Source organism: Agromyces sp. PvR057 (genome assembly GCF_040547485.1).
Taxonomy (GTDB): Bacteria; Actinomycetota; Actinomycetes; order Actinomycetales; family Microbacteriaceae; genus Agromyces.
In genome coordinates, this window is sequence record NZ_JBEPPT010000001.1 from 1,358,785 (window position 1) to 1,415,591 (window position 56,807).

50 protein-coding genes and 2 tRNA genes (1 of these 52 running past the window's edge) are annotated in these 56,807 nt (G+C 70.9%); 26 read left to right on the forward strand and 26 right to left on the reverse strand.

Translation table 11 applies throughout. The features are described from left to right. The 3 genes in view from ABIC29_RS06140 to ABIC29_RS06150 are tightly spaced (each overlapping or abutting the next) and all read right to left on the reverse strand, a layout consistent with a single transcriptional unit that may run on beyond the window. On the reverse strand, window positions 1-67 hold the beginning of the coding sequence (locus ABIC29_RS06140; protein ID WP_116081314.1) for an Mrp/NBP35 family ATP-binding protein. The gene continues 1,124 nt to the left of window position 1, outside the view; only the first 67 of its 1,191 coding nucleotides appear in the window; its start codon is at window positions 65-67; the stop codon falls past the left edge of the window. After that, on the reverse strand, window positions 48-578 hold the full coding sequence (locus tag ABIC29_RS06145) for a DUF1003 domain-containing protein (protein WP_116081315.1): 531 nt from the start codon (window positions 576-578) through the stop codon (window positions 48-50). The genes ABIC29_RS06140 and ABIC29_RS06145 overlap by 20 nt, the downstream gene beginning before the upstream one ends. After that, window positions 565-1,899 carry a magnesium transporter MgtE N-terminal domain-containing protein gene (locus ABIC29_RS06150; protein ID WP_116081316.1) on the reverse strand — a complete coding sequence of 445 codons (1,335 nt, stop codon included), beginning with the start codon at window positions 1,897-1,899 and terminating at the stop codon, window positions 565-567. The genes ABIC29_RS06145 and ABIC29_RS06150 overlap by 14 nt, the downstream gene beginning before the upstream one ends. Before the next feature lie 32 nt (window positions 1,900-1,931). On the opposite strand from ABIC29_RS06150, the gene ABIC29_RS06155 reads away from it, so the two are divergent. Together ABIC29_RS06155 and ABIC29_RS06160 are read left to right on the forward strand one after the other, a co-directional pair. Further along, window positions 1,932-2,726, forward strand: coding sequence for a YflT domain-containing protein (locus tag ABIC29_RS06155; RefSeq protein ID WP_354243622.1), 795 nt, complete (start codon window positions 1,932-1,934; stop codon window positions 2,724-2,726). Window positions 2,727-2,800: 74 nt separating this feature from the next. Further along, window positions 2,801-3,154: a TIGR02611 family protein gene (locus ABIC29_RS06160; protein WP_116081317.1), complete on the forward strand. Its 354-nt coding sequence runs from the start codon at window positions 2,801-2,803 to the stop codon at window positions 3,152-3,154. 19 nt (window positions 3,155-3,173) lie between these two features. On the opposite strand, the gene ABIC29_RS06165 is transcribed toward ABIC29_RS06160, so the two are convergent. Next, on the reverse strand, window positions 3,174-4,745 hold the full coding sequence (locus ABIC29_RS06165; RefSeq protein WP_116081318.1) for an aminopeptidase P family protein: 1,572 nt from the start codon (window positions 4,743-4,745) through the stop codon (window positions 3,174-3,176). 63 nt (window positions 4,746-4,808) lie between these two features. Continuing rightward, window positions 4,809-5,834 (reverse strand): endonuclease/exonuclease/phosphatase family protein, encoded by a 1,026-nt coding sequence (locus ABIC29_RS06170; protein WP_354243625.1) that lies wholly within the window; start codon window positions 5,832-5,834, stop codon window positions 4,809-4,811. A 188-nt stretch (window positions 5,835-6,022) separates the two neighbouring features. Between ABIC29_RS06170 and ABIC29_RS06175 the strand changes: the two genes are divergently transcribed. Next, the gene (locus tag ABIC29_RS06175; protein ID WP_116081320.1) at window positions 6,023-6,895 is read left to right on the forward strand and encodes a PHP domain-containing protein; all 873 of its coding nucleotides are present in this window, start codon (window positions 6,023-6,025) and stop codon (window positions 6,893-6,895) included. Between the two features lie 122 nt (window positions 6,896-7,017). Here the strand turns inward: ABIC29_RS06175 and ABIC29_RS06180 are convergent, their stop codons facing one another. Continuing rightward, complete coding sequence (locus tag ABIC29_RS06180; protein WP_354243628.1) at window positions 7,018-8,550, reverse strand: DEAD/DEAH box helicase; 1,533 nt, start codon at window positions 8,548-8,550, stop codon at window positions 7,018-7,020. Between the two features lie 131 nt (window positions 8,551-8,681). Between ABIC29_RS06180 and ABIC29_RS06185 the strand changes: the two genes are divergently transcribed. Beyond that, complete coding sequence (locus tag ABIC29_RS06185) at window positions 8,682-9,395, forward strand: ferritin-like fold-containing protein (protein ID WP_354243631.1); 714 nt, start codon at window positions 8,682-8,684, stop codon at window positions 9,393-9,395. A gap of 129 nt (window positions 9,396-9,524) precedes the next feature. Here ABIC29_RS06185 and ABIC29_RS06190 read toward each other — a convergent pair whose 3' ends face one another. Then, complete coding sequence (locus tag ABIC29_RS06190; protein WP_116081323.1) at window positions 9,525-9,851, reverse strand: hypothetical protein; 327 nt, start codon at window positions 9,849-9,851, stop codon at window positions 9,525-9,527. Between the two features lies 1 nt (window position 9,852). Beyond that, a complete protein-coding gene (locus tag ABIC29_RS06195) occupies window positions 9,853-10,077 on the reverse strand; it encodes a DUF3107 domain-containing protein (protein ID WP_116081324.1) in 225 nt (74 codons plus the stop codon). Window positions 10,078-10,169: 92 nt separating this feature from the next. On the opposite strand from ABIC29_RS06195, the gene ABIC29_RS06200 reads away from it, so the two are divergent. Continuing rightward, a complete protein-coding gene (locus tag ABIC29_RS06200; RefSeq protein WP_147309140.1) occupies window positions 10,170-13,364 on the forward strand; it encodes a PD-(D/E)XK nuclease family protein in 3,195 nt (1,064 codons plus the stop codon). Next, a complete protein-coding gene (locus ABIC29_RS06205) occupies window positions 13,361-16,816 on the forward strand; it encodes an ATP-dependent DNA helicase (protein ID WP_354243635.1) in 3,456 nt (1,151 codons plus the stop codon). Before ABIC29_RS06200 ends, ABIC29_RS06205 begins: the two co-directional genes overlap by 4 nt. A gap of 105 nt (window positions 16,817-16,921) precedes the next feature. Here the strand turns inward: ABIC29_RS06205 and ABIC29_RS06210 are convergent, their stop codons facing one another. Further along, a complete protein-coding gene (locus ABIC29_RS06210; protein ID WP_354243638.1) occupies window positions 16,922-18,157 on the reverse strand; it encodes a phosphotransferase in 1,236 nt (411 codons plus the stop codon). A 96-nt stretch (window positions 18,158-18,253) separates the two neighbouring features. On the opposite strand from ABIC29_RS06210, the gene nudC reads away from it, so the two are divergent. Beyond that, window positions 18,254-19,246 carry an NAD(+) diphosphatase gene (gene nudC / locus ABIC29_RS06215; RefSeq protein WP_354243640.1) on the forward strand — a complete coding sequence of 331 codons (993 nt, stop codon included), beginning with the start codon at window positions 18,254-18,256 and terminating at the stop codon, window positions 19,244-19,246. Then, entirely contained in the window at window positions 19,234-21,108 is a 1,875-nt protein-coding gene (locus tag ABIC29_RS06220) for an ATP-dependent helicase (RefSeq protein ID WP_502915464.1), read from the forward strand. The genes nudC and ABIC29_RS06220 overlap by 13 nt, the downstream gene beginning before the upstream one ends. A gap of 1,045 nt (window positions 21,109-22,153) precedes the next feature. Here ABIC29_RS06220 and ABIC29_RS06225 read toward each other — a convergent pair. Continuing rightward, entirely contained in the window at window positions 22,154-23,575 is a 1,422-nt protein-coding gene (locus tag ABIC29_RS06225) for a zinc-dependent metalloprotease (protein ID WP_354243646.1), read from the reverse strand. Window positions 23,576-23,731: 156 nt separating this feature from the next. Between ABIC29_RS06225 and ABIC29_RS06230 the strand changes: the two genes are divergently transcribed. Both ABIC29_RS06230 and ABIC29_RS06235 read left to right on the forward strand, forming a co-directional pair. After that, window positions 23,732-24,856, forward strand: a complete 1,125-nt coding sequence (locus ABIC29_RS06230) for a YlbL family protein (RefSeq protein ID WP_354243649.1) — start codon at window positions 23,732-23,734, stop codon at window positions 24,854-24,856. Between the two features lie 144 nt (window positions 24,857-25,000). Beyond that, window positions 25,001-27,928: a UPF0182 family membrane protein gene (locus ABIC29_RS06235; RefSeq protein WP_199471371.1), complete on the forward strand. Its 2,928-nt coding sequence runs from the start codon at window positions 25,001-25,003 to the stop codon at window positions 27,926-27,928. 109 nt (window positions 27,929-28,037) lie between these two features. On the opposite strand, the gene ABIC29_RS06240 is transcribed toward ABIC29_RS06235, so the two are convergent. Further along, window positions 28,038-29,453: a glycoside hydrolase family 18 protein gene (locus tag ABIC29_RS06240; RefSeq protein WP_354243652.1), complete on the reverse strand. Its 1,416-nt coding sequence runs from the start codon at window positions 29,451-29,453 to the stop codon at window positions 28,038-28,040. A gap of 335 nt (window positions 29,454-29,788) precedes the next feature. Between ABIC29_RS06240 and ABIC29_RS06245 the strand changes: the two genes are divergently transcribed. The 5 genes from ABIC29_RS06245 (at window position 29,789) to ABIC29_RS06265 (ending at window position 33,055) form a co-directional block, all read left to right on the forward strand. Then, window positions 29,789-29,862 (forward strand) — tRNA-Met (locus tag ABIC29_RS06245). A 254-nt stretch (window positions 29,863-30,116) separates the two neighbouring features. Continuing rightward, window positions 30,117-30,193, forward strand: a tRNA-Met gene (locus tag ABIC29_RS06250). Between the two features lie 454 nt (window positions 30,194-30,647). Beyond that, on the forward strand, window positions 30,648-31,157 hold the full coding sequence (locus tag ABIC29_RS06255; RefSeq protein WP_116081333.1) for a hypothetical protein: 510 nt from the start codon (window positions 30,648-30,650) through the stop codon (window positions 31,155-31,157). Next, the gene (locus ABIC29_RS06260; protein ID WP_147309142.1) at window positions 31,154-31,636 is read left to right on the forward strand and encodes a hypothetical protein; all 483 of its coding nucleotides are present in this window, start codon (window positions 31,154-31,156) and stop codon (window positions 31,634-31,636) included. The genes ABIC29_RS06255 and ABIC29_RS06260 overlap by 4 nt, the downstream gene beginning before the upstream one ends. A gap of 246 nt (window positions 31,637-31,882) precedes the next feature. Next, window positions 31,883-33,055 (forward strand): low temperature requirement protein A, encoded by a 1,173-nt coding sequence (locus ABIC29_RS06265; RefSeq protein ID WP_354243656.1) that lies wholly within the window; start codon window positions 31,883-31,885, stop codon window positions 33,053-33,055. Between the two features lie 292 nt (window positions 33,056-33,347). On the opposite strand, the gene ABIC29_RS06270 is transcribed toward ABIC29_RS06265, so the two are convergent. Genes ABIC29_RS06270 through ABIC29_RS06280 form a run of 3 tightly spaced genes read right to left on the reverse strand, consistent with a single transcriptional unit; the run spans window position 33,348 to window position 35,149 of the window. Further along, the gene (locus ABIC29_RS06270; RefSeq protein ID WP_354243658.1) at window positions 33,348-34,034 is read right to left on the reverse strand and encodes an NUDIX domain-containing protein; all 687 of its coding nucleotides are present in this window, start codon (window positions 34,032-34,034) and stop codon (window positions 33,348-33,350) included. Between the two features lie 11 nt (window positions 34,035-34,045). Continuing rightward, complete coding sequence (locus ABIC29_RS06275) at window positions 34,046-34,978, reverse strand: proline dehydrogenase family protein (RefSeq protein ID WP_116081337.1); 933 nt, start codon at window positions 34,976-34,978, stop codon at window positions 34,046-34,048. 15 nt (window positions 34,979-34,993) lie between these two features. Beyond that, window positions 34,994-35,149 (reverse strand): hypothetical protein, encoded by a 156-nt coding sequence (locus tag ABIC29_RS06280; protein WP_158551784.1) that lies wholly within the window; start codon window positions 35,147-35,149, stop codon window positions 34,994-34,996. A gap of 227 nt (window positions 35,150-35,376) precedes the next feature. Here ABIC29_RS06280 and ABIC29_RS06285 point away from each other — a divergent pair, with 227 nt between their 5' ends. Beyond that, a complete protein-coding gene (locus tag ABIC29_RS06285) occupies window positions 35,377-36,882 on the forward strand; it encodes an MFS transporter (protein WP_354243662.1) in 1,506 nt (501 codons plus the stop codon). 66 nt (window positions 36,883-36,948) lie between these two features. Here the strand turns inward: ABIC29_RS06285 and ABIC29_RS06290 are convergent, their stop codons facing one another. From ABIC29_RS06290 to ABIC29_RS06315, 6 genes are all read right to left on the reverse strand, one after another. Continuing rightward, complete coding sequence (locus ABIC29_RS06290; RefSeq protein ID WP_354243665.1) at window positions 36,949-37,680, reverse strand: alpha/beta fold hydrolase; 732 nt, start codon at window positions 37,678-37,680, stop codon at window positions 36,949-36,951. Window positions 37,681-37,771: 91 nt separating this feature from the next. Continuing rightward, window positions 37,772-38,932, reverse strand: a complete 1,161-nt coding sequence (locus ABIC29_RS06295) for an AI-2E family transporter (protein ID WP_116081341.1) — start codon at window positions 38,930-38,932, stop codon at window positions 37,772-37,774. A 71-nt stretch (window positions 38,933-39,003) separates the two neighbouring features. Then, entirely contained in the window at window positions 39,004-39,267 is a 264-nt protein-coding gene (locus ABIC29_RS06300; RefSeq protein ID WP_354243668.1) for a hypothetical protein, read from the reverse strand. A gap of 238 nt (window positions 39,268-39,505) precedes the next feature. Then, window positions 39,506-40,579: a hypothetical protein gene (locus ABIC29_RS06305; RefSeq protein ID WP_354243671.1), complete on the reverse strand. Its 1,074-nt coding sequence runs from the start codon at window positions 40,577-40,579 to the stop codon at window positions 39,506-39,508. Continuing rightward, window positions 40,576-40,872, reverse strand: a complete 297-nt coding sequence (locus ABIC29_RS06310; protein ID WP_116081344.1) for a 3'-5' exonuclease family protein — start codon at window positions 40,870-40,872, stop codon at window positions 40,576-40,578. Before ABIC29_RS06310 ends, ABIC29_RS06305 begins: the two co-directional genes overlap by 4 nt. Before the next feature lie 10 nt (window positions 40,873-40,882). Then, window positions 40,883-41,188 (reverse strand): monooxygenase, encoded by a 306-nt coding sequence (locus tag ABIC29_RS06315; protein ID WP_116081345.1) that lies wholly within the window; start codon window positions 41,186-41,188, stop codon window positions 40,883-40,885. Between the two features lie 190 nt (window positions 41,189-41,378). Here ABIC29_RS06315 and ABIC29_RS06320 point away from each other — a divergent pair, with 190 nt between their 5' ends. From ABIC29_RS06320 to ABIC29_RS06335, 4 genes are read left to right on the forward strand one after another with little or no spacing between them, the layout of a single operon-like run. After that, window positions 41,379-42,305 (forward strand): SDR family NAD(P)-dependent oxidoreductase, encoded by a 927-nt coding sequence (locus ABIC29_RS06320; RefSeq protein WP_354243675.1) that lies wholly within the window; start codon window positions 41,379-41,381, stop codon window positions 42,303-42,305. A gap of 55 nt (window positions 42,306-42,360) precedes the next feature. Then, the gene (locus tag ABIC29_RS06325) at window positions 42,361-43,218 is read left to right on the forward strand and encodes an LLM class F420-dependent oxidoreductase (protein WP_354243678.1); all 858 of its coding nucleotides are present in this window, start codon (window positions 42,361-42,363) and stop codon (window positions 43,216-43,218) included. A gap of 9 nt (window positions 43,219-43,227) precedes the next feature. Beyond that, window positions 43,228-43,725 (forward strand): ClbS/DfsB family four-helix bundle protein, encoded by a 498-nt coding sequence (locus tag ABIC29_RS06330; RefSeq protein WP_116081346.1) that lies wholly within the window; start codon window positions 43,228-43,230, stop codon window positions 43,723-43,725. Between the two features lie 9 nt (window positions 43,726-43,734). Next, complete coding sequence (locus tag ABIC29_RS06335; protein WP_354243680.1) at window positions 43,735-44,574, forward strand: carbon-nitrogen hydrolase family protein; 840 nt, start codon at window positions 43,735-43,737, stop codon at window positions 44,572-44,574. 1 nt (window position 44,575) lies between these two features. On the opposite strand, the gene ABIC29_RS06340 is transcribed toward ABIC29_RS06335, so the two are convergent. Together ABIC29_RS06340 and ABIC29_RS06345 are read right to left on the reverse strand one after the other, a co-directional pair. Beyond that, window positions 44,576-44,779 carry a hypothetical protein gene (locus ABIC29_RS06340; protein WP_354243682.1) on the reverse strand — a complete coding sequence of 68 codons (204 nt, stop codon included), beginning with the start codon at window positions 44,777-44,779 and terminating at the stop codon, window positions 44,576-44,578. A 184-nt stretch (window positions 44,780-44,963) separates the two neighbouring features. Next, on the reverse strand, window positions 44,964-46,205 hold the full coding sequence (locus tag ABIC29_RS06345; protein WP_354243685.1) for an aminotransferase class I/II-fold pyridoxal phosphate-dependent enzyme: 1,242 nt from the start codon (window positions 46,203-46,205) through the stop codon (window positions 44,964-44,966). Window positions 46,206-46,373: 168 nt separating this feature from the next. Between ABIC29_RS06345 and ABIC29_RS06350 the strand changes: the two genes are divergently transcribed. The 5 genes from ABIC29_RS06350 to ABIC29_RS06370 all read left to right on the forward strand — a co-directional run bounded on the left by ABIC29_RS06350 (window position 46,374) and on the right by ABIC29_RS06370 (window position 52,491). Continuing rightward, on the forward strand, window positions 46,374-48,197 hold the full coding sequence (locus ABIC29_RS06350; protein WP_354243688.1) for a S1C family serine protease: 1,824 nt from the start codon (window positions 46,374-46,376) through the stop codon (window positions 48,195-48,197). 148 nt (window positions 48,198-48,345) lie between these two features. Continuing rightward, window positions 48,346-49,401 carry a glycosyltransferase family 2 protein gene (locus tag ABIC29_RS06355; RefSeq protein WP_354243691.1) on the forward strand — a complete coding sequence of 352 codons (1,056 nt, stop codon included), beginning with the start codon at window positions 48,346-48,348 and terminating at the stop codon, window positions 49,399-49,401. Window positions 49,402-49,406: 5 nt separating this feature from the next. Continuing rightward, window positions 49,407-50,219: a CDP-alcohol phosphatidyltransferase family protein gene (locus ABIC29_RS06360; protein ID WP_116081349.1), complete on the forward strand. Its 813-nt coding sequence runs from the start codon at window positions 49,407-49,409 to the stop codon at window positions 50,217-50,219. Window positions 50,220-50,253: 34 nt separating this feature from the next. Further along, on the forward strand, window positions 50,254-51,099 hold the full coding sequence (locus tag ABIC29_RS06365) for a glycosyltransferase family 2 protein (RefSeq protein WP_354244617.1): 846 nt from the start codon (window positions 50,254-50,256) through the stop codon (window positions 51,097-51,099). Window positions 51,100-51,195: 96 nt separating this feature from the next. Beyond that, on the forward strand, window positions 51,196-52,491 hold the full coding sequence (locus tag ABIC29_RS06370) for a CDP-glycerol glycerophosphotransferase family protein (RefSeq protein ID WP_116081350.1): 1,296 nt from the start codon (window positions 51,196-51,198) through the stop codon (window positions 52,489-52,491). Here the strand turns inward: ABIC29_RS06370 and ABIC29_RS06375 are convergent. From ABIC29_RS06375 to ABIC29_RS06385, 3 genes are all read right to left on the reverse strand, one after another. After that, window positions 52,484-53,512: a hypothetical protein gene (locus tag ABIC29_RS06375; protein WP_354243694.1), complete on the reverse strand. Its 1,029-nt coding sequence runs from the start codon at window positions 53,510-53,512 to the stop codon at window positions 52,484-52,486. The genes ABIC29_RS06370 and ABIC29_RS06375 overlap by 8 nt on opposite strands. A gap of 98 nt (window positions 53,513-53,610) precedes the next feature. Further along, complete coding sequence (locus tag ABIC29_RS06380; protein ID WP_116081351.1) at window positions 53,611-54,384, reverse strand: ABC transporter ATP-binding protein; 774 nt, start codon at window positions 54,382-54,384, stop codon at window positions 53,611-53,613. Beyond that, a complete protein-coding gene (locus tag ABIC29_RS06385; RefSeq protein WP_116081352.1) occupies window positions 54,384-55,196 on the reverse strand; it encodes an ABC transporter permease in 813 nt (270 codons plus the stop codon). Before ABIC29_RS06385 ends, ABIC29_RS06380 begins: the two co-directional genes overlap by 1 nt. 76 nt (window positions 55,197-55,272) lie before the next feature. On the opposite strand from ABIC29_RS06385, the gene ABIC29_RS06390 reads away from it, so the two are divergent. Further along, on the forward strand, window positions 55,273-55,821 hold the full coding sequence (locus ABIC29_RS06390) for an ECF transporter S component (protein WP_158551785.1): 549 nt from the start codon (window positions 55,273-55,275) through the stop codon (window positions 55,819-55,821). Window positions 55,822-55,925: 104 nt separating this feature from the next. Here the strand turns inward: ABIC29_RS06390 and ABIC29_RS06395 are convergent, their stop codons facing one another. Then, window positions 55,926-56,618 carry a phosphocholine cytidylyltransferase family protein gene (locus ABIC29_RS06395; RefSeq protein WP_116081354.1) on the reverse strand — a complete coding sequence of 231 codons (693 nt, stop codon included), beginning with the start codon at window positions 56,616-56,618 and terminating at the stop codon, window positions 55,926-55,928. Window positions 56,619-56,807: the final 189 nt, after the last annotated feature.

Genomic DNA, 56,807 nt, shown 5'->3' on the forward strand with positions numbered 1-56,807 from the left:
CGAGGGCTCGGCGCACCGCCGCCTCGAGCTCGGCGGGGTCGCTCGCCTCAGGAGCGAGGTGCGGCATTCGCGGCATCCTCGTCATCTTTTCGATCGAGTTCTTCGAGGACGGCCCGCAGCTCCGCCCGGATGAAGTCCTTCGACGCGAGGTCGCGCATGGCCAGGCGCAGGGCGACGACCTCGCGCGCGAGGTACTCGGTGTCGGCGAGGTTGCGCTCGGCGCGCTGGCGGTCCTGCTCGATCTGCACGCGGTCGCGGTCGTCCTGACGGTTCTGAGCCAGCAGGATGAGGGGGGCGGCGTACGACGCCTGCAGGCTCAGCACGAGCGTGAGCGCCGTGAACCCGATGGCGACGGAGTCGAAGCGCATGTTCTCGGGGGCGAAGGTGTTCCAGAGCATCCACCCGATGGCGAAGACCGAGAGTCCCAGCAGGAAGCCGGGCGTGCCCATGCCTCGCGCGACCCACTCGGTGAATCGCCCGAACCGGTCGTTGTCACCACTCCGGCGGAACTGGGGTGGACGCCGACTGCCCTTCGGGGTGTCGAAGCGCCGTTCGTCGGCGTTGTTAGCGCGTGCCATCTGCTGCCCTCCTCGCGGTGCTCGGGATCGGGATGCTCCCGGTCGTCAGTTGTGCGCGGGCGGTCGCGCGTTTGCTCACCTCGTCGTCGTCTTCGGGATGACTTCGCCAGTCATCGGGCAGCAGGTAGTCGAGCACGTCGTCGATCGTGACCACGCCGACGAGTCGGTGCTTCTCGTCGATGACCGGAACCGACACCAGGTCGTAGCTGGCGAGGATGCGGCTGACCTCGGCCGCCGACGTGTCGGCGCCGACGGGCTCGAGGCCCTGGTCGATCAGCGTGCCGAGGCGCTCGTGCGGGGGATACCGCAGCATGCGCTGGAAGTGCACGACGCCGAGGAACCGCCCGGTGGGCGCCTCGTACGGCGGCAGGGTCACGCACACGGCCGCTCCGAGGGCCGGGGGCAGGTCGTGCCGGCGGATGAGGGCGAGCCCCTCGGCCACCGTGGCATCGGCCGAGACGATGATCGGCTCGGTCGTCATGAGCCCGCCGGCCGAGTCGGGGCCGTACGAGAGCAGCATGCGCACGTCTTCGGCCTCTTCGGGCTCCATGAGCTCGAGCAGGTGCTCGCCGCGCTCCTCGGGCAGTTGCGCGATGAGGTCGGCGGCGTCGTCGGGCTGCATGTGGTCGAGCACGTCGGCGGCCCGGTCGTCGCCGAGACCGGAGAGGATCTCGACCTGGTCGGACTCGGGCATCTCCTCGAGCACGTCGGCGAGGCGATCGTCGGAGAGCTCTTCAGCGACCTCCTGACGGCGTGCCACCGGCAGGTCGAGGAGCGTGTTCGCGAGGTCGGCGGGCTTCAACTCGGAGTAGGTCGCGATGAGCTGCTCGGCGGACTGCGCCTCGCCCGAGGCGGCGAGCTCGCGCACCTCGCGCCAGGTGACGTAGGCCGACTGGCCCTTCGAGAACGGCGATGCGCCCTTGGGCCGACGCACGAAGAGCTGCTCGACCTCCCACTCGCCGGGCTCGCGCTCCTCGATCGAGACGTCCTCGACGGTCGCCTCGCCCGAGCCGTCGTTGAACGACACCTTGCGGCCGAGCATCTCGGCGATCACGCGGACCTCGCCGCCGCGCTGCTCGAAGCGGCGCAGGTTGATGAGGCCGGTCGTGATGATCTGGCCGCCGCTGATCGAGGTCACGCGACCGATCGACAGGAACACCCGGCGTTTGCCGGGGACCTCGACGATGAGTCCGACCACCCGCGGGGGATCGTTGCGGCGGTACACGACCAGGACGTCGCGCACCTTACCGACCCGATCACCGGCGGGGTCGAAGACGGCGCATCCGGCGAGTCGGGCTACGAAGACTCTCGTTGCGCTCACGGTACCAACTTAGCCCGTGGGAGGATGAGGACGTGAGCACCTCATCGCCGTTCGGCGGCCGCATGTCCAGAGCCTTCCCGACCTTGCCGCAGGGCGAGACGGTCGCGAGCTTCGAGACGTACGCCGAGGCGCAGGCGGGGGTCGACGCGCTCGCGAAGGCCGAGTTCCCGCTCAAGGAGCTCGCGATCGTCGGCACCGGGCTCACGAGTGTCGAGCGCATCACCGGCAAGCTCACCTGGGGCCGTGCGGCCGGGGCCGGTGCGCTCTCTGGCGCATGGTTCGGCACGTTCCTCGGCCTGCTCTTCTTCATCTTCGCGCCCACGCCGTCGTCGGTCGGCATCCTGATCTCCGCGGTGCTCATCGGCGCGGGCTTCGGCATGATCTTCAGCGTCGTCTCGTACTCGGTCAACCGTCGACGTCGCGATTTCACCTCGGTCGCGCAGGTGCTCGCCACGAGCTACTCGATCGTGGCGGAGTCCGCGCACGTCGAGCGCGCCCGTCAGGTGCTCGGCGTGACCGAGGCGCCCGCGCCGGCGTTGCCGGTTCCCGGCGCCGCGACCCAGGCTCCCGCGACGCCGCGCACCCGGACCTCCGCCGGCCAGTACGGCGAGGTGACGGATGCGCCGGATGTCGCGACCGCCGACGCGGCGCCCGCCTCCGAGAGCGGGGCGGGCCGGGCATCCGCGGCCTCCGACGACTCGGTTCCCGACGCGCCTGCCGTGCCCGAACCCGACGCGGCGGAGCCGCAGGGACTCACGTACGGCGAAGCGCTCGACGCGGCCCGCCGGGCGGAGCGCGATCGGCGACGGTCGGGCGGCGACGCCTGAGCATCCGGGCGGGCGTTGCTGCGAGCCCGCTGAGTTCCGCCACGAAGCGGTGACTCGCGACATATCGTGTTCGGATGGTCACCGATCAGGAACTCTCCCGCGAGATCGTCGAGGCCGAGCGGCCCGATCGTCCGATCCGGCGGTGGCTGCGCGGCATCCGTCGTCGCATCCACGACCGCCCGACGCTCCGGCGCACCTACCGCGTGCTCGTCGGCGTGCTCGGCGGCATCGTCGCCGTCGTCGGACTCGCGCTCGTGCCGCTGCCGGGGCCGGGCTGGCTCGTCGTGTTCCTCGGGCTCGCGATCCTCGGCACCGAGTTCGCCTGGGCGCGCCGGCTCGCGGCCTTCGCCACGCGTCAGCTCGCGCGGTTCTGGGCGTGGTGGCGGGCCCGCCGCGCCGCTCGGTCGAGCCCGGACGCCACCGCCTGAGCGGCACCGGCCGAAGCGGTCAGGCCTGCTGTGCTCCCTGCACCCAGGCCTCGACGTCGGCGACCGTCCGCGGGATGCCCGCCGACAGGTTCTCGGCGCCGTCGGCGGTGACGAGGATGTCGTCCTCGATGCGCACGCCGATGCCGCGGAACTCCTCGGGAACCGTGAGGTCGTCGGGCTGGAAGTAGAGCCCTGGCTCGATCGTGAAGACCATGCCCGCCTCGAGCACGCCGTCCATGTACATCTCCCGGCGGGCCTGCGCGCAGTCGTGCACGTCGAGCCCGAGGTGGTGGCTGGTGCCGTGCACCATGTAGCGGCGGTGGAACTGGTTCTCGGGCCGAAGCGACTCCTCGGCGGAGACGGGCAGGAAGCCCCACTCGGCGGTCCTGCGTGCGATCACGGCCATCGCGGCGGCGTGCACCTCGCGGAAGACCGCACCGGGACGCACGACGGCGAACGCGGCATCCGCTGCCTCGAGCACGGCCTCGTAGACCCGGCGCTGCACGTCGGAGAACGCGCCGTTGACCGGGAACGTGCGCGTGATGTCGGCCGTGTAGTACGAGTCGAGCTCGACGCCCGCGTCGAGCAGCACGAGGTCGCCTGGCACGACGGCGCCGTCGTTGCGGGTCCAGTGCAGGATCGTCGCGTGCGGGCCGGCCGCGGCGATCGAGCCGTAGCCGACGTCGTTGCCGTCGAGGCGGGCGCGTGTGGCGAACACGCCCTCGATGACCCGCTCGCCGCGCACCTCGGCCGTGATGCGCGGCAGCTCCTCGAAGACCTCGGTGAAGCCGCGCTGCGTCGCGTCGACCGCCGCGCGCATCTCGGCGATCTCGTACTCGTCCTTCACGAGGCGGAGTTCGGAGAGCACGCGGGCGAGCTCGGCGTCGGGCTCGTGGTCGCCGCCGAACTCGAGCGAGAAGGGCGCATCCTGTGCGTTCGTCGACAGCGCCTCCTCGGCCGCGAACCGGATGCGGGCGTGGTCGATGCGCTCCGTGAGGGCGGCATCGGCCTCGCGCAGCACGAGCGTCGAGGTGTCGACCGCCGCGACGACGGCCTCGAGTTCGTCGAGGCCGCGGGTGCGGATCGCCAGATCGGCCGAGACGTGCGCCAGCGACGGGCGCGCGCCGATCCAGAACTCGCCGATGGCGGGGTTCGCGTAGAACTCCTCGGAGTCGCGGCCCGCGCGCTCCCGGAAGTACACGGTCGCGATGTGGCCCTCACGACCCTCGGGCTCGAGGACGAGCACGGCACCGGGCTCGGAGTCGGAACCCCAGGCGGTCAGGTGCGCGAACGCGGAGTGGGCGCGGAACGGGTAGTCGGTGTCGTTCGCGCGCTGCTTCATGTCGCCGGCGGGGATCACCAGGCGGATGCCGGGGAACGCCGCCGAGACGCGTGCCCGCCGGGTCGCGGCGTACGAGGCCTGCTCGCGGGCCGTGGGCAGCGCCTCGTCGCGCGTCCCCCAGCCGCTGCTGATGAAGTCCTTGAACCCGTCGGAGCCCGGCGTCGTCGAGCGGTTCGCGTTGCGACCGTCCTCGTCGGCGGATGTCGCGGCTGCCGTGGTCTCGGTGGTGGTGGTGTCGCTGGTGGCCATGCCTCCATTGTCTCACCGGTCGCCGCGAGCGGCATCGGTCGGCGGCATCGGTCGGGGGGCGGCTCAGTCGGCGCGGGAGAGGGTCGCGACGATCGGGCGGTGGTCGCTTCCCGCGCCGTCGACCTCTCCGATCACGCGGACGGCGTCGACGTTCCATCCGGGGGTCGCGAGCACGTGGTCGATCGGGCTGCCGAGGATCTCCGGCAGGTCCGTCGGCCAGGTGCCGACGCCGCCGGAACCGCCCTGCACCGCGGCATCCGCGCATCGACCGAGGTCGCCGCCGTCGACGCCGCGACCGGCGAAGTGGTCGACGGTCGCGTTGAAGTCGCCGGCCATGATCACGTTCTCGCCCGCGCACTGCTCGGCGAGCCAGTCGAGGTCGCTGCGCCAGTTGCGCAGCTCCCACCGGATGGGCGCGACCGCGTGCACCGCGACGATGCGGGGGCCGTCGCCCGAGACGGGATCGGCGATGACCGACGGCAGGGTGTTCGTGTTGCCCGGCGGGCCGGAGACCAGGGCCGAGGTCACCTCGTAGTCGCCGAGCTCAGGCGAGATGAGGATCGTCGTCGACCGGGCCTTCGCGATGTCGTCGAACGCGACCGTGTGCACCCACATCGGACTCCCGCCCTCGCGCATGGCGACCGCGACCTCCTCGCCGAGCGGCTCGGTGGTCTCGGGCAGCACGACGACGTCGGCGCCCTCGGCGAGGGCCAGCCCGGTGATCGTCGACGCGTCGGGCACCTCGCCGAGCGTGTTCCACGAGAAGACGGTGACGGTGTCGGATGCCGCGGCCGACGCGGCATCCGATCCCCCGAGTCCGCGAGCGGCGAGCACGGCGAGGTTCCCTCCCGCGAAGACCGCGAGCACCAGCACCATCGCGAGGGCGAAGCGGCGGGGGCGCCGCGGGATGGCGAGCAGGCCGAACAGCCCGGCGGCGACGATGCCGACGAGGGCGGCCGAGCCGCGGAGCGCGACGACGTGGGTGGCGATCCACTGGTTCTGGAGGCCGAACCCCTGCGGCCAGAGCAGGATGGCCGCGACGACCGCCGAGACGAGGACGACGAGCCAGCCGAGGATGCGGGGGAGCATCCGTCCAAGCTATGGCACGAGCCTGTGTCGGCGCCGCGAGCGGACGCGTTTCGGCCGTGTCGAGCGTTCCGCACCCCCAAAACCTGTCCGGTCGGGTGCGACCCGGTGCGACCCGGTGCGGTGCGGGGGGCGGTGAAGGGCCGCTCGGGGCTGCGCGTCGACTCGGCGGCGCGGCCTAGCATGGGGGCATGGCTTCGTCGACGGCATCCGGGATCGGTGAGGCCGACCTGCACGTGCACTCGACGGTCTCAGACGGCACCGGGGCTCCGGCCGCGCTCCTCGTCGAGGCGGCCGAGGTGGGGCTGTCGGCGATGGCGCTCACCGATCACGACTCGACCGCCGGCTGGGCCGAGGCCGCGGCGGCCGTCCCCGAGACGGGCGTCGCCCTCATCCCGGGCATGGAGCTCTCGACGCGCGAGCAGTACACGAGCGTGCACGTGCTCGCCTACCTCATCGACCCGTTCGACGAGCCGCTGCTGGCCGAGACCACGCGCATCCGGGAGTCGAGGCTCACACGCGCCGAGGAGATCGTGCGCAGCATCTCGAGGGACTACCCGCTCACGTGGGACGACGTGCTCGCCCAGACCGCGGTTGGGGCCACCGTCGGCCGCCCGCACATCGCCGACGCGCTCGTCGCCCGCGGTCACGCGAACACGAGGTCGGCGGCGTTCGCCGGCATCCTGCACCCGCGCCACGGGTACGCCCGGCCGCACTACGCGCCCGACCCGCTCACGGGCGTCCGACTCATCCGCGCGGCCGGCGGCGTGCCCGTGCTCGCCCACCCGGGCGCGCGGGGCGAGGAGCACGTCGTGTCGCACGCGCGCCTGCGACAGCTCGTGGACGCCGGCCTCTTCGGCCTCGAGATCGATCACCCCGAGAACGACCCCGCCTCCAAGCCGCGGCTGCATGCGCTCGCGCGGGAGTTCGGCCTGGCCGTCACGGGCTCGAGCGACTACCACGGCACCGGCAAGCCGAACCGCCTCGGCCAGGAGCGCACGCGCGCGGACGTCGTGGCCCGCATCCTCGCGGAGGGCACCGGCACGGCGCCCGTGCTGCCGTAGCCGGCACCCCGACCGCAGCCGGCACCCCGACCGCAGCCGGCACCCCGACCGGAGCCCGCACCAGCCGGAGACCGGGACGGAACAGCCGTGGGAGGACGACGCAGGTCGGTCGTCCGGCCGGGTCAGGCCTGCGGTGCAGCGCCCGCCGAGCCGGCCGGACGCGGTCCGCGACGACGGCGACGACGGCGGGGAGCCGCGTTGCCGTCGTGGTGCTCGCTGCCGCCGCCGTCGTGCGTGCCGGTGCCCGGTTCGCGAACCGTCGCGGTCGCGGCCTCGGCGGTGTCGGCCGACGCGGACGAGCCGGCGCCGGCCTCGGGCGCCGGGGTGCCCGTGGCCGCGACGCCGCCGCGGGTGCGCTGACGTGAACGGCTGCTGCGGGGTGCGCGCTCACTGTCGCCCTGACGCGCCTCGCCGCGACCCTCGGTGCGGCCGGCGGTGCTCGACCGGGTCGGAGCTGCTGCGGCCGCGGACGGCTTGAGGCGGCCCTTCGTGCCCGCGGGGATGTCGAGGTCGGTGAACAGGTGCGGGCTCGACGAGTACGTCTCGGTGGGCTCGGGCTGGCCGAATTCGAGTGCGCGGTTGATGAGCGCCCACTTGTGCAGGTCGTCCCAGTCGACGAAGGTCACGGCGATGCCGGTCTTGCCGGCGCGACCCGTGCGACCCGCGCGGTGCAGGTACGTCTTGTCGTCGTCGGGGATGGTGTGGTTGATCACGTGCGTGACGTCGTCGACGTCGATGCCTCGTGCCGCGACATCCGTGGCGATGAGGATGTCCTTCTTGCCGGCTTTGAACGCGGCCATGGCCCGCTCGCGCTGGTCCTGGTTGAGGTCGCCGTGCACGGCGGCGGCGTTGAAGCCGCGGTCGTTGAGCTCCTCGACGAGCTTGGCGGCCGCACGCTTGGTGCGCGTGAAGATCACGGTCTTGCCGCGGCCGTCGGCCTGCAGGATGCGCGAGATCACCTCGTCCTTGTCGAGCGAGTGCGCACGGTAGACGAGGTGCTTGATGTTCGCCTGCGTGAGGCCCTCGTCGGGATCGGTCGCCCGGATGTGGATGGGCTTCGACATGAAACGACGCGCGAGCGCGACGATCGGGCCGGGCATGGTGGCCGAGAAGAGCATCGTGTGACGCACCGCGGGGGTCTGCGCGAAGATCTTCTCGATGTCGGAGAGGAAGCCGAGGTCGAGCATCTTGTCGGCCTCGTCGAGCACGACCTCCTGCACGTTCTTCAGCGACAGCAGTCGCTGCGACGCGAGGTCGAGGAGGCGACCGGGGGTGCCGACCACGATCTGCGCTCCGGCCTTGATCTGCTCGATCTGGCCCTCGTACGCCTTGCCGCCGTAGATCGACACGACCTTGGTGGGGCGGTTCGACGTGGCCACCTCGAGGTCCTCGGTGACCTGGACGCAGAGTTCACGGGTCGGCACGACGACGAGCGCCTTGACGCCGGGCTCGGGGTCGTCGCCGAGGCGCTGGATGATCGGCAGGCCGAACCCGAAGGTCTTGCCCGTTCCGGTCTTGGCCTGGCCGATGATGTCCTGGCCCGAGAGGGCGAGGGGGATGGTCTGCTCCTGGATGGGGAAGGCATCGAAGATGCCCTTGGTTGCGAGCGCGTCGACGATGTCGGACGCGACGCCGAGTTCTGCGAAAGTAGTCAAGTATCTGCCTGTCGGTTCAGCTGGAGAGGTGCGCGCTGCTTGTCCTCAGGCGCACGGCTGCGGGTCCGATGCCCGCATGCGACCTCCAGCCTATCGGAGAGAGCCTGAACGCCTCGGTTAGGCTGTGTGCCGTGGTGTCCTGGATCAATCGACGCGTTGCCCGCCCCGAGGCGCCGCGGCAGCGACCGCGCGTCGCGCCGACCGAGCTCACGCGTGTGGACTTCACCGAACTGGTGCCCGCGCCCGTGCCCTTCCTCGGCCAGGCCGCGTACATCCAGCTCGTCTTCTTCGAGGGGCTCGCGCTCGCGGTGCAGACCGCGCCCGACCTCCGGTCGAAGGAGGGGCTGAGTGCGGCCGCCGGCGTCTCGCTGCGCAAGCACCACGCGCTCATCGGCGAGCTGCGGCTGCTCGGCGTCGAGCCCGTCGACGTCATGGCGCCGTTCGCCCCAGCCACCCAGCGGCTCCAGGCCGCCTGGGGCAGCGGCGACTGGCACGAGCTGCTGCTCGCCATCCACGTGACGTCCGGCATGCTCGACGGCTACTTCTCGCGGCTCTCGAACGGCCTGCACGCCGATCTCGCACGCCGCGTGCGCGCGATCCTCGACGAAGCGGGGTCCGCAGCCGTGCTCGAGCGCGAACTCGGCCTCGCCATCGCCGAGCAGCCCGGACTCGCCGACCGACTCGCCCTCTGGGGTCGCAGCCTCGTCGGCGACACGCTGCTCATCGCACGATCCGCACTGCACGGGTCGGAGGCCAGGGGCCTCGAGGAGCGCGTCGAGCCGATCTTCACCGAGCTCATCGCCGACCACACGCGTCGCATGGACGCGCTCGGCCTCACGGCCTGACGCGTCGCCGTTCCGGTGCGCGCGGATGCTGCTGCGAGGCCGCCGCCGCTCGGGTGCCGGCTCCGGGGTGCACGAGAAACGGCGCCCTCCCGAAGGTGGACGCCGTCACGTCGATGCGTTCGCGCGGACTCAGCCGACCGTCGCCGCGCGGGCCGGCGTCGCCGTGCCCGGGCGGGAGAGCCGCTCGAAGAGCTCGGCATCCGCCCGCTCGCGCTTCGGGCCGATCAGGTACGCGGATGCCGCGGCCGCGAGTCCGGCGACCACGAGCGACACGACCCAGATCCACCCGCCGTCCCATGCCCAGCCGAGCCAGGTGAGCGCGACCCAGACGATCGCGGCTGCACCCGCGCCGATGGCGGGGATCAGCAGCACGCCGTGCGTGTGCCGCAGCGGAAGCAGGTAGCGTGCGCCGAGGCCGAGGATCGCCCCGCCGAGCACGACGAAGAGCAGTTCCACGTCAGGCCACGAATCCGACGCGGCGCGACTCCTCCGAGCCGATCTCGACATAGGCGAGCGCGGCGGAGGGCACGAGGTAGACGGTGCCCTTCGAGTCGACGAACCTGAGCGACTTCGCGTCGCCCTCGAGGGCTGCGGCGACCTGGGTCTGGACCTCCTCTGCCGACTGGGACGACTCGAAACCGAGTTCGCGAGGGGAGTTCTGAATGCCGATCCGTACGTCCACAGTGGGCCTTTCTGTCCTTGCGACCACACTATGACACGGCTCGCGGGGCACGGGGCACGTTCACTGTCGGCGGAACGGGTTAACGTGTGGGCATGCCCAGCCCCACCGCCCCGTCGCAGCCCGACGCGGACCTCGTCGCACCCGGATCCGCGGCCATGGCGGCAGGCCCCGTCCACGGCCCAGGGGCGGGCCTCGCGGCGGGCGTCGCCGAGCGCATCTCCGAGGGCGTGCACCACGCCGTGTTCGGGGCTCCCGGCTCCGGCAAGACGACGCTCGCGGTCGAGCTCGTCGCCGACCGCATCGCCCGGCTCGGCTACGGGGTCGACGACGTGCTCGTGCTCTGCTCGAGCCGGTCAACGGCCACCGCGCTGCGCGATCGCATCGCCGTGCGACTGGGCGTCACGACGCGCGGCCCGCTCGCGCGCACGGCGAACTCCATGGCCTTCCAACTCGTGCGCGCCTACACGGCGGCACCCGTCACGCTGCTCACCGGCGGCGAGCACGACCGCATCGTCGCCGACCTCGTCGAGGGCGGCATCCGCGACGGGTTCGGTCCCGTGTGGCCCGAACCGCTGACGCCGGAGGTGCGGGTGCTCAGGGGCTTCCGCACCGAGCTCCGCGACCTCCTCATGCGCGCGGTCGAGCTCGGAGTCGACGAGCGCGACCTCGCGCGCCTCGGCGAGACCGCAGGGCGCCCCGAGTGGGTCGCCGCGGCCGCGTTCATGTCCGAGTACGCCGACGTCAAGGACCAGGTGCGACCCAACCAGTTCGACTCGGCGGAGCTCGGCGCGTTCGCGGCCTCGATCGTGCGCCGCAGCCGCGTCGACCCCGACGCATCCGCGGCGCTCGGCCCGCTCGCCGGGTTGCGCATGCTCGTCGTCGACGACGCGCAGGAGACCACCGAGGCGTCCGCATCGTTGATCGCGGCCTTCGCCGCGTGCGGCGTGCAGATCGTGGCGATCGGCGATCCCGATGTCGCGAGCAACGGGTTCCGAGGCGGGCGCCCCGAACTGCTCGGCTCGCTGAGCTCGATGCTCGACGGCGCTCCCGTGCAGCGCGTCGAACTGCCGACCGTGCACCGCGGGCGACCCGAGATCGCCGAGATCGTCTCTGGCGTCCGCGCGCACATCGGCACGGCGCTGGGCGGCACGCACCGGTCAGCCGCCCTGGCAGGCGCAGAAGCCGGCGCGGCCGGCGACGCTGATCCGCTGGCCCCCGTGCTCGGCATCGAGGCGGCCTCGAGCGCGGCCGAGCACCTCGCGATCGCCTCGGTGCTGCGCGAGCGCCACCTGCTCGACGGGGTGCCATGGTCGCAGATGGCCGTCGTCCTGAGGTCCGGCGGCGACGTGCCGTCGGTCGAACGCGCGCTCGCGCTCGCCGACGTTCCCACGGCGGGCGCCGCGACCGGGCTCGCGCTCCGCGATGCCCCGGCCGCTGCGGCACTGCTCACGGCGTGCTCGTTCGTGCTCGGTCGCGAGCCGCTCACCGCCGACCTCGCAGTGGCCCTGCTCACCGGTCCGCTCGGCCGTCTCGACGGCATCGGGCTGCGGCGGTTGCGCCTGGCGCTGCGTCACGACGAACTCGCCGCCGGCGGAACGCGCACGGGCGACGAGCTGCTCGTGGACGCGCTCTCGGCCCCGGGCGGGTTCGTCACGATCGACGCCGCACCGGGTCGCCGCGCTGCCAGGCTCGCCGCGGTGCTCGCCGCGGCCACGCAGGTCGCTCGAGCCGGCGGCACGATCGAGGAGGTCCTCTGGTCGCTCTGGGAGGGCGGCGGGCTCGGCACCGAATGGGGCCGCCAGGCCGCCGGCACCGGAGTGCTCGCCGACGAGGCCGACCGCTCGCTCGATGCCGCCGTCGCGCTCTTCTCGGCCGCGACGAGATTCGTCGAGCGCGAACCAGGGGCACCGGCCGTGCGCTTCGTCGACGAGGTGCTCGCGAGCGAGCTGCCCGAGGACTCGCTCGCACCGCGGCGCACGGCCGAGACCGTGCTCGTCACGACCCCGCAGGGCGTCGTCGGACGCGAGTTCGACGTGATGGTCGTCGCCGGCCTGCAAGACGCCGTCTGGCCGAACCTCCGCCCCCGCGGCACGCTGCTGCACGCGGGTCTCCTGCCGCGCGTGGTGCAGGCCTCACGGTCGGGCTCCCCGATGCCGGGCGTCGAGACCCCGGCAGAGGTCCGCGCCTCCGTTCGCGACGACGAGCTGCGCATGTTCGTCCTCGCGGTCTCGCGGGCGCGGCGGCAGGTCGTCCTCGCGTGCACCGCCAACGACGACGAGCAGCCCTCGGTGCTCATGGGCTACGCGCGTGAACGCGTGCGGCCGCGCCGGCGGCCGCTGCAGTTGCGGCCGCTGGTGGGAGCGCTCCGTCGCGAGGCGGTCACGGGCGATCCCGAGTCCGCCGCCGCGCTGGCCCTGCTCGCCGAGGAGGGCGTGCCGGGGGCCGACCCGAGCGAGTGGTACGGGTTGGCCGGCCTGTCGACCGAGGCGCCGCTGGTCGACCTCGAGGGCGACCCCGAGGCGGTCGTGCCGGTGTCGCCGTCGCAGATCGACCGCGTCGAGGAGTCGCCGCTCGGTTGGTTCGTCGACCACATCGCGTCGCCGCCGTCGGGAGTGGCCGCCTCGATCGGCACCATCGTGCACGCCGTGGTCGAGGAGATCGGTGCGCGCGACGACGGAGCGACCGACGTCGAGGCGATCTGGGGCGCCGTCGAGGAGCGGCTCGCGTCGGTGCGCTTCGAGGCCGGATGGGTCGCCGAGCGCGAGCGTCGCGGGGCCAGACGCATGGCCGAGGGCGCAGCGGAGTACCTGAGCTCCTTCGACGACGACGCGAAGGTGCTGCTCGGTGCCGAAGGGAAGTTCACCATCACCATCGACCGGGTGCGCATCACGGGCACCATCGACCGCATCGAGGCCTCGGCCGACGGCACGACCGTGATCGTCGACATCAAGACCGGGCGCACCGCACCCACGTTCGCGCAGACGGCCGCGCATCCCCAGCTCGCCGCCTACCAGCTCGCCGCCCGCCAGAACGCGGTGCCGTCGGGCGGAGTGCTCGGCGGAGCGAAGCTCGTCTACGTGGCCACGCCGTCGCGCGGACTCGCGTACACCGAGCGCGCCCAGCAGCCGTTCGACGACGAGGCGGAGGCCGAATTCCGCGAGCGGCTCGGCCAGGTCGGCCGGATCATGGCCGGCGCGAGCTTCGAGGGCTCCACCGAACCGGGTCACCGGTCGCGGTTCGGCTCATGGCAGTACCGCGTGCACCTCGTGCCGGCGGTCTCCGCATGAGCGCCGCGCCGAATAGCCTGAGCGCCGCAGAGATCGCCACCCGCCTCGGCCTGCACGTGCCGACGCCCGAGCAGCAGGCGGTCATCGAGGCCGATCCGCACGGCGCGAGCATCGTCGTCGCCGGTGCGGGCAGCGGCAAGACCGAGACGATGGCCAACCGCGTGGTGTGGCTGCTCGCCAACGGCCATGTCGGGGTCGCCGACGTGCTCGGGCTCACGTTCACGCGGAAGGCCGCCGGCGAGCTCGCCGAACGCATGCGCGAGCGGGTCGCGCAGCTCGTGCACGAGGGCATCGCCGACCTCGTCATCGATCCGCTCGAATCGGCGACCGTGAGCACCTACCACTCGTTCGCCAGCGCGATCTACCGCGAGCACGCGATGCGCATCGGGCGCGAGCCCGACGCGACCGTGCTCGGCGAGGCATCCGCATGGCTGCTGGCGCGATCGGTCGTGAGCGCGTCGGCCGACGACCAGCTCATCGAACTCGACGCGTCGCTCGACCGCGTGACCGGCGCAGCCCTGTCGCTCAGTCGTGCGCTCGCCGAGAACGTCGCCGACAGCCGCGACGTGCGCGCCTTCGCCCGCGACTTCCTCGCGATGCGCGGGTTGCCGATCGAAGCGCCTCGCAAGCGCACCGACTTCGACTCGTTCGTCGGGGCGCTCGGCGTCGTCGATGCGCTGCCGCCCCTGCTCGAGCTCGCCGACGCCTACGCTGCCGCCAAGCGCGAACGCGGATACGTCGAGTTCTCCGACCAGGTCGCCCTCGCGCTGCAGATCTGCGTCGAGCACCCGGATGTCGTCGTCGAGCACCGCGAGCGTTCGCGCACCGTGCTGCTCGACGAGTACCAGGACACGAGCGTCGTGCAGACGCGCCTCCTTGCCTCGCTCTTCGAGGGGCACCCCGTCATGGCGGTCGGCGACCCCGACCAGTCGATCTACGGATGGCGTGGCGCGAGCGCCGCCAACCTCGCCCGGTTCGACCGCGACTTCGGCAAGGGGGCCGCGTCGGTCTACCACCTTTCGACGAGCTGGCGGAACCCGCGCATCGTGCTCGATGCGGCGAACACGCTCATCGCGTCGCTCGACGCGGGCATCCCGAAGGCGCCGCTCGCGCCCTCGCCCTTCGCCGGTGCCGGCCGGCTCGACGTGGCGTGGGGCGAGACCATCGACGACGAGGCCGATCGGGTCGCACGCTGGTTCGCCGAACGACTCGGGCGTGCCGGCCGGGCGGGGGCATCGGCTGCCGAAGCGGCGCAGGCCGGCCCTGCGTCGTCGCCGAAGAGCGGAGCGCTGCTCTGTCGGACCTTCGCGAACGTCGAGGTGTTCACGCAGGCGCTGCGCGCACACGGCGTGCCCGTGCACGTGCTCGGCATGGCCGGGCTGCTCGACCAACCCGTGATCGCCGACCTCGTGTGCGTGCTGCGCGTGCTCCACGATCCCACCGCGGGCGCCGAGCTCGTGCGCGTGCTCGGAGGCGCCCGCTGGCGCGTGGGACCGGCAGATCTCTCGGGGCTCCGCGACGTGGCCCGATGGCTCGTCGATCGCGACCTCGCGCGCCGCCGTCTCGACGACGAGGTGCGACGCGAGCTCCGGGCCTCGACCGCGGCCGAGGAATCGCCCTCGATCGTCGACGCGCTCGACTTCGTGCTCACCGCCCCAGACGATCACCGAGCACTCGCGGGCATCAGCGGGCCGGGGCTGGCCAGGCTCCGCCGCGCCGGCACCCAGCTGCAGGCGCTTCGCCGCCGCGCAGGACTCGGACTCATCGACTTCGTGCACCTCGTGCAGCAGGAGCTGCTGCTCGACATCGAGGTCGCCGCGAACGCCGACCAGCCGCTGGGCCGGCCGAGCCTCGAGGCGTTCGACGAGCTGCTCGCGGGCTTCGCCGACGACTCCGAGCACCCCACGCTCGGGGCCTTCCTCGGCTGGCTGACCGAGGCCGAGCAGCGCGACCGGCTCGCGCCGCGTCAGGACGAGCCGGAGCCGGGCGCCGTGCAGGTGCTCTCGATCCACGGGTCGAAGGGACTCGAGTGGGACGTCGTGGCGGTGCCGCGCGTGGTCGATCAGGAGATCCCGTCGAAGCCGCGCTCCGCCAAGGGCTGGCTCGCGTTCGGCGAGCTGCCGAACGAGTTCAAGGGAGACCGCGACGAGCTGCCCGAGCTCGGGTGGCGCGGGGTGCAGAGCCAGCGCGAGTTCGACGAGGCCGTCACGGCATTCGCCGAGGAGAACCGTGAACGCCACGCCGATGAGGAACGGCGGCTGGCCTACGTCGCCGTCACGAGGACCCGCTCCGACCTGCTGCTCAGCGGCTCCTGGTGGGCGACCCAGAAGACGGCACGGCCGCCGAGCGCCTTCCTCCGCGAGCTCGCGGTCGCCGGCGTCATCGCGCCCGACCTGCTGCCGAGTGGGCCGGCCGACGACGAGAATCCGCGCGCCGAGTCCGACTCGCGCGTCTCGTGGCCGCTCGACCCGCTCGGCGCGCGCCGGCCGGGGGTGGTGCGCGCGGCCGACGCCGTGAGGCTCGCCGCCGACGGTCCGAGCGGAGCGGGCATCGGCCCCCAGCTGTCCTCCGAGCTGACGCTGCTCATCGAGGAGCGGCGGCGGCGCCAGGAGGGCCCGGGGCCCACGCCGATCCCGTCGCGCGTTCCCGCGTCGCGGTTCAAGGACTACCTCGACGATCCCGAAGCGGTCGCCGCGCAACTGCGGCGCCCCATGCCGCAGCGGCCCTATCGCGCGACACGCCTCGGAACCCTGTTCCACGAGTGGGTCGAGCACCGGTCGACGGGGGAGTCCGCCGGAGCCGCCGTCGACGACGGGCTCTTCGGCATCGAGCTGCTCGAAGCGCTCGACGAGGGTCGTGTCGCGACCGTCGAACCGCTCGGGATCGGGCTCGGGAACGGCGACGCGCTCGACCGTGCGCTCGATGACGGCGCGGTCGGTGCCGGAGCGCTCGACGGTGCTTCGCTCGACGGCGGTTCGTCCCATGTCGGTTCGCCCGGCCGCGGGGTGCTCGACCGCCGCGGTCCGGACGCGACCGCCGACCCCGACCGGCTCGCGGCGCTGCGTGCGACCTTCGAGGCGTCCGAGTGGGGCTCGCGTCGTCCGCTCGAGGTCGAGATCGAACTGCACCTGCCCATCGACGAGCACGTCTTCGTGTGCAAGCTCGACGCCGTCTACGAGGTGCCACAGGGGGGCGAGCTGGCCGCCCGCGGCATCCGCTACCAGGTCGTCGACTGGAAGACCGGTCGCGCGCCGCGCAACGCACGGGACCTCGAACTCAAGCAGACGCAGCTCGCCCTCTACCGCCTCGCCTACGCGGCCTGGGCCGGCGTCTCACCAGACGAGGTCGACGCGGTGTTCTACTTCGTCGAAGACGACCGCGTCATCAGGCCAGATGAGCTCTACGACGAGGCCGCGCTGCGGAAGGCCTGGGCGAGCGCCGTCGCGACCTGATCGGTGCCGTCGCTCGGCGCATTCGCTCCGGCGTGTCCGGCTCCGGCGAGTTCGCTCCGGCGCGGTCGGCCGACCGGCGGGGTCCGCGGCGGTCGCCGGCGCTCCTCAGGATCCGGTGCGTCCGATCCGGCGGTCGTCGGATTCCGCGTCGGCCGGAGTGGCAGCGCTCGAATCGGCCTCGGGAGCCGCGTCGCCCCAGTCGCTGAGGTCCAGCGGGATCGGCGCGGTCGCATCGGCCGGCGGCTGGGCGCGTTCGCCGCGTTCGCTCAACTCGAACTCCGAGAATTCGTAGCTGTCGGTCAGCAACGCCGACGACTGCTCCCGCCCCGAGGCGTCGCGGCCCGACGCGGTGCGCGGCGTCTCGTCGAGCAGGCGTTCGACGCCGTCGACCGTGAGGATCGGGCCCGTGTGGTGCGAGAGCGTCTCGGTCGTGCGATCGTGCACGCTCGCGACGAGATCGTCGAGCATCGAGACGGCATCGTCGATGATCGACTCGTCGCGCAGCTCGACGCCGTGCAGCAGCCAGCGGGCGAGTTCGAGTTCGCCGTAGAGCATCGCGCGTTGCGGGAGCGCGGCGTCCGCGCCACCGCTCCGCCCCACGACGTAGGCCTCGAGTGCGCGCTCGGCGGAGGGCCCGCGCGACGTCAGCAGCCAGTGCAGGTCGCGCGCCGGATCGCCGACCGCGAGCGCGGACCATCCGATGACCGCCGCGATGCGCTCGTCGTCGACGACGAAGGAGTCCGACGTGAGCGCGCCGTTGACGACCGTCGACCGGAATCGCCAGAGCGACTCGTCATCGGTGGCCTCCTCCCAGCGACGCAGCAGCGCGGCGGGCAGGTGTCCGGTGTCGGAGGCGCGGCCGATGAGCTCGACGACCGCGTCGCGGGCTTCGCCGTCGCTCTCGCGCGGCAGTCCGGCGTCGCCGACGAATCCGGAGGGCAGCGAGTGGATCGCCGCGATCGACGTGCCGACCGACTCGGCGATCCGGTCGTGCGCGGTGAGGTCGTCTGCGGTCAGCACGTGCCCCGGCAGGAACTCGGTGACGATCGCTCGCGTGCCGTCGATGGGCGCCTGTCCGACGAACTCGGGCACCGCGAAGGGCAGTCGCGAGCGGATGCCCGTGGTCATCGCCCTGAGCGCGACGAGGTCCGCCGACTGCTCGGTCTCGGCGCTCTGCGTACGGGGCGTGCGGATGAGCAGGGTCCTGCCGTCGGCGGCGCGCAGCTCGACGGCATCGAAGTCGCCGCCTGAGCGTCTGGTGTGGGCACGGGCTGCGGTGACCTCGAGGCCCGGGACCGCCGCCGTGGCCAACGCGGCTAGAGTGAGAGTGGGTCTGGCCATGGCCAACAGCTTAAGCAGGTGACTCGGTTGCCGCGGCGAGCGCCACGCCTTGCCGCCGACTCCGTCCCGACGCGAGAGACGCGAGAAAGAGGCGCCGTGCGCGAATCGACACCCCCGCCCCTCGCTCGTGCGCGCCTCGATCGAGACGGCATCGGCCGGGCGTCCGCCGATCGCGGGGAGCGGTTCGACGTCGATGTCGACGCGCGGGTGCTGCTCCTGCACGACGGCCGCGCGCTGCTCACCGAACGGGTCGAGGCCGTGTCGCCCGTGCTCGACCTGCGCCGGCCCTCGGACATCTCGTCGGCCCTGGCTGCAGCCGGCCTCGAGCCGGCATCGCTGCGCTGCTACCTCGGTCGCGCCCTCGACGACGAGGGCGCCGCGGTGGCGGGCTCGCCGATCGAGGCCTGGGTGATCGACGCCGAGGCCGCGGCGCTGCTCGAGCCCGAGGAGGCCAGGTGGGTCGGCCTGCGCCAAGCTGCGCCGATACTCTCCGATCGCGACTCCGGCCTCTTCACGCAGGCCACCGCGATCGTCAACTGGCACCGTTCGAGTGGGTTCTGCCCGCGGTGCGGGGCACCGACCGAGCCGATCGAGGCCGGTTGGTCGCGCCGGTGCACGAACGACGGCGGCCAGGTGTTCCCTCGCACCGATGCGGCGGTCATCGTGCTCGTGACCGATTCCGAGGACCGGGTGCTGCTGGGTTCGAACGCGATGTGGCAGTCCAACCGGTTCTCCCTGCTGGCCGGATTCGTCGAGCCGGGGGAGTCGCTCGAATCCGCAGTCGTGCGCGAGGTCGGCGAAGAGGCGGGGCTCGAGGTCGTCGACGTCGAATACGTGGCGTCGCAGCCGTGGCCGTTCCCCGCGAGCCTGATGCTGGGCTTCACGGCGCGCGCCGTCTCGGCCGAGGCCGCTGCCGCCGTCGCGCCCGACGGCGAGGAGATCCTCGAATTGCGCTGGTTCAGCCGCGACGAGCTCGCGGCCTCGCTGCCCGAGGTCGGGTTCCCCGGTCGGACCTCGATCGCGGGGTGGATGCTCGAGCAGTGGTACGGCGGTCCGATCGAGTCCTCGCCGCAGGGCTGGGGCGCGTGAGCGCGGCATCCGACCCACTGCTCGCCGATCTCGACGACGAGCAGCGCGTCGCGGCCGAGGCGCTGCTCGGACCGGTGTGCATCCTCGCCGGCGCCGGAACGGGCAAGACCCGCGCGATCACGCACCGCATCGCGTACGGGGTGGCGAGCGGCACCTACGATCCGGCGCGCGTCATGGCCCTGACGTTCACGTCGCGTGCCGCCGCGGAGCTGCGCGAGCGCCTGCGCATGCTCGGCGCGGGCGGGGTTCCGGTGCGTACGTTCCACGCCGCAGCCCTCGCGCAGCTCAACCACTTCTGGCCGCTCGTCGTCGGCGGCACCGCCCCACGCGTGCTCGAGTACAAGGGCCGGCTGCTGGGGGCCGCCGCGGATTCGATCCGGCTGCGCGTCGACCAGCCGACCCTTCGCGACGTGGCCTCCGAGATCGAGTGGCGAAAGGTCGGACTGCTCACGCCAGAGGCCTACGAGGCCCGTCTGGCTGTTCGGGGAGCGCCGGGGTCGCTCGACGCCGACCAGTTCCGCGACCTCGTCGCCGCCTACGAGCGCATCAAGGACGAGCGGCGCCAGCTCGACTTCGAGGACGTGCTGCTCGCCACCTCCGGCATGGTCGAGGCCGAGGCATCCGTCGCCATGCAGGTGCACGAGAGCTACCGGCACTTCGTCGTCGACGAGTACCAGGACGTCTCGCCGGCGCAGCAGCACCTGCTCGACCTCTGGCTGGGCGATCGCAGCGAGCTCTGCGTGGTGGGCGACGCGAGCCAGACGATCTACTCGTTCGCGGGCGCGACGCCCGAGTACCTGCTCGGCTTCGAGCGCCGGTTCTCGGATGCCACGGTCGTGCGCCTCGAGCGCAACTACCGTTCGACCGAGCCGATCGTCGAGGCCGCGAACCGGCTCATGCGCGGGCGCAACGGCGCACTGCAGCTCCGCGCAGCCGCGGCGGAGTCGCCGGCGACGGCGCGGGGCGAGGGGGCGCCGGGCGATGCCGAGCCGATCGAGACCGGGGTGGGCTCGTCGTCGAGCGCTGTTCCGGATGTCGCGGCGGCGCGCTCCTCGGCCCCGCGGCCGCGTGGCGAGGAACCCGTGATCACCTCGTACGCCGATGAGCTCGCCGAGGCTCGCGGCGTCGCGACCGCGATCCGCAACCGCATCGACACCGGCGCGGCGCCCGAGCAGATCGCCGTGCTCATGCGCGTGAACTCGCAGTCGGCGATGCTCGAGCACGCCCTCGACGAGGTCGGCGTGGCATCGCGCATCCGCGGAAACGTGCGCTTCTTCGACCAGCCCGAGGTGCGTCAGGCCGTGCAGGCACTGCGCGCGGCGGCGCTCACGATCGCGAACGAACCGCTGTTCAAATCGGTGAGCGACGTGTTGCGCTCGCTCGGGTGGACCGCACAGGCACCGGACGGACCCGGTGCGGTGCGCGGGCGATGGGAGTCGCTGAACGCGCTCGCCCGCCTGGTCGACGATGCGCCGGCGGGCACGACGTTCCGTGCATTCGCCGACGACCTGCGGGCTCGCGCCGAGGCGCAGCACGAGCCGACCGTGCAGGCCGTGACGCTGGCGACGCTCCACTCCGCCAAGGGCCTCGAATGGGACGAGGTGCACATCGTCGGGCTGACCGAGGGCATGCTCCCGATCGCCTACGCGAAGGGGCTCGACGCGATCGACGAGGAGCGCCGCCTGTTCTACGTCGGCGTCACGCGGGCACGGCGGCGGCTGTCGCTGAGCTGGGCGCGGCTCGGCGGGCAGCAACGGGCAGTGCGTGAGCAATCGCGATTCCTGCAGGAGCTCGGCACCCGCACGACGGATGCTCCGCATGCTCGCGACGGCGGCCGACGGAGCCACGCCGGTCGAAGCTGACGGATGCCGCCGCCAGGCGCACGGTGTCTGCCCCCGTGCGTTCCGCGAGCCCTCCGTCGAGCTCCGCATCGTGTGGCGCCGCGCCGAGCCTGGCGTCGACCGCGGCGGCCGCGAGCGCCGCGGCGTCGAATCGAAGGCGCGGCGGGTCGGCAGGCGCCGGGCGACCGGCGAGCTGCGCGGCGATGACCGGCCAGGCGGCATCCGCATCCCTCGCCGAGAGGTCGAGGCAGCGCAGGCACGGTCCGCGGCCCGGTTCGACGAAGGGGCCCACGCGGATGCCGGCGTCGTCGCTGACGACGGCGAGGTGCGGCAGGTCGCGGCGGAGCCACGGCAGGTGGCGCGCGGGGGTGACGGCCCACGCGGCGACGATGACGACGAGGTCGGGCTCGGCCCGAGCGGGATCGGGGGCGCGCACGTCGAGTGTGCGGGGGGCGAGCGGCAGCACCTCGTGACCGAGGAATGCGAGGTTCGCGGCCAGCAGGTCGGCGATCGGGCCGGAGCCGTCGAGGCCGACGATGCGCGGACGGGCGGCCGCGGCATCCGCTCGCTCCGGTCTCGCAGGACGCGCGGCGCGGACCGACGCTGCGTCCTGCGCGCCCGACGTCGGGTTCGGCGATGCGTCGACGAGCCCCGCAGCAAGCCGTCGGACGAACTCGTGCACGCGCTCGGGCGTCGCACCGAGGCCGGAGCCGATCGAGACGAGCGTCGAGCGGCTGACCCCGTGCCGGAGCGCGGCGATGAGTCCGGCCTCGACGTCGCCGGCGCGCTCGAACACGGCGACGGGCGTGGCGGCACCGACCTGCAGGTCTTCAGCGGTGCGCCAGACGAGGGGGAGTGCGGGATCCAACCTGAGGGTCATGCGGCGAGCATGCCGGATCAGGCGCGGGCGTCGCGGCATCCGTCCACAGGCGGCCGACGCACCTATTCAGGACCAGATCGATCATGCGTGCAATATGCGACCATGACCGACGTGGTCCTGAGAACGTGGACCTCACGCCCGAACTCGACCGGGAAGAGGCTCGCGGTCCGTTCGGAGGTGCTTCGGTCAGACCGGCGAGGGCCCGTCGTCGGGCTCGTCGCCCGTCTCACCGGACGCCCCGGGCGCATCGCCGCCCTCGCCGGGCGCCGCGGGCGTCTCACCGCGCAGCAGGGCCTCGAGGGCCTGGTCGAACTCGTCGTCGGCCTCGGTCGTCGCCGACTCGGCGCCCGTGAGTCGAGCGATGAGCCGGCTCGGGTCGTCGAGGTCTTCGCTGGTCGGCAGGATGTCGGGGTGCGCCCAGAGCGCATCGCGCTGCTCGATGCCGACGGCGTCGGTGACGGCCCGCCACATCGCCGCGGCCTCGCGCATGCGGCGCGGCCGCAGCTCGAGTCCCACGAGCGTCGCGAACGCGGACTCCGCAGGGCCGCCCGTGGCACGGCGGCGGCGGATCGTCTCGGCGATCGCGTCGGACTTCGGCAGGCGGCTCGTCGCGTCGGCCGTGGCCTGGTCGACCCAGCCCTCGATGAGTGCGAGCAGCGTCTCGAGCCGGTCGAGCGCGTCCTGCTGCGCCTCGCTCTTGGCGCTGATCAGCGCGCCGGACTCGACGGCGCGACGCAGCTCCTCGGTGTTCGACGGGTCGAAGCCGTCGGCGAGGCGTTCGAGTCGCTCGGTGTCGATCTCGATGCCGCGCGCATAGGCGGTGATCGCGCTGATGAGGTTGAGCCGAAGCCAGCGCGCGTGGCGGAAGAGCCGGGCGTGGGCGAGCTCGCGCACGGCGAGGTAGAGCTCGATCTCGGTCGACGGGATGTCGAGGTCGGCGCCGAACTCGGCGACGTTCTGCGGGATGAGCGCCGCGCGGCCGTCGGCCTGTAGCGGGATGCCGACGTCGCCGCCCGAGACGACCTCGGATGCGAGCTGCCCGACGACCTGGCCGAGCTGCATGGCGAACATCGCACCGCCGATGCCGCGCATGAGCTTGCTCGCCCCGGCGATCATCGACTGCATCTCCTCAGGCGCCTGCTCGCGCATGACGCGGGTGAGCGCGTCGGCGATGCTGAGCGCGACGGGCTCGGCGAGCTGGGTCCAGATCGGCATGGTCGCGGCGACCCAGCCGCGGCGCGTGAGCAGCTCGGGGGAGTCGGGCAGGCGGCCGAACTCGACGGCCTCGTCGAGCCAGAGCGACGCGACCTGCAGTGCCTGGTCGAGGCGTGCGCGCTCCTCGTCGGTGACCTGAACCTGCGCGGATGCCGCGCGCTGCTCGCCCTGGCGAAGCGCGGCGCTCCAGTCGATGCCGTCGTCGGCGGTGTTCATGGCCTGCTGGAGCTGGCTGAACAGCGCGGCCACGCTCGCGGGATCGTTCGGCAGCCCTGCGGCGCCCGCCAGCTGGGTCGGGTCGATGCCGCCCCCGCCCGAGAGGAGGTTGCGCAGCAGTTCGCGGAACTCCTCCTCGGAGTTCTTGTCGCCCGGCTCGTCGTCCCGATCGGCCACGTGAGCCACCTCCTGTCAAGTTCTCTCCACCGTAGCGCCGTGGTGCGGACGCCATGCTGGGAAATGGCTTAAGCTGGGCGTTCCCGGTGTCCGCCCGTCGCGAACAGGCGACTGCCCGGCGATCTCGGCGTCTGCACCGTCCGGAAGGAAGCACCGATGGCACTCTTCGCCGATGACCCCTCGCCGAGCCTCGACGCGCCGCCCCGGAGCAGCGCGCCCCGCTCCTTCCGGGAGCGGTTCGGCGGCTGGGCCGCCGTGGTCGCGGTCGTCGTCGCCGTCATCTTCGCGCTGCTGCCCTCGCCCTACGTGATCGAGCGACCCGGCCCCGTGTACGACACGCTCGGCACGGCGGAGCACGACGGCGAGGAGATCCCGCTCATCGCGATCCCCGACGAGACGACCTATCCCACCGAGGGCGAGCTGAACCTGCTGACCGTGTCGGTCGTCGGCCGTCCAGGTGCGACGCCGAGCTGGTTCGAGGTCATGACCGCCTGGTTCGATCGGAAGCAGTCCGTCATCCCCGTCGAGTCGATCTTCCCGGCGGGCGTCACCGACGAGGACCGCGACGCGCAGAACGCGGCCGCCATGGTCGACTCGCAGCAGGACGCGATCGCGGCGGCGCTCGTCGAGCTCGGGTACGACTTCCCCCGCGACGTCACCGTCTCGGGCGTGGCGGAGGGCAGTCCGGCCGAGGGCGTGCTCGAGGACGACGACGTCATCGAGCAGGTCAACGGGGTCGAGGTGTTCTCGATCGACGAGCTGCGCGCGGCCGTGCAGCAGAACGGCGGCGACGAGCCCGCCGAGATCCTGGTGCTGCGCGGCGGCGAGGAGGTCACGGTCGAGGTCACGCCGAGCGACAACGGCGGCGTGTTCGTGCTCGGGGTGGGCGTGCGCATGGTCTACGAGTTCCCGATCGACGTCGAGTTGCAGCTCGACGACGTCGGAGGGCCGAGCGCCGGCATGATGTTCGCGCTCGGCATCGTCGACGAGTTGACCCCCGGCGCCATGACCGGCGGTGAGATCATCGCCGGAACGGGCACGATCGACGCCCCGGGCGCGGTCGGTCCGATCGGCGGCATCCGGCAGAAGCTCTGGGGGGCGAAGGATGCCGGTGCCACCGTCTTCCTCGCGCCCGAGTCGAACTGCGACGAGGTCGTCGGCAACGTTCCCGACGGGCTCGACGTGTTCGCCGTCGAGACCCTCGACCAGGCCCGTGCGATCGTCGAGGCCGCCGGCGAGGGAGCCGACATGGGCGACTTCGCCACCTGCTCGACCTCCTGAACGGCGCGCGCGGCCGATACATGCGGCACGCGGCATCCACCCCTCCGGTTTTGTTACGAAGTTCCCAGCCGAGGGCGCCGTTCTCGCGGCCGCTGCCCGGTTCTGCGAACGTAGGATGGAGGTTCGATCCCGTCGCGACCGAACATGAGGCAGAGAGTGTCAGCAGCACAGCCGCAAGAACCGAGGATTTCGCGCCGTCGTGCGCCGATCGCCCTGACGATCGGGGTGTTGGCCGTGCTGGTGATCGCATTCTTCGTCTTCACCGGCCTCTACGCCGACGTGCTCTGGTACGACCAGCTCGGGTTCCTCGAGGTGCTCACCACGCAGTGGGTCGCACGCACGGTGCTCTTCGTCATCGGGTTCCTCGCGATGGCCGTGCCGGTGTGGGCGTCGATCCAGATCGCCTACCGCACGCGCCCCGTCTACGCGAAGTTCAATTCCCAGCTCGACCGCTACCAAGAGGTCTTCGAACCGCTGCGTCGCCTCGCGATGTACGGCATCCCCGTCGTGCTCGGCATCTTCGCCGGCGTCTCGACGTCGAGCCGTTGGGACCTCACCCTGACCTGGTTGAACCGCACGCCGTTCGGCTCGACCGACCCGCAGTTCGGGTTCGACCTCGGGTTCTACGTGTTCGAACTGCCGTTCTACCGCTCGATCGTCGGCTTCGCGTCGGCGGTCGTGCTGCTCTCGCTGCTGCTCGTCGCCGCGACCAACTACCTCTACGGCGCGATCCGGGTGAGCGGCCGCGAGGTCGTCATCTCCAAGTCGGCGCGCGTGCAGATCGCGCTCACCGCCGGCCTCTACCTGCTCCTGCAGGGCGTCAGCATCTGGCTCGACCAGTACGCCACCGTCACCGAGACGGGTTCGCTCATCACGGGTGCCGCGTACACCGACGTGCACGCCGTCATCCCGGGCCGCCAGATCCTCGCCGTCGCGGCGGCGATCGTGGCCGTCCTGTTCGTCGTGACGGCCGTCGTCGGCCGCTGGCGGCTGCCGCTCGTCGGCATCGCGCTGCTGGTCGTGTCGAGCCTGCTCATCGGCTCGCTCTACCCGTGGGTCGTGCAGCGGTTCCAGGTCGACCCGAGCCCCCGAACCCTCGAGGCCGAGTACATCCAACGCAACATCGACCTCACGCGCGACGCCTACGGCGTCGCCGACACCGAGGAGATCCCGTTCGAGGCCCAGACCACGGCGGAGCCCGGCGCGCTCCGCGCAGATGCCGAGACCACGGCGAACATCCGCCTCATGGACCCGCTCGTGATCAGCCCGGCCTTCCGGCAGCTCGAGCAGTTCCGCCAGTACTACCAGTTCCCCGACTCGCTCGACGTCGACCGGTACGAGATCGACGGCCAGACGCAGGACACCGTCGTCGCGGTCCGAGACCTCGACCTGTCGGGCCTCGGCGACGCCGAGACCTGGTACAACTCCCACATCGTCTACACGCACGGCTACGGCATGGTGGCGGCGGCCGGCAATCAGCGGTCGGCCGGCGGCCAGCCGGTGTTCGTGCAGTCCGGCATCCCGTCGACCGGTGACCTCGGCGAGTTCGAACCGCGGGTCTACTTCGGCGAGACGTCGCCCGACTACTCGATCGTCGGCGCCCCCGAAGACACGAAGCCCGTCGAGCTCGACTATCCCGCCGGCGGCGAGAACGACGAGCAGACCCAGACCACGTTCGAGGGCGACGGCGGACCGAAGCTCGACAACGTGTTCACGAAGCTCGTCTACGCGCTCAAGTTCCAGTCCGAGCAGATCTTCCTCTCCGACGCCGTGAACACGTCGTCGCAGATCCTCTACGACCGCGACCCGATCGAGCGCGTGCGCAAGGTGGCCCCATACCTGACGCCGGACTCCGACGCGTACCCGTCGGTCGTCGACGGTCGAGTGGTCTGGATCGTCGACGCCTACACGCTGACCGACCAGTACCCGTACTCGAACAAGGTCAGCATGAGCGAGGCGATCGCCGACAGCGAGGGGCTGCCGCAGACCCTGCCGTTCGACGAGGTCAACTACATCCGCAACTCGGTCAAGGCGACGGTCGATGCCTACGACGGCTCGGTCACGCTGTACGCGTGGGACGACGAGGATCCGATCCTGAAGACCTGGCAGAAGGTCTTCCCGGCGACGATCAAGCCGATGAGCGACATGTCGGGCGACCTGATGGCCCACGTGCGCTATCCGGCCGACATGTTCAAGATGCAGCGCGCCGTACTCGGGCGGTACCACGTGACCGACGCGGGTGCGTTCTACTCGCGCGAAGACGCCTGGACGACCCCGAAGGAGCCGACCGAGGGCGCCAACACGACCCTGCTGCAGCCGCCGTACTACCTGACGATGCAGATGCCGGGCCAGGACGCACCTTCGTACTCGCTCTACTCGACCTTCATTCCCGAGGCGCGGGGCGACCAGAGCCGCAACGTGCTCCGCGGGTACCTCGCGGTCGACGCCGATGCCGGCAGCACCGACGGCAAGCGGTCAGACGGGTACGGCAAGTTGAGGCTGCTGACCCTACCGGAAGACGACAACGTGCCCGGCCCCGGACAGGTGCAGGCGACGTTCAACTCCGACCCGACCGTGTCGCAGTCGTTGAACCTGCTGAAGCAGGGTCAGTCCGACGTGATCAACGGCAACCTGCTCACGGTGCCCGTGGGTGGCGGACTGCTCTACGTGCAACCGGTCTTCGTGAAGTCGACCGGCAACACGAGCTATCCGCTGCTGCAGAAGGTGCTCGTCGCCTTCGGCGACGACATCGCCTTCCAGGACACCCTCGATCTCGCACTCGACGTGCTCTTCGGCGGTGATTCCGGAGCGGACGCCGGTGACAACGAGGTGGATCCGAACGCGCCGCCCGAGACGCCTGCGGAGGGCGAGGGCGACGGGTCCACCGGCGGCTCGACCGACGGCTCTGCGGCGACGAGTCCCGAGTTCCAGCAGCTGCTCCGCGACGCCTCCGGATTCCTGAAGGCGAAGCAGGCGGCGCTGGCCGACGGCGACTGGGCGGCCTACGGTGCGGCCGACGCCCAGCTCGCCGAGACGATCGCGAAGATGCTCGCCCTCACGAACGGCGAGTGATCGCAGGCGGGCCCGAAGCCCGCTCCCGCAGGACGGACGATGGCCGGCAGGAGAGATCCTGCCGGCCATCGGTCGTCGGAGCTGCGGGCTCAGTGCCGCCCGGGCCGGCTCAGTCGAGCGGCCCTTCCGGCGCGCTGCGCAGGGCATCGCCCAGCGAGTCGCCGAGCTCGTTGCGGTAGTCGCCCGAGAGGTCCCACCACATCGCACCGCCGTAGCCTGCCTGCGTCAGCCATTCGGCCTTCGCGGTGACCGACGTCGGGTCGTCCAGACTCCACCAGCCGCCAGTGGCGGCGTCGTAGCGCCAGGAGGCGCCGACGGCGGGATCGAAGTATCCCGTGCCGACCTCGCGCAGGTCGTAGTAGGGCTTGGTGCCGATCCATCCGGTCGCGGGTTGCCAGGCGTCGTCGCCGACGGTGACGCCGGTCCAGCCGGTGCCGTAGGCCGCGAGGCCCGCGTTCAGCTGCTCTGGCGCGGCTCCGGCGTTCAGGTACATGCCGACCGCGCCGTCGAGCCCGAGGCCCCAGTTCTCGGTGCCGTCGGGGTGCAGGTTGCCCTGGTGTCCGGTCTTCGTCGGAACCCAGCCGCCGTGGAAGTCGTAGCCCTGAACGTTGAGGAAGTCGACGGAGGCGAACAGTCGGGGGTCGAGCCATCCGCCCTGTCCGGCGTTCCAGCCGCCCGCCGGTGCGAACGCCGTCAGCAGGTGGTGCTGATGGGTCTTCTTGCCGTAGGCGTCGAGCTGGGTGCGGAACTCCTCCATGAGCGCGAGGAAGTTCGCCTTGTCGACCGACGGGTCGGGACTCGTGCTCGGTACCTCGCCGCCGGTGACCGGCCATTCCCAGTCGATGTCGATGCCGTCGAAGATGCCCTTCGCGACCCCCTTGCCGCCCTGCTTGCCGACGACCGGCAGGTTGCCCTCGAGGTAGACGTCGATGCAGCTCGACACGAGCTTCGCCCGGCTCTCGGCTGTCGCGGCCGCCGCGGCGAAGTTGTCGGACCAGGTCCAGCCGCCGAGCGAGATGAGGATCTTCGTGTCTGGGCTCTTCTCCTTCAGTTTGCGCAGTTGGTTGAAGTTGCCCGCGAGTCGCTGGTTCTTCGAGTCCTTCTTGCCGTCGACGGAATCGGCCGCCGAGACGAGGCGGAGGTAGTCGTTCTGCGCCTCGCCCTCACCGGGGGTGTTCGTGATCTCGCACGTCAGGTTCGACGTGACGTTGCCGAACGCGTAGTTGAGGTGCGTGACGTCCTCGATCGCGCCCGTCGTGAACAGGTCCTCGATCTGGTAGTCGCGCGTCACGGGGGTGTCGGCCATGAGGTAACCCACGGCACGGTACCCGTTGATGTCCTCCGGGCCGGCGGAACGCGGGTGCTTGCGCTTGTCCTTGTGATGGTCGCGGTCGCGGCTGTGGCTGCCGCGGTCGCCTGGGTCATCGCCGCCCGTGGCGAGGGCGGGGGAGACGGCGGAGGTCGCGACGAGCGCGGTCGCGGCGACGGCGAGCACCGCGGCTCTGATCAGGTGACGCTTCGGCATGTGAATCCTCATCGATCGGTGTGCCCGCACGGCACGACGCGCGTGCGATTGCCGTGACGCTACCAACGTCGGGATGGAGTTTAGAAGGACTCCTGACAAAAACTGGGGGAACCCCAACGGAATGCTCGTGCGAGTGTCGAGCCTCCATAGCGGATGCACAGGTTCGTGCACATGCTGCAACACGGGCGGCGCCGCGGGCGCGCGCTCAACGGCAGCGCACGTCGTGTCGGTGCCGACGCGCGGCCTCCTGAGCGGTCCTGCTGCGGCGCGAGCGGCTGCGGTTCCTGCCTCGATTTGTGAGCCCTCGAGAGCCATGCTAGGTTTATCTCTTGTGCCGCGGGGTGGAGCAGTTCGGTAGCTCGCTGGGCTCATAACCCAGAGGTCGTAGGTTCAAATCCTGCCCCCGCAACCGAAGCGGTACGAATATCGCGAAGAAGAGGCCGGGATCGAAGCAATTCGATTCCGGCCTCTTCTGCGTTTCCGGTGCCGCGTGCGTGACCGCGCGGCGCGGGCGGCGAGCGCCGTCGAGGTCCGCGAGGCGACGTGCGTGGTCTGAGACGGCTCTCCGAACGCGTATACTGGAACAAGCGCAACGAAGACCTGATCCGGAGCATTCAGCCAGATCACCAGCTTCGGCGGAGGTCCTGATCTCAGGGCCAACGGCGCGGGGTGGAGCAGTTCGGTAGCTCGCTGGGCTCATAACCCAGAGGTCGTAGGTTCAAATCCTGCCCCCGCAACCAGGGCGCCATCGGAGAATCAGCTTCTGATCTTCGGAAAATGGTGCAGAAGAGGCCGTGACCAGAGAAATCTGGTCACGGCCTCTTTCTTTTTGCCGTGATGGGGCTCTTGTTGCCGCCTGGCGCGGCGTAGAGCCGGCCATCGGGCTCGGTTAACGACGAAAGGCCCGCCCTGTGGGCAGGCTGAAGAGTCCGGTACGCGGTTGTGGTGCGCGTTTATACGTTTTTTGCTTTATACGCGGAGCGAGGGGACATGAGGTCCTTCGGTCGTTGCTGTGGGTGGGGCGGCTGCCGGGGGAGCGACTCCGTTTCACGCTCCGGTCTGCGAAGCGAACGGGCCGGGCTACGGGTTTCACCGCCTGGCCGTCCGCATGGAGCGCGTGAGGGGACGAGAGAACGCCGTTCGGATCTCGTGAGCATCGGTCCGACCGAGTGTGACCGCAGGTAGACCGGATGCATGACCCTGACCACCATCATCCCGTCCATGCGCCGAGTGATCCCGGATCCGATCGTCGCCCGGCATTGGCCGGCGCGCACGGCCGCCCGGCTCGACGATGTCGTGATCGCGGCGGTTTCGCTGCACCGCCTCGCCCAGGTCTGCGGAACACCGTGCGTGCACACCGCCGCAGCGATCGTGCCGGGCACCGGCGGACATGCGTCACAGGATGAGACCGTGTCAGTCGTCGTCACCCGGGTGACCCGGATCGACGACCGAGCCGGCGTTCGCCTCCTGCAACTCGACGCCGACCTGACGAATGTCGACGTGCTTCCCATGGATGCGCGACTCATCGCTCGAATCTCGACTGCCCATTCGACGCCCACGCTGCTCGGCGCCCGTGGACTCTCGACAGTCCTGCCCGCGGACCTCGTCGTCGGCGACCTGCTCGCGATCCCCTGCACCGACGTGGCCACCCTCCACGACCTCCGCTCGAACGACGGCGAGCCCTACGGGAGGTGCGGCCGGTGACCCGCCCGGCCCACTGGCTTCGGCACCAGTTGCAGAGCACCGTGGTTCACCGGGCGTGGCCGCATCACACCGCCTTCCCTGGAGTCGATGTGGTGATCGCGGATGTATCGATGCTGCACGCCGCCGACCAGCACGGAACCCCGTGCGTGCGCAACGCCGAAGCCGACCACGGGATGGCCTCCGTCATCGTCGCCCGGATCGATGCACTCATCCGGAATCCGAACGGAACCACCGAGATCTGGGTGGACGCCGAGTTGCATCACGCCGAGCCCGTCGCGGGTTGCACGCGACTCCTCGGACGACGAAGCCGCGCGAGACGCCGGTGGGTCGAGCTCCGACCGCACGGCGCAGATGCGCTCCTCGCCCGACTGCCGGCCGACGTCGAGCCCGGCGATCTGATCGCCATTCCGTGCCGACGGCCGATCGCACTCGCCAACCTCAGACGTTCGTCACGGCATCCCGAACGAATGGATCGATAAGACGTCACTCGCATTGCCGTTGGCGACTCGATGAAGTGGACGACGTCGTGTCGTGCGTCAGACGCTGAAACCGACGATGGATCGCGGCCGTTGCGCCCAACAGTGGCGAGGCTGAGTAGGGTCCACGGCCGGCTGGGATCTGGGTGACCAGGTTCAATACCTTCAACCCGACCGAGGGCAAGAGGCCTCCTAGAGGAGATCCCGAAATCTGCGGGGCGTGACCACGTCCGGTCGTAGGCTGACGGCGTGAGCGAGGGATCCGAAGTCGACATGCCCGGTGGGCGTCGTGTGCATTGGCTCGAGTTGTTCTTCGACCTCGTCATGGTCGGCTACATCGGGCAGGTCGCCCACCTGATGCATGGCGACCCGGGCTGGGCCCAAGCGCTTGTGTTCTTCGTGCTGTTCGCGCCGGCGTGGTGGGCATGGGTGAACATGACACTCACACTCAACCTTTTCGGTGCTCGCATCACGCCGCGGCTCTGGGCCGCTGTCACGGTCGCGACGATCGCAATTGGAGTGATGGCGGCCGCGGTTCCCGAGGCACTCACCGAGAGAGCATGGGCCTTCGCGGTCGGGAACGCCGTCATCCGCCTCGTCTGGATGCTCCCGTGGCTGGCGAAGAGGCGCACCATCGGAATGCCGTTGTGGCGCCCGATCCTCTTCAGCGGACTTCCCGCTGCGCTCTGGCTGGTCTCGGCGGTCGTTCCCCCGCCCGCGCTGTACGTGTTGTGGGCGATCGCGATCGCTGTCGAGGTCGCGCTGATTGCGTCCCTCGGAGGTCAGGCGACGTGGTTGCAACGCTCCCTCGATGTGGATCACCTGCTCGAGCGGGTCAGCCTTCTCGTCGTCATCGTCTTCGGGGAGTCGATCTTGGCGACCATCGCGGAGCTCGACGCGCACTGGACGCTCGCTTCGGGCGTGACCGCGGTTCTTGTGTTCCTCGCCATCGCGATGCTCGCATGGGTGTTCTTCCGCTATGCCTCCGGTTCGGCGGAAGTCGGTTTGCGTAGGCTCCAGTCGGCCGGCCGCATCGGGGCGCTGCGAGACGCCGTGATGTACCTGCCGTTCATCCTGATCTCGGGCATCGCGCTGTTCGCCTCTGGACTCGTCACCGCTGTGGCCGAAGCCGGACATACCCTGGCTCCCGGTGCCGCAGTCTGCATCGCGGGTGGAATCGCGCTGTACTACGTTGCGAGCGTCGCGGAATCCCTTCGCTACGGCGTTCCGTGGCGCGACGTCATGACCTGGGGGACCGCTGGCGTCGCCCTGCCATGGGCGATCGTCCCACTCGCCAGCGTGCTCCACGCGGAGGCCGTGGTTGCCGTCGTCGTCCTGCTCATCGCCGGGATGATCGGCCTCGCCGAGGTGCACCGAAGCCGCATGCGCACCGAGCAGGCGAATGCCGCTTCGGGCGGATGACGAGCGATCACTTACCGCACAAGCTCGACTAGTGCGCGCGCGACCACAGACCTTCTCGGGTCGCGCTTCAGTTTTGCATTGCCGATGGGTGGCGGTCACTGGCTGCCCTCGGGCACCAAGAGCGCACTGATCGCGCCGGTCATCGAATCGAAGACGCTGATCTGTTGATCCGCGGGGATTTCTTCAGCGCATCCAGTCATCGGCCCGTTGGGGCCGCCTGCGGTCACCTACGGTCACCTACGGTCACGGCATCAGGCGCGGGCGACGAACACCGTCGACCGGGGCATGCTGACTACCGGCGTGCTGACCGGAATGGGCCATCGAGCAGGGCCCATTGGATCAGCATGATGGTCTTCCCATCGGTGATGCTGCCCTCTCGAATCATCGTGTGCGCGACGGCGATCGGCATCTCCAGCACTTCGATGTCTTCGCCCTCCTCCGCGAGCCCGCCGCCGGCATGGCGCCGATCGATCGGGCTATAGGGAGCGGCGAAGAAATGCAGACGCTCCGTCACGGATCCGGGGCTCATGTAGGACTCGAAGACAGGAGTAACGGTTCCCACCGTGACGCCGAGCTCTTCCTCCGCCTCGCGACGGATGGCCGACTCGGGATCATCGCCCTCGAGAAGGCCCGCTGCGCACTCGATGAGCATTCCGTCGGGATGGTCGTTCACGTACGCCGGGTAGCGAAACTGCCGTCCGAGCAGCACGGTCTGTTGATCAGTGTTGTGCAGGAGGATCACAGCGCCGTTGCCGCGGTCGTAGGTCTCCCGCTGCTGCCGGGACCAGTTCCCGTTTCGATCGCGGTAGTCGAACGTTGTGCGCCGAAGGACGTGCCAGCCGTCGGATGTCACTTCGACGCTTCGCACCGCAACATCCGGATTTCGGCGCAGATCCAAGCCGATCTGGGCAAGTCCTACGCGGCCGCGATGATCCGGAATGTCGATCCCGCGGCGAGGGACTGGTGCAGCACGGTCCATGAGGATCGCTCCTAAGGTGTCAGCGGGCCGAGATCGGTGATCGCCCGGAACACACGCTCGGGGCTCTCGGCCATTCGATTGAGGACGTACAGCCACCACCCATCCCCGAAGATGCAGTATTCGCGGGTAGCCCATCCCTCGGCATGCAGGCTGTCGAGAAGGTCGTCACCGAGCCCCATCAGCATCTCCACCTCGACGGCAGCGGCCTCAGCCACCTGCCCGAGAATGGTGCGCAGCAGGGGCTCGTCATGCGTGGCCAACGTCAGGGGGTGTCCGGTCGCGAGGATCCGCGTGGCCAACTCCTGGTAGCGGACGGCAAGCTCACCGCTGTCTCGACCGAGCGCTACCGCAGATGGTTCCAGGAAGGCTCCCTTCACCAGGCGGATGCGACCGGGGAGCGTGAGAAGACGATCCACGTCGGCGGTTGATCGGTGCAGTCGAGCTTGGAGCGTGATGCCCACACTGCTCGTACGGGCGGAGAGCCACTCGTACACGTCGAGCACGGCGTCCGTGCGATCGGATCCCTCGGCGGAGATCATGAAGACGGTGCCAGCTGCTTCGCACGCCTCCGCTGTCCGGAGGGCATTGGCGCGCACCAGATCCGTCGACACGAGCAGGCCGATGTGCGACAGGTCGCCGGAAACGGTCGAGGGAATCTCGGCGGCTCCGACGCGCTGCGCGAGAGACACGAACCTCTCCGTCGCGGCGATGGCTTCGTCCCGGTCGCGGACACTCTCACCTGCGAATTCGATGCTTCCGTTGTGTCCGCGGCCGACAGCACTCTTCACTGCGAGCTCGGCTGCGTCGATGTCTTCTCCGGCGACATATCTCGCCGCGACCCGACGAGCCATGTCGGCCAGCACTGGGTCGCCCATCACGTGTGCTCGCGCGCGCTCGTCCAGCGCCCAAGCGCGAAGCGTCTCTGCGGCGATCGTCGTATCCATCTGCGCTGCGATCTCCTAGCGCGAGGGGGTCTCGTCGAGGCCTGTGTACACGGGTAGCCCGCGTTCGCGCGCAGTCTCCACATGCTCGCCCGTTCCCGTGGGATCGCCGGGAAGGCGCAGGACGGTGTCGTCCTGCTGCAACAGGAGAAATGCCGGCGTGTACGTGTCCATAGCCAGTACGATAGCGCAAAACATGCAGAAACGTGCAGCTTCGTGAAGAAGTCGTGGTTCTCATTCTCGCTGCTCGAGGACAGCGCTGACCGAGCCCTGGTGACGCACCAGTTCGACCGTGGGCATCACCCGCTCGGCGTCGGTGATCGCCGCCGTCGATGATCTCCGGGTCGCACTCGGGCGTGCTCCGCGGAGGATGGTATGAAGTTCCCATGGGGGACACGGGGATGACATCGCCAACTTCGAAGCGGTACGCGCTCGGCGCGCTCATCGCGACATCCGTCTCGGCATTGGTGGTGAACGCGAACACCTCGGCCGTGTCGATCCTGATCCCGGCGATCTCGGAGGACACCGGCACGCCGACCGACACGCTGCAGTGGGCGGTCACCGGGTACTCCCTCGTCGGAGCCGCCGTCATCGTCACGTCGGGCTCGCTCGGCGACGTGTTCGGCCGCCGGAAGATCTTCCTCGGCGGCCTCTTCCTCTTCATCGCCTCGTGCGTGCTCATCGCGCTCTCGCAGGAGGGCGTCGGCGTGATCGCCGGGCGATGCATCCAGGGCGCCGCCGGCGCGACCATCCTCGCGTGCGGCATGAGCCTGCTGTCGGCCTCGAGCACGGGCAAGGAGCAGTTGCGGGCGGTGACGCTCTGGGGCGCGGCATCCGCGGTCGGTGCCGCAGCCGGGCCGCTGGTCGGCGGCCTGCTGGCGTCCACGCTCGGCTGGCAGGGGCTGTTCTGGATCGACGCGGCGATCGCCGTGCTCTGCATCCCGGTGACGCTCATCGCCGTGCAGGAGTCCCTCGACCCCACGCGCCCGCGATCGATCGACCTCGCTGGCACCGTGCTCATCGCCGCGATCCTCGCCCCGCTCATCTTCGCCTTGACGAACGGCAGCGCGTGGGGCTGGGTGTCGCTCCCGACGCTCGGATGCTTCGCCATCACCATCCTGGCGACCATCGGGTTCGTGCTCGTCGAGAGCCGGGTCAAGGCCCCGCTGCTCGACCTCGGTCTGCTCCGGAACAAGATCCTCGTCGGAGCGACCCTCTCGATCCTGCTCGGCTCCGGCACCGTGAACGCGATCATGTACGTCGTGAGCCTGTACTTCCAGGATCCCTCGACGCTCGGCATGGATGCCTTCCAGGCGGGCCTCGCGACACTGCCGGTGGCCGCGGCCGCCGTGGTGCTCGCACCGCTCATCACGCCGATCGTCGGCCGCATCGGCGCCCGCACGACCATCGCGGTCGGCTTCATCATCATGGCCGTCTCCTTCGCGGCGCTCGCGTTCGTGCAGGACACGTGGACGTACGCCCTGTTCGTGCTCCCGCTGATCGGGGTCGCCGCGGGCATGAGCCTGCAGAACGGCCCGTGCTCGTCGATCTCGACCGCCTGCGTCGAGCCGCGCGAGGTCGGCGCCGCGTCGGGCGTCTCGAACATGGCCCGCTATGTCGGCGCCGCCGTGATGACGGCGATCGTCGCGTCGGTCTACGGATCCGTCTCGGCGAACCGCCTCGCCGAGGGTGCCACCGAAAGCGCGGCCCTCGCCGACGCGTTCTCGTGGTCGTCGATCTCGATGGGCATCTGGTGCGTGCTCGGCATCGCGCTCGCACTGCTCGTCGCTCGCGGGGTCACCCGCAAGCCGACCGAGTTCGAGTACGCGTCGGCCGCGGCGTCGACGTCGCACACGCTCACGCCGCCGGATGTCGTCACCACCGCCGACGCCGCCGCGAGTCGCTGACGCCGCGAGTCGCTCAGCGCGGGCGCGCCGCCGGGGCTGCCGCGGCAGCCCCGGCGTTCGCAGGCCTCAGATCGAATCGACCGCCGCGAGGATCGCGTCGATCGTGGTCTCGGGGTGCGACACCATCGAGACGTGCGACGCGGCCACCTCGGAGACGGTCGAGCCCGCCCGTTCGGCCATGCGTCGCAGCACGTCGGCCGGGATGACGCGGTCGTCGGTGCCGATGACCGCCCAGCTCGGAATCGACGTCCAGGCGGGCGGACCCGACGGCGTCACGTTGGCGACGAGCGATGCCGGGCGTTGGCTCGCGGCGATGGTCCACCGCGTCGCCTCGTCGAGGTCCTGCGCGAACGACGCGTGCACGACCTCGGGCTTGAGGAACACCTCGGCCGCTCCTTCGGGGGCTCCCGGGTACCCGGCGATGTCGAAGATGGTCGTCGGATCCGCGACGCCGAGGGCCGAACTCGACCCTTCGAGCAGCTGGACGACCGTCTCGCCCTCGTCGGGCATGAACGCGTTGGCGTAGACGAGCGCGCGAACGTCACCGGCGGTGCCGGCATTGGTGATCACCGCGCCGCCGTAGGAGTGTCCGACGAGCACGACCGGCCCGCTCGTGCGCTGCGCGAGGAAGGATGCGACGTAGGCGCTGTCTTCGGTGAGTCCACGCAGCAGGTTCGGCGGCACGAGCACCGTGAACCCCTGCGCCTGCAGGGCGCGGGTCACCGCGTCCCAACTCGATCCGTCGGCCCACGCCCCGTGCACCAGCACGATGGTCGGCTTCGTTGCGGCATCCGTCATGGCATTCCCCCAATGCTCCGTCTCGGAGGCACGATACGCCCGTGTATCGCCATTGCGCCAGCAGGTGTTTCGGACCGCCGGCGGGGAACCCTCAGGCGACGCGCTCGGGCTCGCGTTTCGGTCGTGCCCAGCGGGCCGGGAGGCCGGGGCCGTCCCAGACCTGGATCACGCCCCACGCGACGGCGGTGATCGGCACGGCCAGCACCGCGCCGAGCACGCCACCGAGCGCCGTGCCGACGGTCAGCGCGACGAGGATCACGAAGGCGTGCAGCTTCATCGTGCGGCCCATGAGCACCGGCTGCAGGAAGTTGCCCTCGAGCTGGTTCACGAGCACGACGACGCCGACGACGAAGAGGGCGTTCACCCAGCCGTTCGCCACGAGGGCGACGAGCGCGGCGAGGATGCCGGCGAGCGTCGCGCCGACGATCGGGATGAACGCGAGCACGAAGACGAGCACCGCGAGCGGGATCGCGAGGGGCACCTGCAGGATCACGAGACCGATGTAGATGCCGATCGCATCGACGAGGGCGACCGCCGCCGTGCCGCGCACGTACGAGCCGAGCACCGAGACGGTCTTGTCGCCGACCCGGCGCGCGCGCGCGTAGTTCTCGCCGCGGAACGGGCGGAGGAGGAACTCCCACATCTGCGGGCCGTCCTTGAGGAAGAAGAACAGGATCGTGACGAGCAGCACGAAGCCCGTGATGAAGCTCGCGACGGCCCCGACCCCGGCGATCGCGCCCGACCCGAACTGCGCGCTCGTCAGGAAGTCGGTGATCTGCGCGATCCAGTCGTCGAGCTGGTCTGGCGTCGGGAAGAACGGCAGGTCCTGCGCCCAGACCGCCAGCGACTGGAAGCCCTCCTGGGCCTGGGCGTAGAGCTCGTCCCACTGGTCGCGCACGGCCCAGACGATGAGCCAGCCGAGCCCGCCGAGCAGGGCGACGGTGACGAGGAGCGTGATGAGCGTCGCGAGCACCGACGGGATGCCGCGGCTGCGCATCCAGCGCATGGCCGGCGCGAACGCGCTCGCGAAGATGAGTGCGAGCACCAGCGGGATCGTGACGAGCGTGAGCGACTGGATCACGAAGATGACGCCCGCCGCGATCGCGACGACGACGATCGCCTGGATCGATCGGATCGCCAACCGACCGAATCCGTCGGCCCACAGGCTCCAGGGCGCGCGGTCGGCCTTGAGTGCGACCGACGGATTCTGCAGGCGGATGATGCGGGGCTCGCGGGGTCCGAAGAGTGGCATACGTCGACGGTACCGGCCGAGGCCGACCGGTTCGCCCCCTTGACCCTGACGGCCGTTGGGAGCAGTGCGCGTCACGACCACAGGTGATCGACCACCCAGCCGCCGTCGACGCGCACGATGTCGAGCGTGACGAGCTCGTCGGCCTCGGAGCACGCGCGGATGCGCCAGCCGAGCTGCTGCGCGGGTGGGTGCGTGAACGCCGCCGGAAGCGTCTCGGGCTCCTGGGTGAGCGGGATCGGCGTGTCGACGGGTCGCCAGCGCTCGCCCCTGAACACGAGCCTGACGGGCACCCCGCCCTGCTCCCAGATGGTCACGGCCTCCAGCGTGATCGACATGTCGCCACTCCCTCGATTCGAACGTGTGTTCGAATGTAGCGGGTCGGGGAGCGACACGCCCAACGCCCGGCGAAGATCAGCCCGTGAGGATCACGAGTTGCCCGGTCGCCCTCGTCATCGCGACGTCGCGGTCGACCCGCGCCCTGGCGGGAAGCTCTCGCGGACAGGCTGCCCGCTGGTGTCATCGTCGCCGGCGTCGAGACCTGCGCCACCGTCCGCCAGTCGCAGTTGCGAGCTCTCAGACACTGTGCTCCTTCAGCTGTCGCCGGATCTGGTCCAACGTCATGGTGATGTACGGCGCCATCCTCGGCAGCCACCGGAACTCCGGGTCGTTCGGGGCTTCCGCCCATCCGCCGGGCCATTCGAGTCGGAGGAGCCGGCCGTGGTCGACTTCGGTCAGGGTGACGTCAGCCGGCAACGGCAGGTCGCCGACGCGACCGGGCAGGCAGAGCAGGGCGACGTGGACGTCGGCGGCGTGCTGGGAGTCGGTGCGGAAGATGACCCGGTCGCTCTGCTTCTCCCCGGACTGCAACGCTTGGATGATGCCGTTCCGGTACCGGATCCTGTAGACGTCCATCCCCACATGCCCGAACGACACCGCACTGTCGTGGATCTGCGGGCTGCTGCGGTGAGAGTGGGTGATGGCGTACTCGTCGAGGATGGCCAGCGCCTCACCGGAGATCGGGTCGCCGGTCGGTGCGACGGTCGCGCGGTTCAGCCACGGCTCGAAGTCGTCCCATTCGTGCGGGCTCTTCCCCCATGAGCTTTCGGGGACGCCGGGGGTGTCCCAGTTGCAGAAGAACGGCAGCCCGTGCTCGGAGCGGAGCGCCCGGACGATCTCCCACGTGAACGGTCCGCTGAGCAGCGCCAGTTCGAACAACGCCTCGAACCCGTCGACGGGCCCGGTCGCTGAACCTTGACCGTAGGTGAGTGCGAGGATCCCGGGTTCCGTCTGGGCGATCGTGGTGCGGTCCGGGAGAGTGTCGGGCGCCAGGATGATCGGGCACCAGCGGAGCCCCAGGTTCATTCGCTTGTTGGTGCTGGTCTTCCACAGGAGCCACCGGGTGAGGAGCGCCCGGTCGGGAGTTCGGAACAGCTCCTTCCTGGAGGTCTCCGACCACACCCGGTGCACCGTGGAGGTGCCGGCATCCAAGGTGACGGAGTAGCCGATGCTGCCGTCATGGAACTGGACGGTGGTCCCGTTCACCGGGTCTCCGACGATGTCCCACCGATTCACGGTGCGTCCCATTTCGGCAGTTGCCTGCAGGTTCTCGATCACCCGTTCGTCGAGCAACGGCTTGCGGCGGCTCACGCGGCTCCTTGGAACAGGCGCCGGTACGTGCGGCCTTCCTCCTGGTGGAGGCGGATGTCGCCGAGGGCGCGGTGGTCTTTCCGGTCGTTCACCGGGGTGAGGTCCTTGCCGGTGGCCTCCTGGGAGAAGCACCGGACGATGCCGCCGTCGACGATGCGGCGGTCGGCGAGCATCTTCCGAAGCCGCGGGGTGTGCTTCGCGAGGACATGCTGATCAGAATGCCAGACTCCGGAGCCGGCGAGGCGTTGGACTGGAACCGTCGAGCGCATCGCGGTGCTCTCCTTCGCCGTCACCCGGCGGGCGTCATACCGCGCCGTTCGTGAGCGCCGACAGCCCCTCGTTCACGCCGATGATGCGCGCGTCGATGTCGGCGATGCCGAATCCGGCGAGGCGCGCGGTGTGCTTGGCGACGTACGCCTCGGCGCTCGCCGCATCGTCGAAGACGTAGACCCCGCCGGCCACGCCGCGTTCGGGGTCCTCGGTCCAGACCTTCGATCTGAAGCCGGGCTCCGCGGAGATCTCGGCGGCCAGGTCGGTGAAGACGCCGACGGCGTCGTCACCCCACGGGCCTTCGGACAGTGGGAACTCGAAGTACGCGATGACGGACATGCGTCAACGCTACGAGCGGATGCCGCGCGACGCACCGGTTCCGTCACACGGCGCCATGCCGCTCGCACATCGCCGGCGCGCCCGCCTCGGGGACAGCCCGGAGGCACCGCGCCGAGCGGCCCGGATACGCTGCGGCCATGCGGCGATCGAGTTCCTCGCGGGGTGCGGCGGGCACGGACGGCGGCGGCTCGTGACCGGCGCCCGCACGGATCGCGCGAGTGCCGTGCAGCTGCCGGACCTGGGCGGGGCGCGCGCCCTCGTCACGGGCGCGAGCGACGGCATCGGCGTCGAGATCGCGCGGGCGCTCGCCGGGGCGGGGGCCGAGGTGCTGATGCCCGTGCGCGACGCAGGCAAGGGTGCGAGGGTCGGCGCTCGCATCCGCGGGAGCGACCCGGATGCCCGCCTGGTCGTCGCGGATCTCGACCTCGCCAGGCTCGACTCCGTGCACGCCCTCGTCGCGAACCTGCTCGCCGACGGTCGCCCGATCGATCGGGTCGTGCTGAACGCCGGGGTCGTGCTGCTCGGCGATCGCGAGCGGCACATGACCGCCGACGGCTACGAGATGCACTTCCAGACGAACTTCCTGGGGCACGCCGTGCTCCTGCTCGGCATCCTGCCGTTGCTGCTCGCCGCGCCGGAGCCGCGGGTCGTGGTGCAGGTGAGCCTGGCCGCGGCATCCGCTCGCCTCGATCTCGACGACGAGTTCGTGACGGGTCGGTACACGCCGCTGCGCGCGTACGGATCGTCGAAGCTCGCGCTCGGGCTCTTCGGCCTCGAACTCGGGCGGCGCCACGGGGCCGATGGCCTGCGCGTCGCACTCTGCCATCCCGGCATCGTGCCCGACACGGCGATCGCCGCCGACCTGCGCGCGAAGGCGCCGCCCCTCCTCGGGAGGCTGAGCCGCCGGCTCGGCAGTACGCCCGCGCAGGCCGCGGAGTCCGCGCTCGCCGCAGTGACGACGGATGTCGCGCCTGGGCGCTTCATCGCCCCGTCTGGCCTGTTCCAGCTGTCGGGCCCGCCGGGGCAGGCGAAGCTTCCCAGCCGGCTCGAGGATCCGAGGGCCGCGGCTCGCGTCTGGACCCTTGCTCGGCGGATCGCGGAATCGGGCGTAGCCTGACGCTCTGGGTTCGGCTGCGACATCCGAATCCCTTCGGAGGATGGAGCGCATCGGCATGGAATTCGGACTGCACATCGCGGACTACACCTGGACGAGCGGCGCGCACGATCTCGGACCCGCGCTCGCCCGTCACGTGCGCAACGCGGAGGCGTCGGGCATCGAGCGCATCACCGTGATGGATCACTTCTGGCAGCTCCCGGGCATCGGGCCGGTCGAGCACGAGATGCTCGAGGCCTACGCCACGCTCGGCTTCATCGTCGCGAACACCGAGACGGCGCTGCTGCACACGCTCGTGACGGGCGTGATCTACCGTGAACCCGCGCTGCTCGTGAAGCAGGTGACGACGCTCGACGTGCTCTCCGGCGGCCGGGTCGGCCTCGGCATCGGCGCCGCGTGGAACGAGCAGGAGTCCGATGGCCTCGGCTTCGAGTTCCCGCCCGTCGCCGAGCGGTTCCGACGGCTCGAGGAGACGCTGCAGATCGCGCTCGCGATGTGGTCGGACTCCGACGACCCGTACGAGGGCGAGGTCTACCGCCTCGGGCGCACGCTCAACTCGCCGCAGTCGATCACACGTCCGCATCCGTACCTGATGATCGGCGGCAGCGGCGAGCGCAAGACGCTCCGGATGGTCGCCCAGTACGCCGACGCATGCAACATCGGCTTCACGCCCGAGTCCGGCCGCAAGCTCGACGTGCTGCGCGCCCACTGCGACGCCGTCGGTCGCGACTACGAGACGATCGAGAAGACCGCCATGATCCGAGTGGACGGCGAGTCGACGGTCGAGGGCGTCGCCGGCACGGTGCGCGAGCTCGCCGCCCTGGGGTTCGCGGCGACGTACGTGTACTCGACCGGCATCGCCGAACCGGAGCGCGTCGTCGACCTGATCTCGTCGGTTCGCGGCGCGACCGCCTAGCATTGGCCCATGTCGGTACCGACGAATCGCGTCCAGCTCGAGGCCGCCGCCGTGCGCGGGTTCCATCGATTCGACGAGGCCATCGAGCGCATCCCCACGGCCGAGCGCGACGCGCCGTTCCCGCGTGAGGGGCGCGACCGCGACATCCACGACCTGCTCGACCACCTGTACGCGTGGCACGTGCTGCTGCTCGGATGGCTCGACGCCGAGCGCGCCGGGGAGCCCGTCGCGTACCCCGCCGAGGGGTTCACCTGGGCGCAGCTCGACGACTTGAATGCGGCGCTGCGCGACCGGTACCGCAACGGCGGCACGCTCGCGACGGCGCGCGAACGCCTGCGCGAGAGCCACGTGACCGTGCTGGCGCGCGTCGAGTCGCTCACCGACGAGGAGCTCTTCGACCCGGCCGGGCACGACTGGCTCCGCGGCCCGCTCGCCGAACCCGTGCACGAGTGCCTCGGCGGGCACTACGCGTGGGCGCTCGAGACGCTCGACGCCGCACGTGCGTAGCATCGCAGCATGACCTCCGAAACGGATGCCGCGGGCACGCCGACCGAGTCGTCGTTCGGCGTCGCCGTCGCCCAGTTCGCGCCCGGCGACGACACCGCGGCGAACCTCGCCGAGATCACGCGCCTCGCCGGGCTCGCCGTGTCCCGCGGCGCGGGCCTCGTCGTGTTCCCCGAGTACTCAAGCTTCTTCACCCCCCAGCCGGATGCCGCGTGGCTCGCGGCCGCCGAACCCGTCGACGGTTCCTTCACGGCCGCCCTCGCCGCGCTCGCCGATCGGCTCGGCGTGCACCTCGTGGCCGGCATGATCGAGCGCGTCGAGGGGGAGCCGCGCGTGTCGAACACCGTCGTCGCCGTCGCACCCGGCGCCGGAGTGGTGGCGACCTACCGCAAGCTGCACCTCTACGACGCGTTCGGCCAGCGGGAGTCCGAGTGGGTCGCGCCCGGCGCCGTCGAGGAGCCCGAGCTCTTCGATGCCGGCGGCCTGCGGTTCGGACTGCAGACCTGCTACGACGCGAGGTTCCCCGAGGTCACCCGTCGCATCGTGGATGCCGGCGCCGACGTCGTGTGCATGCCGGCCGAGTGGGTGCGCGGTCCGCTGAAGGAGGCGCACTGGCGGGTGCTCACCACGGCGCGCGCCCTCGAGAACACGATCTTCGTCGCCGCGGCCGACCACGCCCCGCCGGTCGGCGCGGGCAACAGCATGATCGTCGACCCCATGGGGGTCGAGCTCGCGACCATCGGCGAGACGACGGATGTCGCGGTCGCCTGGGTCTCGGCCGACCGCATCGCCGCGGTCCGGAGGGTCAATCCGGCGCTCGCGCTCCGCCGCTTCGGCGTCATGCCGCGCTGAGTCAGCCGCCTGCGCGCAGCGGGACCGTCTCGCCGAGGAGCAGCGGGCCGCCGGGGGAGTGCAGCGCCCTCGTCATCTGGATGCGGCGCTCCGACGTCGACAGCCCGTGATCGTGCTCGGCTCCGACGAGCCCGCGGTGGAACTCCGTGTCTGGCTCGGTCTCGACGAAGCCGCAGGTCTCGTAGAAGGGGGCGTTGAACGGCACGTCGGCGAAGGTGCGGAGGGTGATCCGGTCGTGGCCGCGGTGCTGCGCTTCGGCGGCGGCCGCCAGCTCTGCGGCCGCAGGAGCGCGATCAGCAGCTCGTCGGCCTCGTTCTCGATGGCCTCGGTGAGGTCGAGGTCGCGTCGCGACGCATGGCGGATGTCGATGCCGGGTGTCTCGCCGGCCGTCATCGCGCCCCGAGCCCCGCGAGCCGCGTCGAGGCCTCCTGCAGCACCTCGAGGCGCTTGCAGAACGCGAACCGCACGAGGCTCCGGGTGTCGGCGCGGCGCTCGGGATGCACGAACGCCGAGATCGGCACCCCCACGACGCCGGCGAGCTCGGGCAGCCGTCGGCAGAGCTCGGCGCCGTCGTCGAAGCCGAGGGGCGCGGCATCCGCCACGATGAAATACCCCGCCGCGGGCAGCGAGATCGCGAACCCGGCGGCGAGGAGCCCGGCGGCGAGCACGTCGCGCTTGGCGGCGAGGGCGGCCGCGGCATCCGTGAACACCGCATCGGGCAGGTCGAGGCCCGTGGCGATCGCCGGCTGGAACGGCGCGCCGTTGACGTAGGTGAGGTACTGCTTGACGGCGAGGATCGACGTGACGAGGTGCGCCGGGGCGACGAGCCAGCCGATCTTCCACCCGGTCGTGCTGAACGTCTTGCCGCCCGACGAGATGGTCACCGTGCGCTCGCGGGCACCGGGCAGCGAGGCGATCGGCACGTGCGCACCGTCGAAGACGAGGTGCTCGTAGACCTCGTCGGTGACGATGACGGCGTCGTGGCGTTCGGCGAGCTCGACGACCTTCGCGAGCACCTCGGCATCGAACACCGCGCCCGTCGGGTTGTGCGGGGAGTTGACGATGATGAGCCGCGTGCGCGGGCCGACGACGGACGCGAGCTCGTCGAGGTCGGGCCGCCAATCGGGGAACCGGACCGGAACCGTGCGGTGCACGCCGCCCGCCCTCGCGATGAGGGCCGCGTAGGCGTCGTAGTACGGCTCGAACGTGACCACCTCGTCGCCGTCGTCGACCAGGGCGAGGATCGTCGCCGCGAGCGCCTCGGTCGCGCCGGCGGTGACGAGCACCTCGGCCGCGGGGTCGACCTCGATGCCGTACCAGCGCTCCTGGTGCCGGGCGACGGCCTCGCGCAGTACGGGCATGCCGGTGCCGGGCGGGTACTGGTTGACCCCGTCGGCGATCGCCTGCCGTGCCGCCTCGAGCACGGCGGCGGGGCCGTCCTCGTCGGGGAACCCCTGTCCGAGGTTGATCGCGCCCGTGCGGGTCGCGAGCGCGCTCATCTCGGCGAAGATCGTGGCGGCGATGCCGCCGTCGGGCCCGAGGAGGCCGGCGCCCGCGGCCGTGCGCTGCCAGGGTCGGAGCCGTTCGGACGACGACGGGTGCACCCGTGGAATCGGTGGGAGATCGCTCACGCTCTCACCGTACGTCAGGGTGCGCCGGGTACGCTGACCCACGGCGTTCCAGCCGTCGGCATCCGCACTCGGAGCCTTCACCGCCGGCGGATAGCGAAGTCATAGACTTCGCCGATGCCCCGCACAGGTTGCGGCGAGAAGCTGGCTTCGCTTTGGAAGGAGCACACCATGACCGACAGCACCGACGGACGCAACACTCCCGATGGCGAGCAGGCCGCTGACGCCGCCGCGCAGTCCGTGACGTCCGAAGTCCCCGCAACGCCCGTGGCCGACGTCACCGCCGCCCCGATCACCGAGACCACGCCCGAGGCCGACACCGCATCCGCGACGGATGCCGCAGCCGACGAGGCCGCGCCCGTCGCCGCTCCGGCAGCTCCGGCCGCTCCGGCAACGCCCGCAGCGCCCGCCGCCGAAGCCCCGGCCGCACCCGCCGCGCCGACCACGCCGGCCCCCGTCCAGGCCACCGGCACCGTCTACACGCCGGGTCAGGCGCCGCAGCCCTATGCCGCTGCCGCCGCAGCCCCTGCTCGTGCAGCCGCCCCGACGGCTCCTGCCGCCCCGACGGCAGCCACCGCGCCGACGACCCCGATCGCGCCGCAGGCTCAGGCCGGCGCGACCCCGCCCGGCCAGGTGCCGCCCGCATTCGGCGGCCCCCGCCCCGGCGACCACCAGCCGACCCAGCCCTACGCCGGCGTCCCGCCCTACCAGCCGGGCGAGCCTGCGGCCCCCGTCTCCGGGGCGCAGCCGAAGAAGCGCGCGGGCTTCGGCCTGATCGCGGCGGTCGCCGTCGCGGCCGCCCTCATCGGCGGAGCCTCCGGCGCCGGCATCACGGCGCTCGTCAGCTCGAACGACCGCGGCACGACCTCGAGCGAGGCCGCGAACACGCAGAACATCGTCGTGAACGACACCGACTCGGTCAACCAGATCACCGCGGTCGCCGCGAAGGCGAGCCCCAGCGTCGTCACGATCTCGGTCTCCGGCAGCAGCGCGGCCGGCACCGGCTCCGGCATCATCCTCTCCGACGACGGCTACGTGCTCACGAACACCCACGTCGTCACGCTCGACGGCGAGATCTCCGAGCCGACCATCCAGGTCAAGACGAACGACGGGCACCTCTACGCCGCCACCGTCGTGGGCACCGACCCGCTCTCCGACCTCGCGGTCATCAAGCTGACGGATGCCTCTGGCCTGACCCCCCTCGAGTTCGCCGACTCCGACGAGCTCAACGTGGGCGACACGGCGATCGCGATCGGTGCGCCGCTCGGCCTCTCCGGCACGGTCACCAACGGCATCGTGAGCGCGCTGAACCGCTCGATCGACGTGGCCTCCTCGGCCGCGCCGACCACGCCGGACGACTCCACCGAGGGCGAGGGCGACGGCGGCCAGGGCGGCGAAGGCGGCTCCGACAGTCCGTTCGACTTCTTCTTCGACCTGCCCGACGGTGAGGGCGGATCCGGCGGCGAGCAGCAGCAGCAGACGGCGACCAGCCAGGTCTCACTGCCCGTGATCCAGACGGACGCCGCGATCAACCCGGGCAACTCGGGCGGCGCGCTGCTCGACTCCGACGGCAAGCTCATCGGCGTCAACGTCGCGATCCTGTCGACGGGCTCCTCGTCGGAGTCCGGCAACATCGGCGTCGGCTTCGCGGTTCCGGCGAACCTCGCCGAGCGCGTCGCGAAGGAGATCATCGACACCGGATCGGCCACGCACGGCCTGCTCGGCGCGGTCGTCACCTCCGCCGAGAGCGAGGGCACGAGCGACACCGTCGGTGCGCTCATCGCCGAAGACCCGGCGGCCGGCGGAGCGGCCGCGAACGCGGGCCTGCAGGCCGGCGACGTGGTCACCGAGTTCAACGGCGTGCCGATCACCGACCAGACCGACCTGACCGCGCAGGTGCGCGCACTGCCCGGCGGTGCGAAGACCACCGTCACGTACACGCGCGACGGCGAGTCGAAGACCGCCGACGTCACGCTCGGCACGTTCGAGGGCTGATCGCGAGACGCATCCACGACCGAGGCGGGGTCGGACCTGGAGGTCCGGCCCCGCCTTCGTCGCGTCGGCGGGATCGCCGAGCCCGTGCACCGCAGGTTCGCAGCGGGTCGGCTGCTAGGCTCGATCGACCCGATCACGAGTGAGGAACATGCCCGAGCAGCACCACCAGGCGACTCCGTCGCCGCTCGTCGGAGTCTCCTACGTGATGCCCGTCCTGAACGATGCCACGCATGTGCGGCAGGCCGTCGAGTCGATCCTCGCCCAAGACTACGAGGGCCCGGTCGAGGTGCTCATCGCGCTCGGCCCGTCGATCGACGGCACCGGCGAGCTCGTCGCAGACCTCGCCGACCGCGACGCGAGGGTGCGCGTGCTCGACAACGAGGTCGGGTCGACGCCGGCGGGCCTGAACCTCGGCATCCGCGCAGCCGTGCACCCCGTCGTCGTGCGCGTCGATTCGCACTCGATGCTGCCGGCCGAGTACACGCGCATCGCGGTCGACGTGCTGGAGCGCACGGGCGCCGACAACGTCGGCGGCATCATGGACGCCCAGGGCATCACGCCGTTCCAGCAGGCCGTCGCGCTGGCCTACACGACCAAGGTCGGCCTCGGCGGCGGCTCGTTCCACGTCGGCGGCGAGGCCGGGCCCGCCGACACCGTGTACCTCGGCGTGTTCCGCCGCGAGGCGCTGCTCCGCGTCGGCCTCTTCGACGAGCGCATCAAGCGCGGCCAGGACTGGGAGCTCAACCGGCGCCTGCGCGCGGCCGGAGGCCTCGTGTGGTTCACGCCCGAGCTCGCGGTCACGTACCGTCCGCGCGCCACGCTCGAGCGACTCGCCAGGCAGATGTTCTCGACGGGCCTCTGGCGCGGCGAACTCGCACGCAGCTTCCCGGGCGCCAGCGGCATCCGCTACTTCGTGCCCCCGCTCATGGTGGTCGGCGTCTTCGTCGGGCTCGTGCTCGGCATCGCGGGGCTCGTGCAGGTCGCGGTCGGCGCGACGCCGTGGCTGCTGCTCGGGTTCGCGATCCCCGCGGTGTACCTCGTCTTCGTGATCCTGGCGACCCTCCTCTACGCTCGCGGGCACGGTGTGCGCACGGCGCTGTGGTTTCTCGTAGTCTTGCCATGCATCCACGTCTTCTGGGGGGCCGGGTTCGTTCCGGGGTACCTCTCGTTGACCAGCAACATCGCACAGCACACGGGAAGGTGACACGGATGTCGCGCATCGACCCGCATTCGGCGAGGCCCTCGAGCATCGCCGAGCTCCGTGCCGTCGCGCAGCCGCCAGAGGTGCGCGGCCGCCGGAACGCCGAGCACTGGACCGCCTCGCTCTACCTGCGACGCTTCTCGCCCTACCTCACGTGGTGGCTGCTGAAGACGCCGATCTCGGCGAACGGCGTGACCGCGCTCATGATCCTCGTGGGCTGGTCGACGGCCGCCGCCCTGCTCATCCCGGGCGTCTGGGGCGCCCTGCTCGCGGTCGTGCTCGGGCAGCTGCAGATGCTCGTCGACTGCTGCGACGGCGAGGTGGCCAGGTGGCGTCGCACGTCGTCGCCCGCCGGGGTGTTCCTCGACAAGGTCGGGCACTACTCGACCGAGGCGCTGATCCCGCTCGCGCTCGGCATCCGCGCGGCCGCATATCCGCTCGAGTTCCCGGCCGACTTCCTGTTCACGACGCTCGGCGCGCTGCTCGCGCTCGTCATCGTGCTGAACAAGGCGCTCAACGACATGGTGCACGTGGCGCGCGCGAACGCGGGACTCGCGAAGCTCGCCGACACGCACGGCGAGACCGCGCCCCGTGGCGGCCTCGTCGCGAAGCTCCGCAAGGTCGCGCGCTTCGTGCCGTTCCACCGCCTGTACCACTCGGTCGAGCTGACGCTCATCGTCTTCGCGGCATCGCTCGTGGGGCTCGTGTTCGGACAGCCCCTCGTCGACCGCATCGTGCTCGCGGCGTTGGTGCCGCTCGCGGTCCTCGCCGTCATCGGGCATTTCGTCGCGATCATGGCGTCCAACCGTGTCCGCTCCTGACCTGCGCCCCCGCGTCGGGGTCGTCGTGCTCACCATGGGCACGCGGCCCGACGACCTGGTGCGCGGTATCCGGAGCGTGCTCGACCAGCGCGACGTCGAGGTCGACGTCGTCTGCGTCGGCAACGGCTGGGACCCCGCGACCGCCGATCCGGCGCTGCCCGAGGGCGTCAAGACCCTGCACCTGCCCGAGAACCTCGGCATCCCCGCCGGGCGCAACGCCGGCGTTCCCGAGGTCGAGGGCGACACGCTCTTCTTCCTCGACGACGACGCGTTCCTGCCGGGCACGGGCTTCCTGAGCGACGGATGCCGCATGCTGGCCGCGCGCCCCGAGCTCGGGCTCATCCAGCCGCGCGTCGTCGACCCCACCGGCCTCACCTCGCCTCGTCGATGGATCCCGCGCATCCGCAAGGGCGATGCCGCGCACTCCTCGCCCGTGTTCTCGTGCTGGGAGGGTGCGGTGCTCATGCCGCGCCGCGTGTTCGACGCCGTGGGCGGCTGGGCCGATCCGTTCTTCTACGCGCACGAGGGCATCGAGCTCGCGTGGCGCGTGTGGGACACCGGCCGCATCGCCTGGTACGCGGGCGACCTCGAGGCCGCGCACCCCGTCATCGACCCGGCCCGCCACGCGTACTACTACCGGCTCAACGCACGCAACCGCGTCTGGCTCGCCCGGCGCAACCTGCCGCTCCTGCTCGTGCCGTTCTACGTCGGATCATGGACCGCGATCCAGGTGCTGCGATGGGCCAGGCAGCCCGCCGCGCTGAAGGCGTGGTTCGGCGGCTGGCGCGCCGGCTGGCGCGAGAATCCGGGCGAGCGTCGGCCAGTGCGCTGGCGGACGGTGTGGCGCATGGCCCGCGCCGGGCGCCCGCCTGTCGTCTGAATCGACCCGTCCTGCCCTCGTAACGATCGGCTCTCGGTCGAGCGTCCGACGGCCGTCCGCGGCGTCCGGTCGGGCGCGCCTCGCTACCCTTGGTGAGTGGGATTGAGAAGAGATGCGCGCCGCGCCGTCAAGCTGGCCAAGGAGATCATCAGGTCACGGCGGGCCCAGCGCGCACTCGGCGCGAAGCTCGAGGAGCAGGCGCCGCTCGAGCCGCACCGGTTCCGGATCGGCGTCTACTTCGCCGACGGCAAGGTCAACCTCTACCAACTGCGCCAGTGGTACGCCCCGCTCGCCGAGCTCGCCGAGCGGTATCCGGTGCTCCTGCTCAGCCGCGCATCCGGCGCCGCGCTGGCGCTCCTCGACGAGTCGCCGTTGCCGGTCGCGTACGTTCGCCGGGTCGCCGACCTCGAGCAGGTCGTGCACGAGCAGGACCTGCACGTCATCTTCTACGTCAACCAGAACGCCAAGAACTTCCAGATGATGCGGTACGGCCGTCGCTGGCACGTGTTCATCAACCACGGCGAGTCCGACAAGATGTACATGACCACGAACCAGTTCAAGGCCTACGACTACGCCCTGATCGCGGGCGATGCCGCCAGGGCCCGGCTCGACAAGGTGCTCTGGGACTACGACTTCGACAAGCGGGCGATCCCGATCGGTCGACCGCAGGCCGACCACTACCTCGACGGCACGCGACTGCCGTACACGCCCGACGGGCGCGAGGTGGTGCTGTACGCGCCGACGTGGGAGGGAGACCGCGACGCGGCCGCGTACGGGTCGATCGCGACGCACGGCGTGGGCCTCGTCAAGGGTCTGCTCGCCACGGGCCGCCACCGGGTGATCTACCGACCCCACCCGCGCTCGGGCATCGTCGACCCCGGGTACGCCGCCGCGAACCGCGAGATCATCCAGGCGATCGCCGCGGCGAACGCGTCGGATCCGTCGGCGCAGCACTTCTACGATCACGGGCCCAGGCTCGGCTGGCAGCTCGCTGCGGCCGACGTCGCCATCGTCGACATCTCGGCGATGGTCTACGACCGGCTCGCGGCCGGCAAGCCGCTGCTGATCACGCGCCCCGCCAACCCCGCGGCGCAGATCGACACGAGCGGCTACCTGCAGGCCTGCGAGTGGCTCGACGCGACCGACCCCGCGACGCTCGTCGCGCGCGTCGACGAGGTCGCGCACGACGCGGCTGCGCTCGAGCGCCTCGGGTTCTGGGTCGAGCGCTACTTCGGCGATACGACGCCGGGCGTCACGACCGAACGGTTCCACGCCGCGGTCGATCACCTCATGGCCGAGTGGGAGCGCTTCGCCGCCATCCACGCCGCCGACGGGGAGATCGACGAGCACGACGAGGAGTCCGACGACGACGAGGTCGAGTCGCTCAGCTGACCTCGTCGGGGCCGACGGTGCCGGGCGGGCCGGCCTGGTCGGTTCCGGGGGCGTTCTCGCCGACGGATGCCGCGGCATCCGTCGCTCCGCCGAGCGTCGCGTCGCGGCGGGTGAGGCGCGACGCGACCGTGCGGATGCCGCGGCTCGTCGCCGTGGCGGCGACGCCGACCGAGGCACCGACGCGCGCGAGCCGTGCGGTCGTCGCCTGCAGCAGGGGCGTCGACTCCGTGGGCTCGAGCACGAGTGGCAGCACCGCCGGCGCCCCGCCGAATGCGAGCCGGGACTGCTGCAGCACCTTTCGACCGAGCAGGTGGTTGCCGGTGCCGCCGATGGCCGCGCCGATGCCGAACGGCAGCGCCTTGCCGATGATGCCCGCGCCGCCCTTGACCGCGAACTGCTTGATGAAGGTGGCGCGGAGGCGGTCGACGACGGGACCCATGAGCGCGCGGGGGAGTTCGTTCGTGATGAGCTCGCCCCAGTACGCGTCGCGGGCGATGCCCCTGCCGCCGGCCTGGCCGGCGAACTGGCGCACGAGGTCGACGCCCTCGCGGCCCAGCATGAGGGTCATCACGAGGGCGCGGGCGCGATCGGGGTTGTCGATGGCGATGCCGTGCACCTCGGCGACGGACTGCGCGAACAGCGCCGTGGCCTCGAGGAAGCCGGCGGTCTCGAGCCCGGACAGCGCGAGTGTCACGCCCGTGCCGATGCCGGGGACGACGGCGGTCGCGCCGACCGCGGCGCCGCCGGTCGTGACGGCGGCCAGGTAGCGCCGCTCGAGGATGCGCACGAGCTGGTCGGGCGTGCCGAGCGGGGCACGGCGACGGATGCTGCGGATGTGCGCCACGACCACCGGCCGCTGGATCGAGAGCACGAGGTCGATGCCGCGGTCGATGCCGGACGGCTGCTCGGCGGGCCGACCTGCGGCGCCGGTCGCCCCCGACTGCTCGCCGACGTGCTCGGCGTTCGGCTCGGACGGCATGCCGCCGCCCATCGAGGTGATGTTGTGCACGCGTTCGGGCATGCGGCGATGATACGTGAGCGTGCTGGGCCTGCGCCGGGGGTTGCGCCGGAGACCGCGATCGCGAAGGGTCGACGCGGTCGGGCCGCGCCGACACCCCGTCAGGTCGTGCCGTACTCGGCGTTGTAGCGATCGAGCACGTCGCCGATCGGGCCGTCGAGTTGGAGGGCGCCGCCGTCGAGGTAGAGGCCGCGCGTGCAGAACCGGCGGAGGTCGCGCTCGTTGTGCGACACGAAGAACATCGTGCGGCCGCCCGCGAGCAGTTCCTCGATGCGCGCGTAGCACTTCTCGCGGAACGCCTTGTCGCCGACCGCGAGCACTTCGTCGACCAGCAGGATCGGTTCCTCGAGCTGGGAGATGACCGCGAACGCGATGCGCACCTTCATGCCGCTGGAGAGGTGCTTGTACGGCGTGTCGAGGAACGCGCCGACGCCCGAGAACTCGACGACCTCGTCGAACTTCTCGTCGACCTGCGCCCGGGTCATGCCGTGCAGCCCGGCCGTCAGGTACACGTTGTCGCGCACGGTGAGGTCGTCGACGAAGCCGCCCGTGATCTCGATGAGCGGGGCGACGCCTCCCGTGACCTCGACGGTGCCCTCGTCGGCGATCATCACGCCGGCCACGAGTTTCAGCAACGTCGACTTGCCCTGGCCGTTGCGACCGACGACGCCGATCGCCTCGCCGGGGCGCACCGAGATCGACACGTTGCGGAGCGCCCAGAACTCGTCGGGGCGGGTGCGCCGCCGCCGGCCGGAGAGCAGGTCCTTGAACGAGCGCCGACCGCGACGATTGCGCCGGAACCGCACCCCGAGGCCGTCGGCTCGGATCGCGTACGGCTCGTCGAGCGCAGGCACGGTGGCCGTGGCATCCGTCATCAGATCTCCTTCAGCACCTGGCGGACGCTGCCGCGGAACACGAGCAGGCCGACCACGAGGATCGCGCACGACATGAGCGCGGCGATGACGACGTCGAACCAGTCGAGCTCCTGCGGGAAGAACGCCGAGCGATACAGGCCGAAGATGCCCGACAGCGGATTGAACGCGGCCCAGACGTGCAGCTGGCTCGGCAGGTCGGCGACGCCGTAGATGATCGGCGAGGCGTAGAACAGGAAGCGGAGCGCGAGCTTGACCGCGCGCTCGAGGTCGCGGAAGAACACGACGAGCGGCGCGACGATCAGGGCGACCCCGGCCGTGAGCACGGCCTGCAGCGCGATCGCGAGCGGGAAGAGCAGCAGGTTCCAGGTCACCGGTGCGTGGAACACGATCGCGAAGAGCGCGAGCACCGGCAGGGCGAGCAGGAACTCGATGCCCTTCGAGAGCACGATGCGGTTCACCCAGATCGTGCGGGGGATCATCGTCGATCGCACGAGCTTCGCGTCCTTCAGGAACGCCCGCGTCGAATCGGAGACCGCGCCGTTGAACCACATCCATGGCAGCAGCGCCGACAGCAGGAACACGATGTACGGGTCGGTGCCCACGCCCTTGTCGAAGACCTGGGTGAACACGAACCAGTAGATGCCGGCCATCACGAGCGGGTCGAGCACCGACCACACGTAGCCGAGTGCCGACGTGGAGTAGCGCACCTTCAGGTCGCGCGTGGTGAGCAGCCACAGCGAATGGCGATAGCGCGACCACCGGGTGCGCTGCAGCGGGTGGGCGTCGCCGTACGCGACCGTGGTGGTGCTCATCACGATCTCATCGTAGATGGCTCGCGACGGTAGGTTTGTAGCGGTGCCGTCTGCGGCGCCGACTGAGAGGAGCGTCGTGCGGCGTACAACCACCCGGGTCCTGCTGAGCTGCGCGGCGATCGGCGTCGGCGGCGGGCTCGTCGCCGGGGCCTCCGGCTACCTCGCCGCGGCGTTCGCCGCCTTCGGTCCGCTGTTCTACGGCGTCACCGTCGGCGCGCACTTCCTGCCGAGCATCGTCGCGCTCGCGCTGCTCAAGCGCCCGGGCACCGCGGTGCTCGCCGGGGTCATCGCGGGGCTGGTCGGCGCCGTCTTCGCGCCATGGTGGATCGGCCGGTTCGTCGGTACGGGCCTGCTCGTCGGCGCCCTCATCGAGGTGCCGTTCCTCATCACGCGCTACCGCCGCTGGAGCCCGTGGATGTTCTACGTCGCCGCGGTGTTCTCGGGCGTGGTGCTCGCGATCGGCGTCTTCATCGGCCTCGGCGCCGAGCACTACACGGTCTGGGCATGGGCGATCGCCCTGCCGCTCTGGGTGCTGAGCCCGGTCGCCTTCACGTGGATCGGCCGCCTCATCGCGGCGCGGCTCGCCAAGGCGGGCGTCGCGCAGTCGGCCGGCGAGACCCCCTGAGCCGCGAAGGGCGCTGACACGCGAAGAGCGGATGCCGCGTGGCATCCGCTCTTCACTGCTGTGTCGAACCGGTGGGTCGGCGTCGTGCGAGCGCCGACCTGCGATCACACGAAGTGGTTCGCCCGCTCGAGGTCTTCGGCGAAGTCGATCTCGACCGCGTACAGGTCGGTGATGTCCATCGGCTCGACGAGCAGGCCGTTCTTCTCGATCGCGAGCTCGAGGCCGCGCTCGAAGTAGTCCTGGTCGCCGACGCGACGCAGGTGCGCGAGGAAGGTCGCCTTGTCGCGGCTCGAGATGTAGTTGATGCCCACGGCCTCGCCCAGGCCGCCCTTGACGGTCTTCGAGAGCTCCTTGACGTAGCCCTCGGCGCTGATCGTGTACTTCACCTCTTCGTCGGAGACCTTGGCGTGGTTCACCGTGACGAACGACTGGTCGCGGGCGATGTAGGGCAGCGCGCGGTCGAGGATGCTGGGGTCGAAGACGACGTCGCCGTTCATCCAGAGCACGCCGCCGGCCTGCGAGGCCGCGAGGGCGCGCATGAGCGACTTCGACGTGTTCGTCTGGTCGTACTCCTCGTTGTAGACGAAGGACGCCTGCGGGAACGCCTCGATGATGTGCTCGAGCTTGTAGCCGACGACGATCGTCACGTCGGTGCCCGCGCCGAACGCATGCTCGATGTTGTCGAACTGCTGGCGCATGATGGTGCGGCCGTCGCTGAGTTCGGTGAGGGGCTTGGGGAGGGAACGCCCGAGCCGGCTCCCCATGCCTGCCGCGAGAATCACGATCTGGGTGGTCATTGCTGCTCCTTCGAGAGTCGGATGCCGCGGCCTCGGTGGTCGAGAGTTAACACGCAGTTCATCCGGAAGATCTGTTGAAGACACACCGTTATGCCGTGATCAGCGTAGCGGGAGCAGGTTACGGATGACTGAATGATCTCACGCTTCGTAGCGCGATCGTGATCCGGTGCACAGGAGATCCACAGCGTG

Coding starts and splice junctions, on each gene's coding strand:
- ABIC29_RS06210 (WP_354243638.1), bottom strand. CDS start 18,157: ATGGCCAGACCCACTCTCACTCTAGCCGCGTTGGCCACGGCGGCGGTC.
- ABIC29_RS06295 (WP_116081341.1), bottom strand. CDS start 38,932: ATGCCACTCTTCGGACCCCGCGAGCCCCGCATCATCCGCCTGCAGAAT.
- ABIC29_RS06145 (WP_116081315.1), bottom strand. CDS start 578: ATGGCACGCGCTAACAACGCCGACGAACGGCGCTTCGACACCCCGAAG.
- ABIC29_RS06275 (WP_116081337.1), bottom strand. CDS start 34,978: ATGGATACGACGATCGCCGCAGAGACGCTTCGCGCTTGGGCGCTGGAC.
- ABIC29_RS06315 (WP_116081345.1), bottom strand. CDS start 41,188: ATGTCCGTCATCGCGTACTTCGAGTTCCCACTGTCCGAAGGCCCGTGG.
- ABIC29_RS06170 (WP_354243625.1), bottom strand. CDS start 5,834: ATGCTCCCCCGCATCCTCGGCTGGCTCGTCGTCCTCGTCTCGGCGGTC.
- ABIC29_RS06330 (WP_116081346.1), top strand. CDS start 43,228: ATGTCGGTACCGACGAATCGCGTCCAGCTCGAGGCCGCCGCCGTGCGC.
- ABIC29_RS06375 (WP_354243694.1), bottom strand. CDS start 53,512: ATGCCCGAACGCGTGCACAACATCACCTCGATGGGCGGCGGCATGCCG.
- ABIC29_RS06165 (WP_116081318.1), bottom strand. CDS start 4,745: ATGGCCACCAGCGACACCACCACCACCGAGACCACGGCAGCCGCGACA.
- ABIC29_RS06230 (WP_354243649.1), top strand. CDS start 23,732: ATGGCACTCTTCGCCGATGACCCCTCGCCGAGCCTCGACGCGCCGCCC.
- ABIC29_RS06350 (WP_354243688.1), top strand. CDS start 46,374: ATGACCGACAGCACCGACGGACGCAACACTCCCGATGGCGAGCAGGCC.
- ABIC29_RS06395 (WP_116081354.1), bottom strand. CDS start 56,618: ATGACCACCCAGATCGTGATTCTCGCGGCAGGCATGGGGAGCCGGCTC.
- ABIC29_RS06285 (WP_354243662.1), top strand. CDS start 35,377: ATGACATCGCCAACTTCGAAGCGGTACGCGCTCGGCGCGCTCATCGCG.
- ABIC29_RS06355 (WP_354243691.1), top strand. CDS start 48,346: ATGCCCGAGCAGCACCACCAGGCGACTCCGTCGCCGCTCGTCGGAGTC.
- ABIC29_RS06280 (WP_158551784.1), bottom strand. CDS start 35,149: ATGGACACGTACACGCCGGCATTTCTCCTGTTGCAGCAGGACGACACC.
- ABIC29_RS06335 (WP_354243680.1), top strand. CDS start 43,735: ATGACCTCCGAAACGGATGCCGCGGGCACGCCGACCGAGTCGTCGTTC.
- ABIC29_RS06300 (WP_354243668.1), bottom strand. CDS start 39,267: ATGTCGATCACGCTGGAGGCCGTGACCATCTGGGAGCAGGGCGGGGTG.
- ABIC29_RS06385 (WP_116081352.1), bottom strand. CDS start 55,196: ATGAGCACCACCACGGTCGCGTACGGCGACGCCCACCCGCTGCAGCGC.
- ABIC29_RS06235 (WP_199471371.1), top strand. CDS start 25,001: ATGAGGCAGAGAGTGTCAGCAGCACAGCCGCAAGAACCGAGGATTTCG.
- ABIC29_RS06255 (WP_116081333.1), top strand. CDS start 30,648: ATGACCCTGACCACCATCATCCCGTCCATGCGCCGAGTGATCCCGGAT.
- ABIC29_RS06175 (WP_116081320.1), top strand. CDS start 6,023: ATGGCTTCGTCGACGGCATCCGGGATCGGTGAGGCCGACCTGCACGTG.
- ABIC29_RS06200 (WP_147309140.1), top strand. CDS start 10,170: ATGCCCAGCCCCACCGCCCCGTCGCAGCCCGACGCGGACCTCGTCGCA.
- ABIC29_RS06380 (WP_116081351.1), bottom strand. CDS start 54,384: ATGACGGATGCCACGGCCACCGTGCCTGCGCTCGACGAGCCGTACGCG.
- ABIC29_RS06205 (WP_354243635.1), top strand. CDS start 13,361: ATGAGCGCCGCGCCGAATAGCCTGAGCGCCGCAGAGATCGCCACCCGC.
- ABIC29_RS06365 (WP_354244617.1), top strand. CDS start 50,254: ATGGGCACGCGGCCCGACGACCTGGTGCGCGGTATCCGGAGCGTGCTC.
- ABIC29_RS06290 (WP_354243665.1), bottom strand. CDS start 37,680: ATGACGGATGCCGCAACGAAGCCGACCATCGTGCTGGTGCACGGGGCG.
- ABIC29_RS06160 (WP_116081317.1), top strand. CDS start 2,801: ATGGTCACCGATCAGGAACTCTCCCGCGAGATCGTCGAGGCCGAGCGG.
- ABIC29_RS06270 (WP_354243658.1), bottom strand. CDS start 34,034: ATGGACCGTGCTGCACCAGTCCCTCGCCGCGGGATCGACATTCCGGAT.
- ABIC29_RS06325 (WP_354243678.1), top strand. CDS start 42,361: ATGGAATTCGGACTGCACATCGCGGACTACACCTGGACGAGCGGCGCG.
- ABIC29_RS06240 (WP_354243652.1), bottom strand. CDS start 29,453: ATGCCGAAGCGTCACCTGATCAGAGCCGCGGTGCTCGCCGTCGCCGCG.
- ABIC29_RS06360 (WP_116081349.1), top strand. CDS start 49,407: ATGTCGCGCATCGACCCGCATTCGGCGAGGCCCTCGAGCATCGCCGAG.